This window comes from Saccharopolyspora soli, from assembly GCF_022678645.1.
In the GTDB taxonomy this organism is placed as follows: Bacteria; Actinomycetota; Actinomycetes; order Mycobacteriales; family Pseudonocardiaceae; genus Saccharopolyspora; species Saccharopolyspora soli.
Map to the genome: position 1 here is coordinate 1 of NZ_JALBWV010000017.1, position 55,961 is coordinate 55,961.

Consider the following 55,961-nt stretch of genomic DNA (forward strand, 5'->3'; position numbering starts at 1 on the left):
CGCCCCCCCCCCCCCCCCCCCCCCCCCCCCCCCCCCCCCCCCCCCCCCCCCCCCCCCCCCCCCCCCCCCCGGCGGCCCCCCGGGGCCCCCCCCCCCCCCCCCCCCCCACGACCGGTGGTCAGGAGTTCCAGCGGTAGCGGCGTTCTGGGCGACCGGTGCCGCCGTAGCGGAGTCGGACCTCGGCGCGGCCCGAGGTCACGAAGTGCTCCAGGTACTTGCGGGCGCTGACGCGGGAAAGCTCGGTGGCGTCAGCGCATTCGGCGGCTGACAGGTCGCCGCCGCTAGCGGTCGTCTCGCGCAGGATGCGCTCGACGATCTCCGCTGTCTCGGCCGCCAGCCCCTTCGGCGGTGGTGCCGTGCCGCGCGTGCGGGTGCCGAAGAGCTGGTCGACGTCCTGCTGGGCGGTGGGGGAGTCGCCGGGCAGTTCGCTGAGCTTCCGGTGCAGCGAACGGAAGTTCTCCAGCTGGTCGCGCAGCGCCTCGTAGCTGAACGGTTTGATCAGGTAGTGCAGCGCACCGCCGCGGATCGCGCCGCGCACGGTGTCCAGGTCGCGGGCCGCGGTGATCACGATGACATCGGGCTCCGCCGACGGGCGGGAGGTGCCCGCGCGCAGCTGCCGCAGCACCGAAAGGCCGTCCATGTCGGGCAGGTAGATGTCCAGCAGCACGAGCTCCGGGCGCAGCTCGTCCACAGCGCGCACCGCGTCGGCCCCGGTGTGCGCCACCCCGACGACCTCGAACCCGTCGACCCGTGCGACGTATCCACTGTGGATCTTGGCGACCATGAAGTCGTCGTCCACCACCAGTACCTTGATCACAACTCCGGTACCTCCAACGGCAGCCGTGCGGTGAACACCGCGCCGTGCGCGTTGTGCACCTGCACCGAACCGCCGCGACGATGACAGATCTGCCTGGTCAGGGCCAGGCCAAGGCCGCGCTCGCCGACGCGTGCGGCCTTGGTGGTGAAGCCGTGCCGGAACACCTCCTCGACAATCTCCGGGGCCACGCCGGGCCCGGAATCCCGCACCACCGCGGTGACCTCGTCGGTGCGGCGCAGATCGATCTCTATCCAGCGCTCGGTGTGCCCCGGAGCGCCCTCCAGCGCGTCCAGCGCGTTGTCGACGAGATTGCCCAGCACGGTGACCAGATCGGCGGACAGCTGCTCGTCGATCTCGGCCAGGTAGCTGCCTTCGTGCAGGCGCAGGCCGACGCCGCGTTCCGCGGCGAGGCTGGCTTTGGCGATCAGCAGCGCGGCCGTGGCCGGGTCGTGGATGCGCGCGGTGACCTCGGCGTGCCACTGCTCCTGGATGTGGCTGATCCGGTCGACGTAGCGCTGCAGTTCGTCGTACTCGCCCAGTTCGAGCAGCCCGGAGATGATGTGCAGCCGGTTGCTGAACTCGTGGGCCTGGGCACGCAGCGTGTCGGTGGTGTCCCGGTGCACGGCCAGTTCTCGTTGCAGGTCAACGAGTTCGGTGCGGTCGCGCATGGTCACCACGGCCCCGACCGACGAGATCGGCATCCGGTTGACCACCACGACCCGCCCGCGCCGCAACACGATCTGGTCCACCCCGTCGGTGCGACCGGTGAGCACGTCGCGGGCGCGGTCGTTGAGGTCCAGCGAGTCGATGTCGCGGCCCACGCAGTCCGCTGGCAACGAAAGCAGGTGCCGTGCCTGGTCGTTGACCAGGGTGATCCGATTCTGCTCGTCGACGCCGAGCACGCCTTCCCGAACGCCGTGCAGCAGGGCCTCGCGGTGCTCGACGAGCCGGGTGATCTCCTGCGGCTCCAAGCCGAGCGTCTGCCGCTTCACCCGGCGCGCGAGCAGCACGGACCCGGCGACGCCGAGCACGGTGGCGAAGGCCAGCAGCGCGAGCGGGTTCTCCGGCGCCTGGCGCAACCCTTGCAGCAGGTCCGGGGTGTTGCGACCGGCCGCGACGACGCCGATGATGCGCGCGTCGTCGGAGATCACCGGCACGTGCGCGACGAGCGAATCGACGCCGTCCATGCGGACCTCGCCGACCCAGGCGTGCCCGCTGAGCACGGTGCTGTCGCCCAGCGGCAGCGGTTGCCCGCGTTGGCCGGGGTCGGGCGAGGTGAGCACGGTGCCGCGACCGTCGGCGATGATCACGTGGTCGGCGCCGGAGAGGCTGCGGGCGCTCTCGGCGAAGATCGGCAGCGAGTCGCGCCGGTAGGGATCGGCGAGGCTGGCGCGGACGCCTTCGGTGGCGGCGAGGTCTTCGGCCACCGACAGCATCTTGCGGCCCTCGGTGGCCCGGAACGCCGAGTCGGTCTGGGCGACCGAGAACACCGCGATCGAGGCGAGCAGCAGGACGATGATCAGCAGCTGCCAGCTCAGCAGCTGCCGGGACAGCGACCCCTGCACCCGCAACACCGCGTTCACCTCCGCCATTGGTGGACCGAACGTTAACCGTCTGGAGTCAACGATCGCACGCCACCCTGGCATCGCCCCTGGTCGGCGGGGTGCTGCGCAATTTCTCGCGAAATTGCGCAGCACCCGGGCAGCGGCGGTTACACAACGAACAAAAGTGTCGATAGCTGCTAAAGCGAGACATCCCGCCGCCGGTGTGTGCAGCATGATCCAGCTCACGTTCCGACCACAACGGAGAGGCGGGATTCCCGTGCGCCTACGCAGCGCGCTGGCTGTAGTCGCAGCCGTGCTGCTGGTACTCCTGGTGCCTCCACTGATCAGCACCGGCAGCAGCAGCGACACCGGAGCGCAGATCCGCGGCCTGCGGATGCTTGTGCCGAACTCGCCCGGTGGTGGCTACGACATCACCGCGCGCACCGCGGTGAAGGCGATGGAGGACGCCGGGCTGCAGAGCAACGTCGAGGTCTTCAACCTCCCCGGAGCGGGCGGCACGGTCGGTCTCGGCCGGGTGGTCAACGAGCGCGGCAACGGCAAGCTCGCGATGTCGATGGGCCTGGGCGTGGTCGGCAGCGTCTACACCAACCACTCGCCGGTGTCGCTGCAGGACACCACCCCGATCGCCAAGCTCGTCGAGGAACCCAACGTGGTCGTGGTCGCCAAGGACTCGCCTTACCACGACCTCGCGCAGCTGATCGCGGACTGGAAGGCCAAGCCCGGTGAGATACCGGTCGGCGGCGGGTCGTCGCCGGGCGGGCCGGACCACCTGGCGCCGATGCTGATGGCCAAGGCCATCGGCCTGAGCCCGAAGCAGGTCAACTACGTGCCCTTCGACGGCGGCGGCGAACTGCTCGCCTCGGTGCTCGGCGGCAAGGTCGCCTTCGGCGTCTCCGGCATCGGCGAGTACCGCGACCAGATCGAGGCCGGTGAGCTGCGGGTGCTGGCGGTGACCGGGCCGCAGCGCTCGCCCGGCGTGGACGCGCCGACGCTCACCGAGGCCGGGGTGGACGTGCAGTTCACCAACTGGCGCGGTGTGGTGGCACCGCCGGCGCTGTCGGACAAGGACCGCGAGAAGCTGGTCGCGCTGTTCGACCGGCTCAACGACAGTCCGGCGTGGCAGGACGCGTTGCAGCGCAACGGCTGGACCGAGGCGTTCCAGCCGGGTCCTGAGTTCGGCGAGTTCCTCCGCCAGGAGAACGACCGGGTGGCCTCGGTGCTGAAGGAGTTGGGGCTGGCATGACGACGACCGAAGTCACCCGAACCGAGCCGCGGTCCGCGCGGAAGCAATGGCTGCGGGAACGTTCCGAGCTGGGCATCTGCGTGCTGCTGGCGGCGCTGGGCGTGCTGGTGCTCGTCGACGCCGCGACGATCTCCACCGACTTCACCCAGCGCGGACCGGTCGGCCCCAAGACGGTGCCCTACATCGTCGGCGTGCTGCTGCTGGTCGTGGCGGTGCTGCTGGCCCGCGACGTGCTGCGCGGCGGCCGTGGCGAGGCCGAGAGCGGCGAGGACGTCGACCTCTCCGCGCCGAGCGACTGGCGCACGGTGCTGTTGCTGTCGGCGGCGTTCCTGGCCAACGCGGTGCTGATCAACATCATCGGCTTCCCGCTGTCCGGGATGATCCTGTTCTGGGGCTCCGCCTACGCGCTGGGCAGCCGCAACGCGGTGCGCGATCCGCTCGTAGCGGCGGCGCTGTCGGTGCTCACCTACGTCGTGTTCAACAACCTGCTCGGTGTCCCCCTCCCCGGCGGCCCGCTGATGGGGGTGCTCTGAGAGATGGATTCGCTGAACCTGCTGCTGGACGGTTTCGCCACCGCGCTGACCCCGATGAACCTGGTGTGGGCGGCGATCGGGGTGCTGCTGGGCACCGCGATCGGCGTGCTGCCAGGCATCGGCCCGGCGATGGCGGTGGCGCTGCTGCTGCCGGTGACCTACGCCCTGGAACCCACCGGCGCGTTCATCATGTTCGCGGGCATCTACTTCGGGGGGATGTTCGGCGGCTCGACCACGTCGATCCTGCTGAACACGCCGGGGGAGAGCGCGGCGGTGGTCGCCGCGATGGAAGGCAACCCGATGGCCCGCAAGGGCCGTGGCGCGCAGGCGCTGGCCGCGGCGGCGATCGGGCACTTCATCGGCGCGATCATCGGTATCACCCTGCTCACGCTGCTGGCGCCCACGGTCGCGTCGCTGGCGGTCAACATCGGTGCGCCGGACTACCTGGCGATCATGGTGCTGGCGTTCATCGCGGTCACCTCGGTGCTGGGCAAGTCCCGGGTGCGCGGTTTCGCCTCGCTGCTGATCGGGTTGACCGTCGGGCTGATCGGCCTGGACGAGATGACCGGCCAGCAGCGGCTGACCTTCGGGCTGCTGCACCTGGCCGACGGCGTGGACGTGGTGATCGTGGCGGTCGGGCTGTTCGCCATCGGCGAGTCGCTGTGGGTCGCCGCGCACCTGCGGCGAACCGGCGGCCAGGCGATCCCGGTGGGGCGGCCGTGGCTGGGCGCTGAGGACGTGCGCCGGTCTTGGAAGCCGTGGTTGCGCGGCCCGCTGATCGGCTTCCCGTTCGGCGCGATCCCGGCCGGTGGCGCGGAGATCCCGACGTTCCTGTCGTACGTGACCGAACGCAAGCTCTCCAAGCACCGCGACGAGTTCGGCAAGGGTGCGATCGAAGGCGTCGCCGGACCGGAGGCGACGGCGAGCGCGTCGGCGGCCGGGACGATGGTGTCGCTGCTGACGCTGGGCCTGCCCACCACGGCGGTGGCCGCGGTGATGCTGGCGGCGTTCCAGCAGTACGGCTTGCAGCCGGGTCCGCTGATGTTCGAGCGCGAGTCGGACCTGGTGTGGGCGCTGATCGCGAGCATGTTCATCGGCTCGTTGCTGCTGCTGGTGCTGAACCTGCCGCTGGCCCCGGTGTGGGCCAAACTGCTGCAGATCCCGCGCCCGTACCTGTACGCCGGGATCCTGTTCTTCGCCAGCGTCGGTGCGTACGCGGTCGGCGGTGAGCCGCTGGACCTGTTGCTGCTGTTCATCATCGGCCTGATCGGCTTCGCGATGCGCCGCTACGGCCTGCCGGTGCTCCCGGCGATCATCGCGGTGATCCTGGGCCCGGCCGCCGAACAGCAGTTGCGCCGCGCCTTGCAGATCAGCGACGGCCACGTCAGCGGACTGGTCAACACGCCGTTCGCGATCGCGGTCTACTGCGTGGTGGCTCTGATCCTGCTGTGGCCGCTGGTGTCCCGTGCGATTCCCAAGCGCAGGAGGCAGGTCGCGGAATCCCCGGAGCAGGAGCGGGTGGACGCCTGACCCCGCACGGAACCCGATCGAGGCCCGCTCCCGCTTCCGGGGGCGGGCCTCGATCGTGGCGGTACCTGTCATCGACGTGTCTTACTGGTCGGGTGGATTAGCGTCCGAAGAGCCCGTCCTCGGCTTTGCGCTGGGGCGGCTTCGAGAACGGGGTGTCGAGACACGCATCGAGAGGCAGGGGCGATGACGAACCATCCGCTGGATCCGTTGAACTCCGATGAGATCCTCCGCAACCGCGCGGTGCTGCAGCAGGCCGGGCTGCTGCACGAGTCCACCCGCTTTCCCCTGGTACAGCTGGACGAACCGGGCAAAGCGGCGGTGCTCGCGCATCGCGACGGCGAGGCGTTCGACCGCCGGGTGCGCTCGGTGCTCTGCGACACCAAGACCGGCGAGCTGACCACCACGCTGGTGTCGCTGCCCGACGGCCAACTGGTGGACAAGTCCGTGATCAACCCGGCCGAGCACGGGCAACCACCGGTGATGCTGGACGAGTACGAGCTCGTCGAACGCATCGTGCGGGCCGATGAGACGTGGCTGCGGGCCATCCGCGACCGGGGCATCGAGGACGTCACCAAGGTCCGGGTCTGCCCGCTGTCGGCGGGGTGGTTCGGCATCGCCGACGAGAGCGGTCGCCGGATGCTGCGCGCGCTGGCGTTCCTGCAGAACCACCCGGAAGAACTGCCGTGGGCGCACCCGGTGGACGGGCTGGTGGCCTACGTGGACGTCATCGAGCGGCGCGTGCTCAAGGTGGTCGACGACCGCCACCTGCCGATTCCGGCGGAAAGCGGCGATTACACCGACCAGGCGCTTTTCGGTCCGCAGCGGGAAACGCTCAAGCCGATTGAGATCACCCAGCCCCAGGGCCCGAGCTTCACCGTTGACGGCGGCCACGAGGTGCGGTGGGAGAACTGGCGCTTGCGGGTGGGCTTCGACCCGCGCGAAGGGCTGGTGCTGCACCAGCTGTCGTTCCGGGACGGCGAACGGGACCGACCGGTGATCTACCGCGCCTCGGTCGCCGAGATGTTGGTCAACTACGGCGATCCGTCGCCAGTGCGGTTCTGGCAGAACTACTTCGACTCCGGCGAGTACTCGCTGGGCAAGCTGGCCAACGAACTGGTGCTCGGTTGTGACTGCCTGGGCGAGATCCACTACTTCGACGAGGTGGTCGCGCAGGAGGACGGCACACCGCGCACCTTGCGCAATGCGGTGTGCATGCACGAGGAAGATTTCGGGGTGCTCTGGAAGCACACCGACGTGTTCACCGGCTCGGCCGAGACCCGGCGGCAGCGGCGGCTGGTGATCTCGTTCTTCGCCAGCATCGGCAACTACGACTACGGCTTCTACTGGTACCTGTACCTGGACGGCACCATCCAGTTGGAGGTCAAGGCCACCGGGATCGTGTTCACCTCGGCCTACCAGGAAGGCACCCGCTGGGCGAGCGAACTCGCCCCCGGCCTCGGTGCGCCATACCACCAGCACCTGTTCAGCGCGCGACTGGACATGATGGTGGACGGCACCAGCAACGCGGTGGACGAGGTGCAGGCGCAGCGGGTGCCGGTCGGCGAGGAGAACCCGCACGGCAACGCCTTCACCCGCAGCGCCACCAGGCTGGCGCGGGAGAGCGACGCTGCTCGGGAGGCCGATCCGGCCAGCGGTCGGACCTGGCACATCGTCAACACCGAGCGCACCAACCGGCTCGGCCAGCCGGTCGGCTACGCGCTGCACCCGCAGGGGTACCCGGTGCTGCTGTCGGATCCGGGTTCGTCGATCGCGAAGCGGGCGGCGTTCGCGACCAAGCACCTGTGGGTCACCCAGTACGCGGCGGACGAGCGGTACCCGGCGGGGGAGTTCGTCAACCAGAGCCACGGCGGTGCCGGGGTTCCGGCCTTCACGGCGCGGGATAGGAGCATCGACGGCGAGGACATCGTGTTGTGGCACACCTTCGGCCTGACGCACTTCCCGAGGGCGGAGGATTGGCCGGTGATGCCGGTGGACCACTGCGGCTTCACCCTAAAACCGGTCGGCTTCTTCAACCGAAACCCAACCCTCGACGTCCCACCCACCCACACCTGCGGCCCCGCCTGACCCTAGGGTCAGGCGAGTTCGGATTCGGCTGCTTGCAGGGCTGCGAATTCTTCTTCGGGGGCGTTGGCTATCAGGTGGTGGCGGCTGTAGAACCAGAAGTACGCCAGGGCCGCTAGGAAGATCAGGGCCATGATGGCGGCGGCGATCATGTCGACTATGAACGTCGCGATCACGGCCGCTACCGCCAGCACCAGCGCCACCGACGTTGTCGCGACACCGCCGGGCGCTCGGTAGGGGCGGTCGAGGTTCGGTTCTCGGAAGCGCAGGACTATGTGCGAGAGGTTCAGCAGCACGTAGGAGACCGTCGCTCCGAAGACCGCGATGTTGATCAGCAGAGCGCCGTCGCGGGTTGCCGCCGCCAGCACGAAGCCGATCGCGCCGGGCACGATCAGGGCCAGGTACGGGGTCTTCCGCTTGCCGGTCACCGACAGCCAGCGCGGCAGGTATCCGGCTCGGGACAGCGCGAACAGTTGGCGGGATGAGGCGTAGATGATGGAGAAGAAGCTCGCCACCAGTCCGGCCAGGCCCACGTAGTTGACGATCTCGGCGAGCACGCTGTTGCCGCCGACGGCGGCCCGCACCGCCGCAGGCAGCGGGTTGTCGGCATCGGCAATCGCCGACGAGCCCGCGCCGCCCGGCGCGACCAGCAGGATCGCCGCAGCGAACACCAGCAGCACGGCGACCGCCGCGATGATGCCGCGCGGCATGTCCTTGCGCGGGTTGCGCGCCTCCTCGGCCGCGAGCGGAACCCCTTCCACCGCGAGGAAGAACCAGATCCCGTACACCAGCGAGGCGAGCACCCCGGCGTAGCCGAACGGCAGGAACGTGCTGGCTCCGAGGGCTTCCGTCGGCGCGATGTCGAGCAGTTTCGGCGCCTCGAAGTGCGGGATCATGCCCACCACGAACGCGACCAGCGCGACCACCGCCACCGCGGTGATGCCGAACATCAGCCGCAGGGCCTCACCGACGCCGTAGAGGTGGATCCCGACGAAGATGATGAAGCACGCCAGGTATACCGGCCAGCTGTTGGTCAGCCCGAACAGCCCGAGCGATTCCACGTAACCGCCGATGAACACGGCGATGGCGGCGGGCGCGATGGCGTACTCGATGAGGATCGCCGTTCCCGTGGCGAACCCGCCGAGCGGCCCGAGGGCGCGGCGGGCGAAGCCGTACCCGGCGCCAGCCACCGGCAGCGCGGAGGCCATTTCGGCGAGACCGAAGACCATGCAGGTGTACATCGTCGCCATCAGCACGGTGGCCAGCAGCAGTCCGCCCCAACCACCCTCGGCCAGCCCGAAGTTCCACCCGGCGAAGTCGCCGGAGATCACGTAGGAGACGCCCAGTCCGGCGAGCAGCACCCAGCCCGCGGCGCCCTGCTGGAGCCGACGCTTGTCGAGGTAGTCGCTGCCGACTTGCTCGTAGTCCACCTGCCGCCGCTTCTCGGTCACGAGAGGGTCCTTCCATGCTCGCACCTGATTGGTATGACCGTGGCCCATTGATTAGTTGGGCAGCGTGCTGCGGGCACGGGTGGATGTCAATACCCGCGACGGATCCTGGATGTTGCTGCTAGGTAAACGCCATCCGGGTGTTGACATCGCGAAGTCGCGGCTGCTTCCATGAGCCAGCTCAAAGGTCTGATCGCATACCAATAATGATCGTCCTGCCGGAAGGAGCCCGTCGTGGCGCGCAACGAGTTGACCGTGGAACGGCTGCGCGATCTGGTCGCCTCCGGCGAGGTGGACACCGTCGTCGTCGCGTTGACCGACATGCAGGGCAGGTTGCAGGGCAAGCGCTGTTCGGCCCGCTACTTCCTGGACGAAGTCCTCGACCACGGCACCGAAGCCTGCAACTACTTGCTCGCGGTCGACGTCGATATGGCCACTGTGGACGGTTATGCGCTGACCTCGTGGGAGACCGGCTACGGCGATTTCGTGCTGCGCCCGGACCTCGGCACCCTACGCCGGATTCCCTGGCAGGAAGCGACGGCGCTGGTGCTCTGCGATGTGCTGTGGCACTCGGGCGAGCCGGTTGCCCCGTCGCCGCGACAGGTGCTCCAGCGGCAGCTCGACCGGCTCGCGGAGCTGGGGCTCGCCGCGCACGTCGGGACCGAGTTGGAGTTCCTGGTCTTCCGCGACACCTACGAGCAGGCGTGGGACAAGCGTTACCACGAGCTCACCCCGATCAACCAGTACAACGTGGACTACTCGATCGCCGGTACCGGTCGGATCGAGGGACTGCTGCGGCGGATCCGCAACGACATGACCGGTGCGGGGCTCTACGTCGAGTCGGCGAAAGGCGAGTGCAACTTCGGCCAGCACGAGATCGCCATCCGCTACGCGGACGCGCTGACCAGCTGCGACAACCACGCGCTCTACAAGAACGGCGCCAAGGAGATCGCCGCGCAGCAGGGCGTGAGCCTGACCTTCATGGCCAAGTACGACGCCAGGGAAGGCAATTCCTGCCACATCCACGTCAGCCTGCGCGACGCGGGCGGTTCGGCCATGCCCGGCGACGGCGAGCACGGGTTCTCGCCGGTCATGGCGCACTTCATCGCTGGCCAGCTGGCCTGCCTGCCGGAGTTGACCTACTTCCTGGCGCCGAACATCAACTCCTACAAGCGTTTCGCGCCGGGTAGTTTCGCGCCCACGGCGATCGCGTGGGGCCGGGACAACCGCACCTGCGCGCTGCGGGTCGTCGGACACGGCGAGAGCTTGCGGGTGGAGAACAGGGTGCCCGGCGGCGACGTCAACCCGTACCTGGCGGTGGCGGCGATACTCGCGGCCGGACTGCACGGGATTTCCGAGGAACTGCCGCTGGAGCCGATGCTGTCGGGCAACGCTTACGCCTCGGACAAGGACACGGTTCCCACCACGTTGCGGGATGCCGCGCTGTTGCTGGCGGAGAGCAAGGTCGCGGTCGAGGCGTTCGGCCAGGAGGTCGTCGACCACTACGTCAACGCGGCCCGCGTCGAGTTGGCCGCGTTCGACTCCGCGATCACCGACTGGGAGCGCATCCGTGGTTTCGAGCGTCTCTGACCGTCCGCTCATCGGCATCAGCACCTACGTCGAGACGGCCAGCTGGGGGGTCTGGAACCGCGAAGCGGCACTCCTGCCCACGACCTACGTCAACGCAGTGCACCGAAGTGGCGGGATTCCGGTTCTGCTACCGGTTCTTCCGGATTCGGCGGACCTGTCCTTGTCCAGTGTGGACGCGCTCGTGCTGGCAGGTGGCCCGGATGTGGACCCGGCCCGATACGGCAACCTGCCGCATGCGGAGCTCGGCCCAACGCAACCGCACCGGGACGACTGGGAGATCCGACTCCTGCACGCCGCGCTCGAACACGATGTGCCCGTCCTCGGCGTCTGCCGGGGAGCGCAGATCATGAACGTGGCACTCGGCGGGACGCTGCACCAGCACCTGCCGGACCTGGTCGAACATCGCCAACACCAGCCATCGCCAAGGGTTTTCGGTCGCAACCAGGTGAAACTTCAGCCGGGCAGCCGGATCGCGTCGGCGCTCGGCGAGCAGGTCGAGGTCCCGTGTTACCACCACCAGGCGTTGGACGACATCGCAGCGGCACTCGACGTGGTGGGCCGGGCAGAGGACGGAACAGTCGAAGCGGTGGAGGTCACCGGGCGTCGTTTCGCCATCGGGGTGCAATGGCATCCAGAAGAAGACACAGCGGACGATCAGCTGTTCGGAGCGCTTGCCGCAGCAGCGAAGGAGGTACGCGGGTGACCACCGCGCATGACGTCATCAACCCCGCGACCGAGCAGGTCGTGACGACCGTGCAGCTGTGCTCCGTCGAGGACACCGACGCGGCCATCGCGCTGGCGGTTCGCGCGCAGCGGTCGTGGAGCGCGCTCCCGCCTGCTGAGCGGGGGCGGTTGCTCCGGCGGTTCGCCGGAGCTGTTGACGCTGACATCGAGACACTTGCGCGGCTGGAGGTCAGCAACTCCGGACACACCATCGGCAACGCGCGCGGCGAGGCGGGCAACGTCCGGGATGTGCTGGAGTACTACGCCGCAGCACCGGATCGGTTGTTCGGCAAGCAGATTCCGGTGGCCGGTGGGGTGAACGTCACCTTCCAGGAGCCACTGGGCGTGGTCGGGGTGATCGTGCCCTGGAACTTCCCGATGCCCATCGCGGCCTGGGGCTTCGCCCCGGCCCTCGCGGCGGGCAACGCCGTCGTGCTCAAACCGGCTGAGCTGACGCCGCTCACCGCGATCCGGCTCGGCGAACTCGCGTTGGAAGCCGGGCTTCCGGACGGACTGCTGCAGGTCCTGCCGGGCCGGGGATCGGTTGTCGGGGAACGTTTCGTCACCCATCCCGACGTGCGCAAGGTGGTCTTCACCGGCTCCACCGCGGTCGGCCAGCGCATCATGGCCGGTTGCGCGAGCCAGGTGAAGCGCGTGACATTGGAACTGGGCGGCAAGAGCGCGAACATCGTCTTCGGTGACGCCGACCTGGAACGCGCAGCCGCGACGGCGCCGTACGGGGTTTTCGACAACGCCGGGCAGGACTGCTGTGCCCGTTCCCGGATCCTGGTGCAGCGCAGCGTTTACGACCGGTTCATGGAGCTGCTGGAACCGGCGGTGCGCGGCGTGGTCGTCGGCGACCCGAGCGAGGAGAAGACCGAGATGGGGCCGCTGATCTCGGCGCAGCACCAGGCCAAGGTCGCCGGATACGTGCCCGACGGCGCGCCGGTGGCGTTCCGCGGCGATGCGCCCTCGGGCACGGGATTCTGGTTCCCACCAACGGTTCTCACTACCGGACTGACCGATCCCGCGTTCACCGAGGAGATCTTCGGGCCGGTGGTGGCGGTGGTGCCCTTCGACGACGAGGCCGACGCGGTGCGCATCGCCAACGCCACCGAGTACGGCCTGTCCGGATCGATCTGGACCCGCGATGTCGCCCGCGCGCTCCGGGTGTCGCGGGCGGTCGAGGCCGGGAACCTGTCGGTCAACTCGCACTCGTCGGTGCGCTACAACACGCCGTTCGGTGGATTCAAGCAATCCGGGCTCGGCCGCGAGCTCGGACCGGACGCGGTCGACGCGTTCACCGAGACCAAGAACGTTTTCATCCCCACCACGGAGGACGCGTGAGTCCAGGTGCGGGTGTCCCGCGAGAAACAGGAGTGAGCAATGCCGGAACGTCTGCAGGACCGCGTCGCCGTCATCACCGGCGGTGCCAGCGGGATCGGCCTGGCCACCGCTCGCCGGTTCACCGCCGAGGGAGCCAAGGTAGTCATCGCCGACCTCGACGCGGACACCGGCAAGCGCGCCGCTGATGAGGTGGGCGGACTGTTCGTGCCGACCGACGTAACCGACGCCGACGCGGTCGCGCAACTGTTCGCCACCGTCGATGCTGAGTTCGGTTCGATCGACATCGCCTTCAACAACGCGGGCATCTCACCGCCGGATGATGACTCCATCCTGGACACCGGGATCGAAGCCTGGCGGAAGGTGCAGGAGGTCAACCTCACCTCGGTCTACCTGTGCTGCAAGCACGTCCTGCCGTACATGCGACGGCAGGGCAGGGGTTCGATCATCAACACCGCGTCGTTCGTGGCGGTGATGGGCGCGGCCACCTCGCAGATCTCCTACACCGCGAGCAAGGGCGGTGTGCTGGCGATGTCCCGCGAACTCGGCGTGCAGTTCGCGCGGGAAGGCATCCGGGTGAACGCGCTGTGTCCCGGCCCGGTGAACACCCCGTTGTTGCAGGAGCTGTTCGCCAAGGATCCGGAGCGCGCCGAGCGGCGGCTGGTGCACGTCCCGATGGGGCGTTTCGCCGAAGCGAGCGAGATCGCGGCGGCGGTCGCCTTCCTGGCCAGCGACGACGCATCGTTCATCACCGCGTCGCAGTTCCTGGTGGACGGCGGGATCTCGGGCGCGTACGTCACGCCGCTGTGATACTGCCGCGGCGGCCGATACCGAAGTTGAGCTGGGGGAGAGGGACGTGACCAGCCAGAACGAGACGCTGGTGCTGCAGAACCGGGCTAGCGAAGCGTTGTTCCGCGCGGTGCGCACGGGCAACGCGTTCGAGGAGACTGTGGAGCGCCTGTTGCAGGCCATCCGGCTCGGCGTGGTGGCGCCGGGGGAGCGGTTGCCCGCGGAGCGCGAGCTGGCGACTCGGCTCAACGTCAGCCGGGTGACGCTGCGGGAGGCGATCCGGGCGTTGCAGGAGTCCGGTTACGTCGAGTCCCGCCGAGGCCGCTACGGCGGCACGTTCGTCAACGTCGAACCGGCCCGACCGCACCGCAAAGGGCCGCGCCGCATCGCTCGGGAGATGGGCGTCGATCTGCACGACGCCCTGACGCACCGGCACGTGCTGGAGGTCGGCGCGGCCGAACAGGCCGCCGTCCGCGAGCTCGGCGAAGCCGAACGAGCACACCTGGTGTCGCGGCTGTCCGAAGCGGGCACCGCGGAGCTGCACAACTACCGGCGGATGGACTCGCGGCTGCACCTGGCGATCGCCGAGCTCACCGGCTCGGCGTCGCTGACCTCGGCGGTCGCCGACGTGCGGATGCGGCTCAACGAACTGCTCGACGCGATTCCCCTGCTGGAGCGAAACATCGCGCACTCCAACGAACAGCACGAGGAAGTGGTGCGCGCCATCCTCGACGGTGACCCGACCGCTGCCCGCCGGTCGATGGCCGAACACCTGGAAGGCACGGCGTCGCTGCTACGCGGCTTCCTGTCGTGAGTGCGTAACCGGGCTCCAACCCGGCTGCGCACTCACGACCCCGTTCAGGGGACGAGTGAAGGGCACCTTTTACCAAGTAAGTTGGTAAGAGGTGCCCTTCACCTCGCGTTTCGGCAGGTGCTGAACAGGGGAACTATGCTTCTTCGGGTGGCGGAATACCGGATCGACGATCTCGCTCGGGCCGCGGGCACGACCGTGCGCAACGTGCGCGTCTACCAGGACCGGGAGTTGTTGCCGCCGCCTCGTCGGGAGGGGCGGACGGCTATCTACTCCGACGCGCACTTGGTGCGGCTTCGGCTGATCATCAACATGCTGGAGCGCGGCTACGCATTCGCCCAGATCAAGGAGATGATCTCGGCCTGGGAATCCGGCCGCAGCCTCGGCGAAGTGCTCGGGCTGGAAGAGGTCGTCGGGGCTTCCTGGGCGGAAGAGGCACCGCGCGCCGTCACGGTCGCCGAGTTGCGCGAGAAGTTCGGCAAGCAGTTCGCCCCGGCCAACATCAAGCGATCGATCGAGCTGGGCTTGCTGGAGCGGCGCGGTCGCGGATTCGTCGCACCCAGCCCGCAACTGCTCGACGCGGGTGCCGAGCTGGTCGGCCTCGGGGTGCCGCTGAGCGCGGTGCTCGACCTGGCCGAGCAGTTGCAGCAGGACATCGACCACGTGGCCGGGATCCTGGTGGAGGTGGTGCGCGAGCACGTGCTGACCCGCCCGGTGCCCACCGATGACGAGATCCCGTACTACTCCGATGTGATGCAACGGCTTCGGCCATTGGTGATGTCCGCGCTCAACGCCGCCGCGGCCCGCTCGGCCGAGCGGGTGATCCCCGAAGTGCTCGGCGACCGCCTGGTCGAATTGCTGGAGCGCACCAACCAGCACTCCTGACCCGCCGAGGTTCGTCCGATGTGGACTTTCCGGGTTTCTCAGCGATTGGGACGTTGTTCCCCGACCCCGGCTCGTCCGTTTATCCTCGGCCCGTGATCTCGCCCAACACGTTCGTCGAACGACGCGCCATCGATCTGATGCGCGTCACGTGTTGCTCATGTCGTTGAGCTGACGGCACTTTCACCTCCCGGCCCTTCGGCCTCTCAACCCGATATTCGGGTCTCCTTCGTCATGCGCCTGAGAACGCGCCCAGAAGTAGGTAACAGATGTCCTCATCGCGCCTGGCCGGGCGCATTCGCCTGGCCCGACAACGAAAATCCACCACCACGACCATCGCGTCGCTGATCGCGCTGCTCGCACTCGCCGGTTGCGGCTCCGGCGGCGAAGCGGGCGGGCTGGCCGCTGATGCGCCGCTGCCCACCACCATCCCACCGGAGACCAAGCTGGTCGTCGCGGACCAGCAGGAACGGCTGCAGAGCCTGTTCCGAGCCTCCGGGGAGTTCGACAAGATGCCGGTCAAGCCCGAGTTCGCCAACTTCACCGGTGGCCCCGAGGTGCTGGAGGCGTTCCGCTCCGAGGCCGCGGACGTCGCCATCGTCGGCGATACCCCGCCGATCCACGCCCAAGCTTCCGGGGAGGACGTGCCGATCATCGCGGCGTACCAGGTCGATCCCAATTCGACCCGCTTCGCGGTGGCCCCCGGCGCGAACGTGCGCACCCTGTCGGACCTGCGGGGCAAGAAGATCGCCTACGCCGAAGGCACCGCCCAGCAGACGTCCGTGCTGCGCGCGCTGGAAAAAGCCGGTTTGACCACGAACGACGTGCAGCTCGTCAGGTTGCAGTTGGCCGAGTTCAACGACGCGGTGCGCACCGGCGCGGTCGATGTCGCACCGCTCAACGAACCCCGGCTGACCCGATTCCTCGCCCAGACCGGCGGCACGGGCACCACCCTGCCGATCGCCGACACCGACGGCACGAGCACCGGGCTCAGCTTCCTCTACACGCGGCGCGCGGCGTTGGAAGATCCCGCCAAAGCCGCAGCCATCCGGGCGTTCGTCCAGCATTTCGTCGCAGCGAGGCAGTGGGCGGCCACCCATCCCAACGAGTGGATCGACTTCTACTACGTCAAGAACCAGGGCGTGACACGTGCCGACGGCGAGCGGATCGTGGCGTCCGAAGACGAGGTCGTCTTCCCCAGGCTCGACGAATCGCTGATCGCCACCCAGCAGCACACCATCGACCTGCTGCTGGCCGACGGTGGCCTGCCCAGGCCGCTGAACGCCCACGACCACTTCGACCGGCGATTCGACGCCGTGATCGAGGACGCGGTGCAGCGGGTCGGCGCGAGTCGAGCGGAGATCCGCCATGGCGGCTGAGCGCAGACGGCTGGGGCCGGGCCGCAAGATCCCGTTCTTCCGGCTGCTCGGTCCGATCGTGCTGCTGCTGGCGTGGCAGCTGACCTCGAGTGCGGGCCTGCTGTCGCCGCACACGCTCACGCCGCCCGCGCAGGTCCTGTCGACCGCCGGGGAACTGATCGCGGATGGTCGGCTGCAATCGCACCTGCTCACGTCGTTGTGGCGGGCTTCGGTGTCGTTGCTGCTGGGCGTGTTCGTCGGGCTGGTGCTGGCGCTGGTGGCCGGGCTCAGCCGCTTCGGGGAAGCGCTGGTCGACGGGCCCGTGCAGATCAAGCGGGCGATTCCGACGCTGGCGCTGATCCCGCTGGCGATCATCTGGTTCGGCATCGGCGAAGGCATGAAGATCACGGTGGTGACGCTGGCCGTGCTGGTGCCGATCTACCTCAACACGCACGCCGCGCTGCGCGGCGTCGACGGACGGTTCGTGGAACTGGCCGAGACCGTGCGGCTGAGCCGCTGGCAGTTCGTGCGCCGGATCGCGATTCCAGGTTCGCTGCCGGGTTTCTTCACCGGGCTGCGCATGGCGGTGACGGTTTCCTGGCTGGCGTTGGTGGTGGTGGAGCAGATCAACGCGACCAGCGGCATCGGCTCGCTGATGACGCAGGCCCGCAACTACGCGCAGACCGACATCATCGTGGTGGGCCTGGTCATCTACGCCTTGTTCGGGCTGTTGTCGGACAGCGTCGTGCGATTCGCGGAAGGGCGGGTGCTGTCATGGCGCCGAACACTGGACAGCTGACCGAGCGACCCGAGAAGATCCATAGTGGACACCCTGCGGTCAAGGTGCGCAGACTGGTGCGCCGATTCGGCGACCGGGTGGTGCTCGACGGCGTGGATCTCGACATCGGGCGCGGCGAGTTCGTCGCTCTGCTGGGGCGCAGTGGCTCCGGCAAGAGCACGTTGTTGCGCGCGCTCGCCGAACTCGACCACGACGTGACCGGCAGCGGACTGGCCACGGTGCCGGACAAGCGTGCGGTCGTATTCCAGGATTCCCGGCTGTTGCCGTGGGCCAGGGTGCTCGACAACGTCGTCCTCGGCCTGTCCGGTGCCGACGCGGCCGAGCGCGGCCGGGCCGTGCTGCGCGAGGTCGGGCTCGCCGGGCGGGAGCGGTCCTGGCCAAACGCGCTCTCCGGTGGCGAGCAGCAGCGGGCCGCGCTGGCCCGTTCCCTCGTGCGGGAACCCGAACTCCTGCTCGCGGACGAACCCTTCGGCGCGCTCGATGCGCTGACCCGGATTCGGATGCATCGGCTGCTCCGGGAGTTGTGCGCGCGGCACCGGCCCGCGGTGCTGCTGGTGACGCACGACGTCGACGAGGCGATCACGCTCGCCGACCGGGTTCTGGTGCTGGACGGCGGAAAGAACGCCGTCAACCGGGAAATCGACCTGCCAGTGCCGAGATCGCACCGCGACGCGGGATTCATCGACCACCGGGATGCCCTGCTCGCCGCGCTCGGCGTCACCGAACACGATGCGGAGGAAACCAGTGAGTGACCGGAAACTGCACCTCAACGCGTTCCTGATGAGCGTAGGGCACCACGAGGCGGCGTGGCGGCTGCCGGAGAGCGATCCGGCGGCGAACACCAGCCTGGACCACTACGTGAAGCTGGCGAGGATCGCCGAACGCGGCACCTTCGACTCGGTGTTCCTCGCCGATGCACCCGCGCTGCGCGTGGACGTCGGCCAGCGCCCGGCCACCACGCTGGAGCCGACCGTGCTGTTGACCGCGCTGGCGACCGCCACCGAACGGATCGGGTTGATCGCCACCGCGTCCACGACCTACAACGAGCCCTACAACCTGGCCCGCCGGTTCGCTTCGCTGGACCACATCAGCGGCGGCCGGGCGGGCTGGAACATCGTCACCAACGCGGTAGTGGAAGCGGCGCGCAACTTCAACCTGGACGAGCTGCCTTCGCACCGCGCCCGCTACCGACGCGCCCAGGAATTCGTCGAAGTCTCCCGGAAGCTCTGGGACAGCTGGGAAGACGACGCCGAAGTGGGCGACAAGTCCGGGGTCTGGGCGGACGAGCGCAAGGTGCACGCCATCGATCATCGGGGCGAGCACTTCACGGTTCGCGGTCCGCTGAACGTGCCCCGCCCGCCGCAGGGCCATCCGTTGCTGGTGCAAGCCGGTTCTTCCGAAGACGGCAAGGCGCTGGCCGCGCGCTTCGCCGAAGCCGTGTTCACCGCGCAGCAGACCCTGGACGAGGGCAAGGCGTTCTACGCCGATCTCAAGGAACGCGCGCGGCAGTTCGGTCGTGCCGCGGAGACGATCAAGATCCTGCCGGGCATCGTGCCGGTCGTCGGCAGCACCGAAGCCGAGGCCCGGAAACTGGAGGCCGACCTGCGCGACCACATCGTGCACCGCTACGCGTTGCAGCGGCTGTCCGGCACGTTGGGCATCACGCTGACCGAGGACGACCTCGACCGGCGGCTTCCGGCGGAACTGCCCGGCGAGGAGCAGATCGAGACCGCCAAGAGCCGCTACACGCTGGTGGTCGACTTGGCCAGGAGGGAGGACCTGACGGTGCGGGAGATCATCCACCGCCTCGGCGGCGGCCGGGGTCACCGCACGTTCACCGGCACGCCCGAGCAGATCGCCGACACCATCGAGAAGTGGTTCACCAGCGGCGCCGCCGACGGGTTCAACGTGATGCCCCCGGTGCTCCCGTCAGGATTGGAGTCCTTTGTGGACGGCGTGGTGCCAATCCTCCGCCAACGCGGCCTGTTCCGCGCCGAGTACACCGGCAGGACGCTGCGCGACCACTACGGCCTGAGCCGCCCTGCCAACCAGTACGCCGAATCCCACAAGGCCGTGGTCTGAGCCCGACTCCGGTCGTGAGTGGTCGTGGTCGTCCTAGCGGCCATCGCCACTCACGACTACTGGCACGCGGGCATGGCCGAGTCACAGCTCTGGTAGGCGGCTGATGTCCAGGTTGGTTCCGGCGATTTCGGTTCGCAGGGCGTTGAGCCGCTGGTAGTGCTCGACCGCTGCGGTGCGTTCGGTGGCGACCAGTTCCAGGACCAGCGCGTGCAGGATGGTCAGCGGCGCGATCAGTTCGTTCGCCGCGCCTTCGGTGGAGTCCGGCAGTGGCAGCACGATGTCGGCCTCGGTTTCTCCGGCTTCGTCGATCGCTTCGGTCAGCAGCACGCTGCTCGCGCCGGTTCGGTGTGCGTGGTCGAGGACGATGCCGATTTCGCGGAAGACCCGCAGCGGCGCCACCACGACCACTGCGTGCGAGGCGTGCAGCCGCAGAAGTTCGTCGGCGAGGCGGAAGCCCGTCGCGGTCCACGCATCCGCTGCCTTGCCCGCGCGTCGCAGGCTCAGCGCGAGGTGGTCGGCGACGGCTGCGCTGGGGCCGATGCCGTAGGTCCAGACGTGCTCGGCGTCGCGCAACGCCGCGACCGTGCGCGACCACTCGACGCTGTCGATGAGCGCGGGCACTTCGCTGAGCAGTGCCAGTCCGGCGTCGATCACCGGTTGCAGCACCCCGTGCTCGGCCGTGCGCAGCCGTCGCACCCGGTCGTCTAGCACCTGTGCGGGATCGCGGCGGCGGGCCAGGTGGTCGACCAGGCTGCGCTTGAGGTCGCCCAGCCCTTCGAAGCCGAGCTTGCGCGCCGTGCGGATCACCGTGGCGTCGCTGGTGCCAGTGGCCTCGCCGAGCTTGGCGGCCGAGGAGATCGCCGCCTCCTCGGGGTGGCGTTGCAGGTAGTCGGCGACCGCACGCTCACCGCTGGCCAGCTTTCCGGCGCTGTTTCTGATTCGTTGCCCCAACGACTCGCTACGTGAAGTGTTCACGTCGTCCATTGTCCCCTCGCGAAGTGAATGCTACGTTCCTGGTCTGTTGGAGCCACCGCTTCCTGCGGAGACGCGATGAAACCACTTCAGCAGTCGAGTATCGCCGTGATCGGTGTGGGGACGATGGGCAGCCAGGTCCTCCACCGGCTCGCGGCCGACGGGGTGCGAGCCACCGGGTTCGAGCAGTTCGACGTCGGCCACCAGCGCGGCGCCGCTGGCGGCGAGACCCGCATCTTCCGGGTCGCCTACAAGGAAGGCGGCGGTTACGTGCCGCTGCTGCGCGAGGCGCGGGCCGCCTGGCTGGAACTCGGCGCGCAGACCGGTGTCGAACTCCTCGAACCCTGCGGTGCCCTGACCATCGGCTCGGCCGAGGACCCCGACGTGCGCACCGTCGTGGACGTGACGCGGGAGTGGGGGCTCGACGTCGAGCAGCTCGACCACCGCGAGGCCGCTCGGCGGTTCCCCCAGCACCGGCTCTTCGGCGACGACTTGGTGCTCCTGGACCGGCAGGGCGGCCTGCTGCACCCGCAGCGCGCCGTGGCCGAAACCGCTTTGCTCGCGGAGAAAGCTGGGGCCCGCATCCATCCCAGCACCACTGTGGTCGATGTCGTCGATCGCGGCACCGGGGTGGCCGTGCACTACCGCCAGGGCGACGAGATCCAGGTCGCGGAGTACGACCAGGCGGTGGTGTGCACCGGGCCGTGGATCACCCGCAGCGTTCCGGCGATCGCCCGCGACGTGCAGATCCGCCGGGCGGTGCTGTGCTGGTTCGAGGCCGGTCCGAATTGGGTGCCCGAGCGCTTCCCGGTGGGCATTCGGCGCAGCGGCGGGGAGAACGTCTACTCCTTCTTCCCGGACGTCGGAGGTGGCGTGAAGATCAACCTGCACGTCGAGAAGTCCGTTGTGGACGATCCCGACGCGCTTGATCCGGTGGTGGCGCAGGAGTACGTCGCCCGCGTGTCCGCGGCCGTGTCGCGCGGCCTGACCGGTCTGCCGCCGAAACCCGCTGCCGTGCGCACCTTCATGGAGGGTTACACCGCGGACAACCACGGCATCATCGGTCGCGACCCGCAGCGGCCGAACGTGCTGGTGATGGGCGGGTTCTCCGGTCACGGCTTCAAGCTGGCACCGGTGTTCGCCAGGGCGGCGGTGGACCTGCTGGGCACCGGCCGCACCGACGTGCCGATCGACCGCCTGTCGCTGTCCCGGCTGCACTGACCATCGAAGGGCTCACCATGCTGCGCATCGGGATCGACGTCGGCGGCACGTTCACCGACGTGACCGCGCTGGACACGACCACCGGCCGCTTCCACATCCACAAGCTCCCGTCCACCACCGACGACCAGTCCGTGGCCGTCGCCGAAGGGGTCCGCGCGGTGCTGCGACAGGCCGGGGCCGACCCCGGCGCGGTCGGCTACCTCGGCCACGGCACGACGGTGGCGACCAACACCGTGCTGGAGTCCAACGGTGCTCGTACCGCGCTGGTGACCACCGCTGGCCTGCGCGATGTCCTGGAGATCGGGCGGCAGCAGCGTCCCGACCTCTACGACCTGGACGCCGACAAGGCGCCGTCGCTGGTTCCCCGATCACTGGTGCACGCCGTGGTGGAGCGGATGTCCGCCGAGGGCAAGGTGCTCGCACCGCTGGACAGCGACGACCTGGCGGCCGTGCTGGAAGACGTGCGGGCGGCCGGGCCGGAAGCGGTTGCGGTCTGCTTCCTGCACAGCTACCGCAATGCCAGCCACGAAGTGGAGGTCGCCGATGCGCTGCGGGCCGCGCTGCCCTCGGCGTACGTGTGCGCGTCCGCCGAGATCGCACCGGTGTTCCGCGAGTTCGAGCGGTTTTCCACCACGGTGGTCAACGCCTACGTCGGGCCGCGGATCAACCGGTACATGTCACGACTCGCCGAGCGGATCCGGGCCACCGGCGTGCCGGTCGAGCCGAAGGTGATCGGGTCCAGCGGCGGCATGATGTCGCTGGAGTCGGTGGGCCGCTACCCGGTGACCACCCTGCTGTCCGGGCCGTCTGCTGGAGTCGTCGCCGCGACGCACGTGGCGGCGCAAGCCGGTTTCCGCGACCTGATCACCTTCGACATGGGTGGCACGAGCACCGATGTGTGCCTGGTGCGCGACGGGCGGGCGCTGGTGTCGTCGCAGCGGCGCATCAACGATCGGCCGGTTCGCACGCCATCGCTGGACATCCACACCGTCGGTGCCGGTGGCGGCAGCATCGCGCGGGTGGACCCCGGCGGCGCGCTGGAGGTCGGCCCCAGCAGCGCCGGTTCGCAGCCAGGTCCAGCCGCCTACGGGCGCGGCGGGACGGAGCCGACCGTCACCGACGCGAACGTCCTACGTGGACGGTTGAACCCGGAGTACATCCTGGGTGGCGCCCTGGAAGTGGACCTTTCGGCGGCGGAGCGCGCCGTGGACGGCACCGCACGGGCGATGCGCACCGACCTGGCCACCGCCGCGCGGGGGATCGGGCGGATCGCGGCGGTCAACATGGCCGGTGCGGTGCGCAAGGTTTCCGTGGAAGCCGGGGAGGATCCGCGCAGCTGCGTGCTGGTCGCCTTCGGCGGTGCGGGTCCGCTGCACGCCGTCGAGGTAGCGCGCGAGGTCGGCATGAGCACCGTGCTCGTCCCGCCGAATCCGGGCACGCTGTGCGCGCTCGGCCTGCTGGTCACCGACATCCGCACCGAGTTCACCAAAGCCGTGCTGGCCGAAGCCGTCGACAGCGACCTGGACAAGCTCAACGAAGTGCTGCACGAGGTGCACGGTTCGGCCCGCTCCTGGCTGGCCGCCGAAGCACCATCCGATGTGGACACTTCGATCACCGGGGTGGCGAGGATGCGCTACGCCAAGCAGAACTTCGAGCTGTCCGTGCCGTTGCCGCAGCGGGTGATCGATGCCGCGCGGTTCGACGCCGATGCGGTGGCCGAGATCGTGGCGGCTTTCCACCGGCAGCACACCAAGAGCTACGGATTCGCCCATCGCGACGCCCCGGTGCGGATCGTCGAGGTGCAGCTGACCGCGGCCGCCGCGGTGGAAAAACCTGGCATGCCCGTGATCACCGAAGGCGACGACCCGGCCACCGCGCGGATCGGCGAACGCACCGTCGACTTCGACGAGACCGGTCCGGTTCCCACCCCGATCTACGACCGGGCGGGTCTGGGGGCGGGCACCGTGCTGCCCGGCCCAGCCATCGTCGAACAGCTCGACACCACCACGGTCATCACCCCGTCGGCCACCGCGCGCGTCGACCGCTACGGCAACCTCGTCCTCGAACTGGAGCCGCGATGAGCACCCCCGACCCCATTACCGTGCAGGTCATCGGCGCATCGCTGGTGACCATCGCCGAGGAGATGGGTGCGGTGCTGCGCCGGGCGAGTTATTCGACGAACATCAAGGAGCGCGCGGACTGCTCCACCGCGCTGTTCGACGAGCACGGCAAACTCGTGGCGCAGGCCGAGAACATGCCGATCCACATGGGATCGATGACCGGCCTGATCGACTCGCTGGAAGCCTCGAAGCTGCCCGTCCGACCCGGCGACGTGTTCGTCACCAACGACCCGTACCACGGCGGCGGCACCCACCTGCCCGACATCACGATGGTCAAGCCGGTGTTCGCCGACGACGAGCTGATCGGCTACAGCGCCAACATCGCGCACCACTCCGACATCGGCGGCCGGGTGCCGGGCAGCAACGCGGGCGACTCGAACTCGCTGTTCCAGGAGGGCTTGCGCATCCCGCTGGTCAAGTTCGCGACCGCCGACGGGGTCGAGCAGGCGCCGCTGGCGTTCATCGAACTCAACTCGCGGCTGCCGCAGGAGCGGCGCGGCGACATGCTGGCGCAGTTGGCGTCGGTGGAGATCGGGGAGCGGCAACTGCGCGAGGTGCACCAGCGCTACGGCCGGGACACCGTTCGCGCCGCCACCGCGTACCTGCTCGAACACTCCCGGAAGCGGTTGGCCGCGGCGTTGCGGGCGGTCGCGGACGGGACTTACCGGTTCCGCGATCTGATGGACCCCAGCGACGGTCCGGCGACCGAGATCGCGGTGGCCATCACCGTCGATGGCGAGTACATCGCGCTGGACTTCGCCGGTACCGGACCGCAGAGCCCGGTCGGCATCAACGTGGTGCGCCCGGCTCTGGAAGCAACGGTCTACTACGCGCTGAAAGCGGTGCTGGATCCGGGAATCCCACCCAACGGCGGGTTCTTCGACGCGGTGCGGATCGCCGCGCCGCCCGGCAGCATCGTCAACCCGGTCGAGCCCGCACCGGTCACCGCGCGCACCGACACCTGCCAGCGGGTCGCCGACGTGGTGCTGGGCGCGCTGGCCGAAGCGGTCCCGCAGCGGGTGCCCGCCGCCAGCCACAGCACCGTCACCTACGTGACGTTCTCCGGGGAGGACGACGGGCGGTTCTTCGTCTACCCCGAAGTCGTCGCAGGTGGTGGCGGCGCGCGGACCACGAAGGACGGGCTGGACGCGATCCAGGTGCACATCACGAACTCCTCGAACCTGCCCATCGAGGCGTTGGAGCAGGAATATCCGCTGCTGGTCGACACCTACGAGCTGATCGCCGACTCGGGCGGCGCGGGCACCCACCGCGGCGGCCTCGGCGTGCGACGGGATGTGCGGATCCTCTGCGACCACGCGGAATTCTCCGCGCACGCCGACCGGCAGACGACCAGGCCGTGGGGTCTAAGCGGCGGGCGGGACGGCGGTCTCGGCCGGTTCGTCGTCAACCCGGGCAGGGACGACGAACGGCAACTGCCCGGCGGCCGGGTTTCCGGCGTGCAGTTGCGCAAGGGCGACGTGCTCCGCGTGGAAAGCCCAGGCAGCGGTGGATTCGGCGACCCGGCGCGGCGCTCGCCCGAGCAGGTGCGCGAAGACCTGCGCAACGGGCGCATCACCGAGCAGGCGGCGCGCGACGACTACGGATTCAGGTCAGCGGACTGAAATGCGGCGAATTTCAACGACGGGCTCGCAACTCCCGATTGGAGTGCCGGTATGACGACCACCTCGACCGCTCCGAGCACCGCGGACAGATCCCTGGTGCGCCGCGTGACCTGGGCGACCTGGTCGGGTTGGGGCCTGGACGGCTTCACGAACCAGATGTTCCCGCTCGCGCTCAGCGGCATCATCGCGACCCTCGGCCTCACCACCGCGCAAGGCGGGCTGGCGACTTCCAGCGCGCTCATCGCCTCGGCGCTGGGCGGTGTCGTCGGCGGCCGGTTGGCCGACCGGTTCGGCCGGGTCCAGGTCCTGGTGCTGGTGATCAGTGCGTACGCGCTGTTCACCGGTCTGACCGCGACCTCGCAGAACTTCGAGCAACTGCTGCTGTGGCGGACCCTCGAAGGTTTCTTCTTCGGCGCGGAGTGGCCGGTCGGCGCGGCGCTGATGGCCGAGTACGCGGCACCGGAGCGGCGGGGGAGGGCGTTGGCCTGGATCCAGTCGGCGTGGGCGGTCGGTTGGGGCGCCGCCAACCTCGCCTACGTGCTCAGCCATGCCTGGCTGCCGGAGACGGTCGCGTGGCGGGTGATGTTCGCCGTCGGCATCCTGCCTGCGGTGGTGGCGTTGCTGATCCGGCGAAACCTGCGCGACGTGCCAACGGTGCGGGTGCCGCGAAAGCCGCGTGAGAAGGGTGCTTTCGGTGAGCTCTTCGCCGCGGGGCTGCGCAAGTACACCGTGCTGGGCACGCTGTTCGGGGCGACCGGGCTGGCCAGCACGTATGCGTTGCAGACCTGGATTCCGCTCTACTTGAAGGAAGAACGCGGGCTCAGCGTCAGCGACACGGCGATGTACATCTGGTTCATGATCGTCGGCAACTGGCTCGGCTACGTGCTCGGCGGACACGTGCACGACCGGATCGGACGACGTTGGGCGTTCACCGCCTTCTACTTCGGCACCGCGGTGTTCGGGTTCCTGTTCATGGCGGTCCCGGTCGACGCGCTCTGGTACAACTTGCTGCTCGCGCTCGTGGTGGGCTTCTTCATCTCGGCCCAGGCGTCCGGCAAGGGAGCGCTGTTCACCGAACTGTTCCCGGCTCGGGTGCGCGGAACCGGGGCGGGTATCACCTACAACGTTGGTCGTGGTGTCGCCGCGTTCAGCCCGGCGCTCATCGGCTGGGCCTCGGACGGCATCGGCCTGGGCAGCGCCATCGTCACGGTGCTGATGATCTGCACGGCGCTCACGGTCCTGTTCATCTGGCTGCTACCGGAAACCAAGGGCCGAGTGCTCGACTAGCGAGCCCATTCCGGTGTCCACGTCTTGGCATCGTGGTCGGGCTGCTTGGCGTGGAGGTAGTCGTTGAGCGCGCCGAGCGCCGGGTGCGGGTTGTCGCTGCGCCAGATCAGCGAGTGCGGGTAGACCGGTGTCGGGGCGTGCACGGCGATGCGTCGCAAGCCGTAGTCGGCGGGCCAGAGCAACCGCGTCTGCTCGCCGACGAAAGTCGCGAGTGTCGAGGAGTCGGCGATCATGTCCAGCAGCGGCTCGATGCCGAAGTTGGGGCCGGTCGCGTCGATGGTGAGCCCGAACGCGGCGGCGAGCCCGTCGTAGTAGGCGGCCCACTCCGTACCGGTGACGATGCCTGGCATCCAAATCCGGTGCCCGGCGAGCTCGGCGGGCGTGACCGCACGGGCGGCGGCGAGTTCGTGGGTCGGTCCGGTGAGGAGCTGGATGGGCTCGTCGAGGACGCGGGCGGCCTCGACGTGGTCGGGGAGTTGCCGGGTGAGGGCGCGGAAGGACGCGTCGATCGTGCCGGTGCGGACGGCGGAAATCGCCGCGTCGGCATCGAAGAGGGTCACGACATCGAGTTCGGTCTCGGGATGCGCGCGGTGGAAGTCGCGCAGCAGTCCTGCTGGTGCGAGCCGTCGACCGATCACGTCGACGCGCAGCGCACGGCGGCCGGGCCGCACGGAGGCGGCAGCCCGCTCTGCGGCTTCGAGGAGATTGCGGGCGTGGGGCAGGAACGCCTGCCCGTCGATGGTGAGTTGGGCTCCGCGCGCAGTGCGGGTGAACAGCCGCACACCGAGCTCCTTCTCCAGCCCGGCGATGCGCTTGGAGACGGCTTGCTGGGTGATCGACAGGTCGGCAGCGGCTTCCTGGAACTGACCCGCGTCGGCGGCGGCGACGAAGGTGCGCACAGCATCCAGATCCACGCCGACTGACCTTAGCCGCACAACTGATCGTTGTGGCTCGCCGACTGATCGGTTGTTTGACCTGCTGGTGTGCTGCTCGCTTTGATATCGCTGGTCAACGTGGCGTTGTTCGGTTGAGGCGGGGTGCGGTGAGAAGGCGGTCGTTGGGGCGGCGGTTCGGGTGGCTCTGGTCGGCGTATGCGGTCAGCACTTTAGGTACGTTCTTGGCGTTCGACGCGTTCGCCTTGATCGCGATCCTGGTGCTGCACGCCGGGCCAGCCGAGGTGTCCGTGCTGGCGGCAGCGGGCATGGCGGTGGGGGCGGTGCTGGCGGTGCCGCTGGGGCCGTGGGTGGAGTTCCGCCGCAAGCGGCCGGTGATGGTCGCGATGGACCTGATCCGGTTCGCGGCGGTGCTGAGCGTTCCCGCCGCCTTCGCGCTCGGCTGGCTCAGCTTCGCCCAACTCCTGGTCGTGTCGATCATCGTCGGCGCGGCCGACATCGCTTTCAAGGCGGCCAGCGGCGCATGCCTGAAAGCGCTCGTCCGGCCGGAAGACCTGCTCATCGCCAACGGCCGGTTCGAGTCCACGACGTGGACCGCCACCGCGCTCGGGCCGCCGCTCGGCGGGGCGCTGATCGGGTTGTTCGGTCCGGTGACCACCGTGGCGGCCAACGCGGTCAGCTATCTGCTCTCGGCAGCCGGGATCCGCGCGATCGGCGGGAATGAGCCGCATCCCGAGCGGGGCGCGCCACGACTTCGAGCCGGTGACCTGCTCGGAGCGTGGCGGTACATCCTGACCCACCCGGCGCTGCGCCCGCTGTTCCTCAACACGATCCTGGTCAACGGCCTGATCATGGCGACGGCACCGCTGGTCGCCGTCCTCATGCTCGGCAGCCTCGGGTTCGCGCCCTGGCAGTATGGCCTCGCGTTCGGCGCCCCCTGCGTCGGCGGCCTCATCGGCGCACGACTGGCTCCCCGACTCGTCGCTCGGTTCGGACAGCACAAGGTCATGCTCGTCGCCGGGGCGCTGCGCTCCTGCTGGTCGCTCGGGTTGGCCTTCGTCAGCCCCGGCGCTGGCGGGCTGGTGCTCGTCATCGCCGTGCAACTCGGCTTGGTCACCTCGGTGGGCGTGTTCAACCCGGTGTTCGCCACCTACCGGCTCAACCGGATCGAAGCGGGCCGGATCGCCCGCACCCTGGCCGCGTGGTCGATCACCAGCAACGCGACCATCGCGGCACTGACTGCCCTGTGGGGATTGCTGGCCAGCATCACCAGCCCTCGCGCCGCGATCGCGATCGCCGGACTCGTCATCCTGGCCACCCCGCTCCTGCTCCGCCGAATCGACCGAACACCACAGCGCGAAGGGGATTTGGCCCATGATGCCCCCGCAATTCGCCGCTGACGCCCGGAGGCCGCGGTGGCTTCAGCGAACTGCGGGCTGGACCGACGGGTTCGGATTCGTCGCGGCGGTGTTGGGCAGCGGTCGTTCGCGGAGCAGGAGCACGGCCGCCACGATCACGACCGCGCCCGTGGCCGCGTGGATGCCCAGTGCGGCGGCCATCGTGCCTCCATGGGTCAGGACGGCGATGGCGTCGCCGAACGGGATGATCGCGTCGGCGAGCATTACCCAGCCCAAGGCCCGCCGTTGGCGCAGCGCGAGCAGGATGAAGAGCACGATCGCGCAGACCAGGTCGCGAACGCCCTTGACGACGAAGTAGCCCGCCGCGTCGCCCTGCGGCCAGTTGGGGATGCCGAAGCCCGCCGCCGCTCCGTGCGGGTCGACCAGGAAACGCACGCCGAACGAGACCACGAAGAGCCCGAGCAGGACGGTCAATCCGGTGTTGAAGCGCCGCAACGACATCACTACCTCCAGTTTCTAGCGCCGATCTGTGCGCTAGCGACGCTAGCAGTAGCGATGATTGGTTGTCTAGCAGTGCTAGGATCCGCTCATGTCTGTGAAAGAACGCAAGGAACGGGAGCGGGCCGAACGCCACCGGTTGATCATCGAGGCGGCGCGGGAGCTGGCCGAGGCTGAAGGCTGGGACGCGGTCACCACGCGGCGGTTGGCGGACCGGGTCGAATACAGCCAACCGGTGCTGTACAGCCACTTCAACGGCAAGGACGCGATCGTCGCCGCGGTGGCCATCGAAGGCATCGGGGAACTCGCCGTCGAGCTCCGCCGGGCTCGCACGAGTCGTCGTGCGCCCAAAGCCGCCCTGCGCGCGCTGGCCGACGCCTACCTGGGCTTCGCCCGGAACCGGCCTGCGCTCTACGAGGCGATGTTCGTGCGCCCCACCGACATCCCGTTCGGCACCGCGGATTCGCCCGCCGCGCTTCGGGAGGCGTTCGGTGAATTCCTCGCGGTGCTCGAACCGGTGGCCAGGGACCGCGACCCGGAAACCCTCGCCGAAGTCTTCTGGAGCGCCCTGCACGGGTTGGCTGTCCTCACCCGCGCCGACCGACTCCGCACCAGCCACCACAAGGCCCGCCTCGACCTGCTGATCGACAGCCTCGGCTAGGTCGCCGGTACGCGACCGGCCCGGATGGACCGCCAGGTCGTGAGTGCTTGACCGGGTTGGAGCCCGCTTCCGCACTCACGACCCCATACTGGGCCATGTGAGAGTTCTGATCATCGCTGCCGGGTCGCGTGGGGACGTCGCGCCGTATGTCGGGCTGGGGCAGCGGATTCGGGACGCCGGGCATTCGGTCGCGGTTGCCGCGCACCGGCCGTTCGGCGAGCTGGTGCGCGAGAACGGGTTGGAGTTCCGCGAGATTCCCGGCGAGCTGGCGGATCTCGTCTCGCATGCACCTGACAGCAGCCTCTCGCCGAGGTTCATGGCACAGCGCATCAAGCAGACCACGCGCTACTTCACCGACGTCGGACGCGGTGTGCTGGATGTGGCCAAGCAGGGCGCTGACGTGCTGTTGCAATGCGGGACCGTGCCGTTCGGCTATCACGTCGCCAAGGGTTTGGGCATCCCGAGCATGGGTGTCTACCTGCAACCCATCGAACCTTCCGGGGACTTCCCGCCGATCCTGTTCCACACCGCGCGGTCCATCGGGCAGCGCGCGAACCGGACGTTGGGCCACATGGCGTTGGCGTCGCTTTTCCCGCTCAACCGCGTGGTGAACGAATTGCGCGCGGAACTCAGGTTGCCGCGCATCGGCCCTCTGCAGACGTTGGCGGAGCAGCGGGTCGAGCGGTGGCCGATCTTCCACGGGTTCTCCCCGGCGGTTCTGCCACGCCCGGCCGACTGGCGGGACGGGCTGTCGGTGGTCGGGTACTGGTGGCCACCCAGCCAGGCGGATTGGTCACCGCCCCAGGAACTGGTGGATTTCTTGTCCGCCGGGCCGCCGCCGGTGTTCATCGGCTTCGGCAGCATGGCCGCCGGGCACGGGCAGCGGCTTTCCGCGTTGGTGGGTGCCGCCGTGCGCCATGCCGGGGTGCGGGCGGTCGTGCAGCGCGGTTGGGCCGGGCTTTCGGTTCCCGCCGACGACGTGCTCACCGTCGGAGAGGTGCCGCACGAGTGGCTGTTCCCGCAGGTGAGTGCGGTGGTGCAGCACGCGGGCGCAGGCACCACCGGGGCCGCGTTGCGGGCCGGAGTGCCGACCGTCGCGGTGCCGATGTTCGCCGATCAGCCGCTGTGGGCCTCGCGGATCGTCGCGCTCGGGGTGGGACCAGCACCGGTGCGGATGCAGCACTTGACGCCTGAGCGGCTCGGCGACGCGATCCGACAGGCGCTCGCCTGGCCGCGCTACCGGACGAACGCCGCGCGGCTGGCGGAGCGGATTCGTGCCGAGGACGGCACGGCACCGGTAGTCGAGGCGCTGCACCGGCTTTCGACCGGAGAATCGGAGTGATGAGCGGGCGCGGATATGTGCTCAACGGGCGCAATCGAATCTGCAAAGAGAGTGCGTGGCGTTTTGGGGCGGTGCGGGTAATGTTCCCCAATTCAGCCTCTTCCAGCCTGGGCAGCAATCTTCGCAGGGTGCGTGGCTCCCCAGGGGTCGTGAGTGGCGATGGCCGCTAGAACGACCATAGCCACTCACGACACCTAGCCCGTGGTTACCGCGGGATCACGGTTGGAACACGCCAATTCCCCCCGCCGTGACCTGCGGTTGCCCCGCGGGAGCGGTGTTGTCCGGCGAGTTATCGAGTTCCGTCGGATTGTGCACGCATGATAGTTCGCAGCTATCGAGCGATAGGCAGTTTCGCGTTGAACCAGCTCTCCCACGATGCAAATGTGGAGCGAATCTACACGTCGGAGTGGAGTCGTGATGACGATCGCGGAGCAGGTGCGTGCTGTCGTTGAGACGCATCGGGGAGAGCGGGGGGCGCTGTTGCCCATCCTGCATCGCATCCAGGACGAGTTCGGGTACATCGATCCCGAGGTGGTGCCGGTGCTGGCCGCCGAGCTGAACATCTCCCGTGCTGACGTCCACGGCGTCATCACCTTCTACTCCGATTTCCGCTCCGATCCCGCGGGCACCAGCACCGTGCGCCTGTGCCGGGCGGAGGCGTGCCAGTCGGTGGGCGCGGAGAAGCTGGTCGAGGACGCGCAGCAGGTGTTCGGCATCAAGGTCGGCGAGACCACCCCGGACCGGTCCGTGACGCTGGATCAGGTGTTCTGCCTGGGCAACTGCGCGCTCGGCCCCGCCGCGCAGATCAACAACAAGCTCTACGGGCGGGTCGACCGGAGCAGGCTCGTCGAGATCCTCGCGGAGGACAAAGCATGATCACCGTCTACGTTCCCGCCGACTCGGCCGCCTCCTCGGTCGGGGCCGACGAGGTCGCCGCCACCATCCAGCGCGAGACGAGCGAACCGGTCCGCGTCGTGCGCAACGGATCTCGCGGCATGCTGTGGCTTGAGCCACTGGTCGAGGTCGAGACCGAGCGGGGCCGCGTCGGCTACGGCCCCGTCACCCCGGCCGCGGTGCCCGACCTGCTCGCCGCGGGCATGCTGCGGGGCGCGGACCACGAGCTGTGCCGAGGAGTTGTCGACGAACTGCCCTGGATGCGCGACCAGCACCGGCTGTGCTTCGCCAGGGTCGGTATCACCGACCCACTGTCCACAACGGACTACGAGGCCCACGGTGGGATGGCCGGACTGCGCAAGGCGATCGAGCTCGACCCCGCCGACGTGGTCCAGGAGGTCACCGACTCCGGCCTGCGCGGTCGCGGCGGCGCGGGCTTCCCGGCGGGCATCAAGTGGAACACCGTCCGCAAGGAGGACGGCCCGCTGAAGTTCGTGTGCTGCAACGCGGACGAGGGCGACTCCGGCACCTTCGCCGACCGGATGCTGATGGAAGGCGACCCGTTCTGCCTCATCGAGGGCATGACGATCGCCGCGTACGCCGTTGGCGCGACCGAGGGTTACATCTACATCCGCTCCGAATATCCCGACGCGGTGAACACGATGCGCCGCGCCATCGACATCGCGTACGCGCACGGCTGGCTCGGCGAGAGCGTGCTCGGCGCTGGTTTCCAGTTCGACCTGCACGTCCGGGTGGGCGGCGGCGCGTACATCTGCGGCGAGGAAACCTCCATGCTGGAGAGCCTGGAGGGCAAGCGCGGAATGGTCCGCTCCAAGCCGCCGATCCCCGCGATCACGGGTCTGTTCGGCAAGCCGACCGTCGTCAACAACGTGCTCACACTGGCCAGCGTCCCGACGATCCTCGCCGAGGGTGCCAATGCCTACGCGGACCTCGGCGTCGAACGCTCCCGCGGCACGCAGGTCTTCCAACTGGCCGGGAACATCGCACGCGGCGGGATCTTCGAGGCCGCGTTCGGCATCACGATCGAAGAGCTCGTCAACGGTTACGGCGGCGGCACCGCCTCCGGCAGGCCGGTGCGGGCCGTGCAGATCGGCGGGCCGCTCGGCTCGTACGTGTCGCCGTCGCAGTTCGACCTGCCGATGGACTACGAGGCGCTGGCGGCGGCTGACGCGATGCTCGGCCACGGCGGCATCGTGGTGTTCGACGACACCGTGGACATGGCCGCGATGGCCCGCTTCGCCTTCGAATTCTGCGCCGAGGAGTCCTGCGGCAAGTGCACGCCGTGCCGCGTCGGCGCGGTGCGCGGCGTCGAGGTGATCGACAAGATCACCGGCGGCGAGGACCGCGACGGCAACTTGGCCCTGCTGGGCGACCTCTGCGAACTCATGACCGACGGCTCGCTGTGCGCGATGGGCGGCCTCACCCCGAACCCGGTGAAGAGTGCGCTCGCGCACTTCCCCGAAGACTTCCTGAAGGAGGCGAAGTAGCGATGGGTCTGTTGAAGGAACACGACTTCGGCACTCCGGCCAAGCCGGGACCCGCGACGGTGACCGTCGAGATCGACGGCGTGCCCGTGACCGTGCCCGAGGGCACGTCGGTCATGCGCGCGGCGGCCAGCACTGGCACCGACATCCCAAAGCTCTGCGCGACCGACAGCCTTGAGGCGTTCGGCTCGTGCCGTCTGTGCCTCGTCGAGATCGACGGGCGCAAAGGCACTCCGGCGTCCTGCACGACCCCGGTCGCCGAGGGCATGAAGGTCCGCACCCAGACGCCGAAGTTGGAGAAGCTGCGCCAGGGCGTCATGGAGCTCTACATCTCGGACCACCCGCTCGACTGCCTCACCTGCGCGGCCAACGGCGACTGCGAGTTGCAGGACATGTCCGGTGTCGTCGGTCTGCGCCAGGTCCGCTACGGCTACGACGGCGAGAACCACCTCGACGCGCCGAAGGACACCAGCAACCCCTACTTCGACTTCGACGCTTCCAAGTGCATCGCCTGCTCCTGCTGCGTGCGCGCCTGCGGCGAGGTCCAGGGCACGTTCGCGCTGACCATCGAGGGTCGCGGGTTCGAGTCCAAGGTGTCGCCCGGCGCGGGTGAGCTGTTCATGGATTCCGAGTGCGTGTCGTGCGGCGCGTGCGTACAGGCGTGCCCGACGGCGACGTTGCAGGAGAAGTCCGTCGTCGACCTCGGCATGCCGACCCGTTCGGTGCTCACCACGTGCGCGTACTGCGGCGTCGGGTGCTCCTTCAAGGCCGAGCTGCGCGGTGACGAGCTGGTGCGGATGGTGCCGTACAAGGACGGCGGTGCCAACGAGGGCCACTCGTGCGTCAAGGGTCGCTTCGCGTTCGGCTACGCCACGCACCCCGACCGCCAGCTCAAACCGATGATCCGCGAGAAGATCACCGACGAGTGGCGCGAGACCGACTGGGAAACGGCGATCCGCTACGTCGCCGACAGGTTCCGCGACATCCAGGCCGAGCACGGCACCGGCGCGATCGGTGGCATCACGTCGTCGCGCTGCACCAACGAAGAGGTCTACGTGGTGCAGAAGATGGTGCGCGCGGCCTTCGGCAACAACAACGTCGACACCTGTGCGCGGGTGTGCCACTCGCCGACCGGGTACGGCCTGAAGCAGACCTTCGGCACCTCGGCGGGCACGCAGGACTTCCGCTCGGTCGCCGAGGCCGACGTGATCGTGGTGATCGGCGCGAACCCCACCGACGGGCACCCGGTGTTCGGTTCGCGCATGAAGCGGCGGTTGCGGGAAGGCGCGCAGCTCATCGTCATCGACCCGCGGCGCATCGACCTGGTCCGCTCGCCGCACATCGAGGCCGCGCACCACCTCCAGCTCGCGCCGGGCACCAACGTGGCGATGGTGAACTCGCTCGCGCACGTCGCGGTCACCGAAGGGCTCATCGACCGGTCCTTCGTGGACGACCGCTGCGAGGACTTCGACTCGTGGGCCGAGTTCATCGCGAGGCCGGAGAACAGCCCGGAGGAGACCGAGTCGATCACCGGCGTCCCGGCCGAGCAGGTGCGCGCGGCGGCCAGGCTCTACGCGGCGGCGGGCAACGGCGCGATCTACTACGGCCTCGGGGTCACCGAGCACAGCCAGGGCTCGACGATGGTGATGGGCATGGCCAACCTCGCGATGGCCACCGGCAACATCGGCCGCGAGGGCGTCGGCGTGAACCCGCTGCGCGGGCAGAACAACGTGCAGGGATCGTGCGACATGGGCTCGTTCCCGCACGAGCTGTCCGGCTACCGGCACGTCTCCGACGAAGCGGTGCGCGAGGTGTTCGAGACGCTGTGGGACCGGCCGATCCTGCCCGAGCCCGGCCTGCGGATCCCGAACATGTTCGACGCGGCCGTGGACGGCAGCTTCCGCGGGCTGTTCGTGCAGGGCGAGGACATCGCGCAGTCCGACCCGAACACCCAGCACGTCTCGGCGGCGTTGGCGGCGATGGAGCTCGTCGTGGTGCAGGACCTGTTCCTCAACGAGACGTCCAAGTTCGCGCACGTGTTCCTGCCGGGCACGTCGTTCCTGGAGAAGGACGGCACGTTCACCAACGCCGAGCGGCGCATCAACCGCGTCCGCCCGGTGATGACGCCGAAGACGGGCAAGGACGAGTGGCGCGTGGCGTGCGAGATCGCGCAGGCGATGGGCTACGACATGAACTACGACCACCCGCGCGAGATCATGGACGAGATCGCGTCGGTGACACCGACCTTCGCCGGGGTCTCGTTCGAGAAGCTCGACAAGCTCGGCAGCGTGCAGTGGCCGTGCAACGACGCGGCGCCCGAGGGCACTCCGGTGATGCACATCGACAAGTTCGTGCGCGGCAAGGGCAAGTTCGTGCTGACGCCGTTCGTGGCGACGCGGGAACGCAGCACGCGCAAGTTCCCGCTGATCCTCACCACTGGTCGAATCCTGTCCCAGTACAACGTCGGAGCCCAGACGCGGCGCACTGCGAACGTGGCGTGGCACCCGGAGGACGTGCTGGAGATTCACCCGCACGACGCCGAGGAGCGCGGTGTCGAGAGCGGCGACATGGTGACGCTGTCGAGCCGCGTCGGCACCACGACGCTGCGCGCGGAGATCTCCGACCGCATGCCGGTCGGGGTGGTGTATACGACGTTCCACCACCCGATCACCGGGGCGAACGTGGTGACCACGGAGAACTCCGACTGGGCCACCAACTGCCCGGAGTACAAGGTCACCGCCGTGCAGATCGCGCTCAGCAACCCGTCAACCCGAACCCGCGCCGCGGAGAACCAGGAACCGGTGCTGATCGAATCATGAGCTCTGACATCTCACCCCAGGTCCGGATGGCCAACGAGATCGCCGTCCAGTTCCCCCACCTGCCGCCGGAGGAAGCGATCGCGATCATCGCCGAGCACATCAAGTTGTTCTGGGATCCGCGGATGAAGGCGGAGCTGCACCGCTACGCGAGCAGCGATCCCGACACGCTCCACCCGCTGGCGCTCGCCGCCACCAGACTCCTGGAAAGCGCCGAACACCGGGTGTAGGACGAGGTGAGGGGCACCCGTGACCCAGTTACTTGGTCACGGGTGCCCCTCACCTGTCACTCGATGGGTGCGGCCGGGGCGGTGTCGGGGGCGGAGCACCGCCCCGGCATCGCGGTTCGACGTGGTCTGACGTTGGCTGCGGAAACCTTGTCGCGCTGCGCCGTTCCAGTTGGTGGCGGCCGAACGTCAGGCGGCTGCGCGTCCGTCGAGGAGTTGTCGGGTCACCGTGGTGATTCGGCGCCCGGCGTAGCGGGTTGCCGCCTTGGTGTCGTCGCTGATCGGGATGGTGCCCTGCCCGTCGGCGTGCGACGGTCCGTACGGCGTTCCCGTGGCGAACTGGATGGGGTCGGTGTATCCCGGCGTCACCAGGATTCCGCCGAAGTGGTGCACCGTGTTGTACAGCGCGAGCAGCGTCGACTCCCGTCCGCCGTGCGCCGTCGCGGTGGAGGTGAGGCCGGAGTAGACCTTGTCCGCGAGCTGGCCCTGCGCCCACGCGCCGCCGAGGGTGTCGATGAACTGCTTGAGCTGCGAGGAGATGTTGCCGAACCGGGTCGGCGAGCCGAAAACGACCGCGTCGGCCCAAAGCACGTCGTCGACGGTGGCGGTCGGCTCGTCGCGCACGGCATCGTGATGCCGCTGCCATGCCTCGTTGGTCGCGATGGCCTCCGGGGGCGCCAGTTCGGCGACCCGGCGGACGCGTACTTCCGCGCCCTCCTCCTCGGCACCCGCGGCGTACTCCTGCGCGAGCCCGTGCAGGGTGCCTGTTGAGCTGTAGTAGATGATCGCGATCTTCGGCGTCGTCACGTCGTCATCCCCGTTGGTCGTCATTCATTGCACGATGGTGTGTCGTGAAATTTTCCGACGCCATCGTAGAGGCGATCTTCGACGCGCGTCAATATTGGGGATACGTGGGTGTCTGATGAATTTGGTTCATCGGTTGTTCTCGGTGCGGATCCATTCCCGGTGCATGCCGTCCACGTTCAGCCCCTCGCGCTCCCCTGCGGCGTGGTAGAGGGGTACGAAGACCCGTGAGTCCACCTCGCCGATCTCGCCGAGTGCCGCGGCGGCCGGTGAATCCAGCCAGCGCTGTGCGGCTTCGGCCGAGTTCCAGTGGGTCAGCAGGAGGTAGCGCGCGGGAGCCAGTTGTGGCGCCTCTTCGAGCGGACCGACGAATTGGTACGGGTTCGGCTCGAAGTTCCCGTTGGTGGTCTCGAAACGCCGCGGGCCGAACTCGGGAAAGGACTCGTTCAACGCCGCCAGTGTCGCCGCGACCTCGTCCTCGGTCAGCGCCTCGCCGCGGGCGATGGACGTCTCGACGAACACGCGACCCTCCGCCACCTCGCCGGGAGCCGGTAGGCGCCACTTGCGGATGTAGACGGAGTTGAACCACGTCTTGTGGGCTTTGCGCTGCATCGCGCCGTGCTGCCTGTTCTGGTACCACTGGTCCATGTGGTCGGGCGTGTCGAAAACGCCTCCGAAGTAGAGCCACGACGAGTTGGCGATCGGCCCGCCGATCACGCCCCGGAAACCAGGAGCGGCGGCGGCCACCGGACCGAAGCGGTCCTGGGCCCGCCAGAACTCGTCCTCGATGCCCGGCGCGAGCGTGAAGCACGCCTCCATCACCGTGAGCGTCTGCGGGACATCCGTTCGATTCGACATGGGAATCCCTCCGCCGTATGGACTTTCGAAAGAGTATGTCACTAAAAAGACGGTCGTCAAGAACTCGTCATATTCACCGGATCGTTCGCTTGCCTACCCGGCGGTGGGAGGACTACCCTCCGCTGCCACTTCGACTGTCGCGAATGGACGGAGTCGGACACCCGTCTGCGGGGCGCACGCGCCTCGACGTCTCCCATGGCGCGTCAGAACAAGATCAAGGACAAGGGTTCCGTCAGGTCGCCGCTAGCTGCCAGGTGCCGGGGCCGCGGCGGCCCGGACCGTCGCTGTCATGAGCCGGATCGCGGTGGTCGGAGCGATTCCGTTCTGCTGCACCAGTGATTCCCATGTCCGGAACGAGATGGCGTGCCGGACAGCTGCGGCGACGAGCTTGCCGCGTGCGCCCCTCGCCCGGAAGGGCTGGGCGAGCACTCGCGCCACCTCGTCCAGGTACGCGTGGTAGGTGGCGAGGGCCTGGCGGACGACGGGCACGGTTTCGGCGTCGCGCAGGGCGTTTGCCAACATTGTTGCCACGGTGGAATAGAACGCGTAGAGCTCGTCCAACGCGGTCGCGAGCCGCTCGTCCGCCGAGTCGATCGACTTCCAGGTCGCGGGATCGGGCCACGGGTGCTCCGCCCAGTACCGGGTGGAGCAGGCGGCGAACAGGTCGTCGTCGGTGGGGAAGTGCCGGTACACGGTGTGCCGCTGGACCCCGGCCCGTGCGGCGATCGCGGCGATGGTCGTGTGCGCGGGGCCCACGGTGCCGTGCAGTTCGATCGTCGCATCGGTGATCCGCTGACGCGTCGCCTCCATCGCGTCAGCACGCTGCCGGAGCTCGTACTTGCGGCTCACCCTGGCCATGATCACCCCGCCTTCCACTCCGGGCCTACGGTACCCGGCCAGGTCGCGGAGTCAGCCTCCCGTGCGGACCTGCGTCCCGTACGGGTTGTCGATGAGATACCGCCAGTACCCGTCAGCGCCACGACGCGCGATGTCGCTCGCCACGCCCCCCAGGTGCAGGTGTGCCCCGTCCGGGCCGATGCCGTCCAGTGACCAGTCGAGCACGATCTGCACGATGTCGTCGGCGACGAACAGGTGCCGCGCGGTCGCGACCATCGGCAGGCCCAGGCTGAGGAAACCCTTTAGTTCCTCGGCGATCTGGTCCTGCTCGGTCAGGGTCTCGCCAGCCTCGGTGATGAAGACCGCCCCTGGCGCGTAGAGGCCCATCATCGCGTTGACTTCGCCGGAGTTGAACCGCGCCAGCAGTGCCGCGACGATTCCTTCGGGCTCGGTGGCGAGGGGGTACGCATCGGACACGATGACGCTCCTTCGTCGAACGGCGACCTCGGTCTTGATTTCAATGCACAAGTTCGTACCGTGAAATCATAGGGTTCGGCGGCGCGAGCGGTCAACATTCCAGGGAACAGAGATGTTCGATCAAAGTCTGGAGTCGGTTTGCCGGGGTGCGGCCGGGCGATGCCGGGGAGGGGCGGTGCACCGCCCGGCCGCGCGGCTCGATGCCTGGGAGTCGGGGGATTGGCATCGAGCCGGGCTCGCGGAGCTCGTCTTGGAAGCGGCTGTGCGTGGCCGCAGCTGCGCAGTTCCAGTCAGCTCTCAGAGGCGTCGCAGGGATTCCAGGACGCGCTGTTGGAGTTCCAGTGGTGGAGCTTCGGGTGGCGCCATGTCCGATGTGGAATGATCGGCGGGCTCGCACAGGTGGTGCCGTCCGGTGCGTTTCGCGGCTTTGGCCTCGGCTTCCACGTGTTCGATCAGTTGCCACACGTTCGTCGCGCCTTCACCCGCCCCGGCGTGCTGGGGCAGACGTCTGCGGTAGGCGTGCATGAGGATCATCCCGGTCAGCAGCGACAACAGGCAGGCGAGAGTCGTCCATGCCGGGTGCATCACGCGGTCCTCTCCGACTGGTCGATGACGGTGGGCGGGCGTTTCTCCCGCAGCAGCAAGACGACTTGTTCGAGGGCGGCGGAGGTCTCGTCGATCTCCTGCGGATCGAGGTGCCCCGCGCCCACCCGGAAGGCGAGGTCGTCGAGCACCCATTGAGTCCGACGAAGGAACACGGCCAACCCGGCGGTTTCGGCGCTCATGACCGAGCAACACCGGCAAGCCGCCGAACCTCGATGTCGCAGTCGGGACAGGTCGCCCACAACCAAGCCAGTTCGCTGTTGTCGGCGACGACCTCCCGCCAGCACAAGGTCATGACCTGAGTGCCGGTGGGATAAGAGCAGCCGCAAGGCCGTTCGTCAGTGCTCGCATGCCGCTGCCCATCAGCAGGCACCCAATGAAACGCATACATGTCGTGACCCCCATCGACTCTAGTGGTTCCAAGAACTGATCACTGGTTCCTGGAACCACTATGTCGATGTTGGACCACGCTTGCAATCACCTAGTCGAGGGGTATTGCCTGGTTCTTTGATCGTTAGGATCGGTTCATGGCTCGAACCGCAAAGACCAATCCGCGTGCTCGCGTACTGGGAGCTGAGCTGCGGCAACTTCGCGAAGACGCAGAGCTGGGTGTTCGCGAGTTGGGACGACGCCTGGGGGTGGGCCACACGACGATTTGGCGTTACGAGTCGGGTGTCAAGCCACCGTCTCCGGAGGACGCTGCCAGTCTTCTGACAGCACTGGGAGTGACTGGTGCCGAGAAGGAACGCATCGTCAAGATGGCACGTACTGTTCATGATCCCAACTGGCTGACGTCGGGAGTCCCTGGGATTCGCGAAGAACTTGCCACTTTGATTGAGTTCGAGCGCACCGCAACCCAGATCACGGAAGTGGGCATCCTTGTGTTTCCGGGGCTATTGCAGACGCGCGAGTACATGCGCGAGGTAATGGCCACTCTGCCAGCTGATCGGCTTGAAACCCGCGTTGCGTTTCGGCTCAGCCGCCGGGAAATCCTTGACAAGGAAGACGGTCCGCACCTCGTGGCGCTCATTGCCGAGGCGGCGTTGCAGGAGAAGATCGGTGGGCCGCAGGTGATGGCCGATCAACTGCGGCATCTCCTCAAGATCTCAGAGCGCAGTAACGTAACTGTCCAGATCCTTCCTTCTGGAGCCACGACATGGCACTCCGCCCATGCTGGGCCGTTCATCCTGTTCGAGTTCGACGATCAGCGACCGATCGTGCACTTGGAGCATTTCCGAACATCCGCGTTCCTGCGGAATGTGAAGGATGTCAACGACTACCGCGAGGCTGTAGCTAACCTTCGGCAACGTGCGATGAGTCAGGAGGATTCGAAGGAGCTCATCACACGCCGTGTAGAGGCTATCGAAAGAGAGCTCGACTGATGTTCTTACCGGAGCCAACAGGCTGGCGGAAGTCTTCCCGATCTCAGCAGAAGACCACGTGTGTCGAGGTCGGCCGCATCGAGGGCGCTTGGCGAAAGTCCAGCTACTCGCAGCAAGAGACTGCGTGCATCGAGGTCGCCCCCGCCAGTTACGGTGCGGCGGTGCGGGACTCGAAGGACCGGGCCGCTGGGTACTTCACGACGTCGGCCCACCAGTGGCGGTTATTCGTCACCGCGATCAAGGCTGGGCGTTTCGAGCGCTAGGGCGACGGGGTCGTGAGTGGCAAAGCCGGTTCTATCCGGTTTTGCCACTCACGGCCCCTGACCAGGCGTAATGATCAGCACCGCGCCATCGGGGTGTCTTCACGTGGGGGTTGGTGTGGTCTCGCTCCAGTCGTAGCGCACGTAGGTCGGTGCGCACGGGTGCGGCTGGGCGTGGAGGATCTTGAGGTGGGTCGCCACCGGCGGATGCATTTCGAGCCCGTCCAGCGCGTTCAGCGGTACGAGTTCCGGACGCAGGCCGTCTTCGCTGGAGCGGGGTTGGCCAGCCGGTCGTTCGGGCGAGCGGAACACCAGGTCGATGAGGCGTTCGTGGTGCGGGTGCACCGTTTCGACGATGAGCGCACAGGTGCCGGGGTCGATGAGCATGCCGGTTTCTTCGCGCAACTCGCGGTGCACGCAAGCGAGCAGATCTTCTCCGGGACGCGGCGTGCCGCCGGGCAGCGCCCAGTCGTTCTGGTCGCGGCGTCGTAGCAGCAGCACGCGGTCGTTGAAGAACACCACTACCGAGCAGCGCAGCATGACTTGGATGTGGGACATCGTCCGGCCCTCCGCGGGCTGGCGAGCTTTATCGCCGGATCCACTGTCCCGCTGCCGACGGTGCAGGGCAAGGGCCTTCCTGGCACGTGGACCGAGATGGTCCTGCCCACAATCGCGTCGGCGGCGGACGTCATGGCCGGTAGGCTGGAGTCCGGTGGTGGGGCTCACCGATCCGCGCAGCGGAGAACCGCGGTATTGCCGCCAACAGTCCCTACTCGACCTGACCGATGTCGGGCTGCGGTAGGGAGACGCGCGTGACCAGTGATGCCGAAGTTGCCGGACCCATCGACCCGGACGTGGATCTCCGCGTGAACGCCCAGCGGCGCGAACTCGTTCGCAACCACCTGCCGGTGCTCGGAGTCATCTCGCTCGGCGGTGGCCTCGGTGCGCTCGCCCGCTACGGGATCTCCCAGCTCCTGCCGACCGCACCGGGCCACTTTCCGTGGGCCACGTTCTGGACCAACGTCCTCGGCTGTTTCCTCATCGGCGTGCTGATGGTCCTGATCATCGACGTGTGGCCCGCGCACCGGTTGCTGCGGCCGTTCATCGGGGTCGGATTCCTCGGTGGATTCACCACGTTCTCCACCTACGCCGTCGAATTCCACGGGCTGCTGCGACCCGGCTCGGTCGGCATCGCCTCCGGCTACCTCGCCGGAACCCTGCTCGGGGCACTGCTCGCCGTGATCCTCGGCGTCTGGCTGACCCGGTGGGCTACTCGCCGCCCGGCAGGAGGTGATCGGGAATGAAGCACGCCAGCTCCGCGACGCGGTTGTCGATCTTCATCGGCGCGGACGACACCTGGCACCACAAGCCGCTCTACCACGAGATCGTCCGGCGAGCCCGAGAAGCGGGTCTTGCCGGGGCCACCGTGCTGCGCGGCAGCGAAGGCTACGGAACCCACTCGATGGTGCACACGAATCGGCTGCTCGACCTCGCCGAGAGCCTGCCCATCCTGGTGGTCATCGTCGATGCCGACGACCGCATCCGCGCCTTCCTGCCCGAACTCGACGAACTCGTCAGCGAGGGCACCGTGCTGCTCGATGAGGTCCACGCCATCCGCTACACGAGGAGTCGCCCGTCGTGACCGCTGTGCTCGTCTTCGTCGGGGCGGTGATCGGCGCGCCTTTGCGCTACCTCACCGACCGAGCGGTGCAACGCCGCCACGACAGCGTGTTCCCCTGGGGAACCCTCATGGTCAACCTCGCCGGTTCGCTGCTGCTCGGCTGCCTCGCCGGGGCCGGAACGGCGCTGCCCGAACCCGCGATGGCGCTGATCGGCGTCGGCTTCTGCGGAGCCCTGACCACCTACAGCACCTTCAGCTACGAAACCCTCCGCCTGGTCGAAGAACACGCGTACTTCTACGCGGTCCTGAACGTGGTGGTCAGCGTCATCGCGGCGGTCGGCGCGGCGTTCCTGGGCTTCACCGCCGTGCACGCCCTGGTCGGCTTCAGCTAGTGGATTGCGTTGCGAGCGGCGAAATCCTTGCCTACTCGGAGCCGGGTGCGGCCAGTGCGGCGAACCGGGCAAGGGTGTCTTCCCAGCCGCCGGGCGAGTCGAAGATCGCGCGGAACGCCTCGGCCTGATCGCCGTAGCGCTCCAGGTGGCGGTGCCGAAGGTCCAGGCGGGTGCGTCCGGGCGACACCTCGGTGAAGGTCACCTCGACTTCCGTTTCCAGGTCCGGGTCGAACTGCCACTGCGCGCTGATCTGCCAGAGCAGCACCACCCCGCGCGGTGGCTCCCACACCGCCACCCGCCCCCAGTCGCATTCGGAGCCGTCCACGCCCCGCTCGAACCAGCGCCCGCCGACTCGGGGTTCGACGACGACCTCCGCGAGGTCGGCGGCGCCGATGGAATGCTCCGCTGGCCAGAACTCGGTCATCCGGGCGGTGAACAGTTCGAACGTCGGCTCGGGGCTCAGCGGTACGGTCACGGACCGGCGAACGTCGATCTCCGCGGTGGATTCGGTACTCACGTTCAGTGCTCCTCACGCTCGGCACGACCCGGTCGTGCGTCGGCCTCGGCGGCGGCGAGGATCGCGAAGTTGTCCAACGCGGTTACCCAGAACTGGTCGAGGTATTCGCGCACCACCCGCAACCCCGAGGGGTTGATCCGGTACAGCCGTCGCGTGCCAGCCGCGGCCTCGACGACCAATTCGGCCTCCTTGAGCACGCGCAGGTGCTGCGACACCGCAGGGCGCGAGATCGGTAGCCGATCGGCCAACACCCCGACCGCCAGCGGCCCGTCCACCAGCCGTTCCAAGATCGACCGCCGGTTCGCATCACCCAACGCGTCGAGCACAACCGCAGCAGAGGGAGCCATATCGGTAAGTCTGGACGAACGGTAAGCCCACGTCAACCGTTCGTCCAAACTTACCGAATATGCTCATGGCCGTCAGGCGGGCGGAGTACGAGGACAGGGCGTTGGCGCAGCAGTCGAGGGGCTTGGTCGCCGGGATGCAGCGGCATCAGGTCGTGGTGTACGTGGCGGCGATCGCGCTCGGGGTGCTGCTGGGGTGGACGGTTCCCGGTGCGGGGTCCGGGCTGGAGCAGGCGATCAACCCGGTCCTGGGTGCCCTGCTGTACGTGACATTCCTCCAGGTGCCCGCTCGCGAGCTGGCGCACTCGCTGCGGGATGGGCGTTTCCTGGCGGCCACGCTCGTGGTGAACTTCCTGGTCGTGCCGGTGGTCGTCGCCGCGATCTTCGCTTTCCTGCCGGACGACCGGGCGATCCAGGTCGGCGTGCTGCTGGTGCTGCTGACCCCGTGCGTGGACTACGTGATCGTCTTCAGCGGACTGGCTGGTGGCAGCAGTCAACGGCTGCTGGCCGCCACGCCGTTGCTGTTGCTGGTCCAAATGCTGCTGCTGCCGCTGTTCCTGCTGATCTTCCTCGGTCCGGGGTTGGCCGAAGTGGTCGAGGTCGGTCCGTTCCTGCACGCCTTCCTCGTGCTGATCGTCATCCCGTTGGCGCTGGCCTGGGGCACCCAGGCGTGGGCCGCTCGGCAGCGCGCCGTGACGGCGGTGGTCGAGGCGTTCGGAACGGCGATGGTGCCGCTGATGGCCGTCACGCTGCTGGTCGTGGTCGCCTCGCAAGTGCCGAAGCTGGGCGGAAACGTCGTACGGGTTGCCGTGGTGGTGCCCGGTTACGTCGTTTTCCTGATCGCGATGGCCTTCGCCGGGCTGGCCGTGGCGCGCGCGTTCGGTCTGGACACCGGGCCGGGCCGAGCCGTGGTGTTCACCGGAGCCACCCGCAACTCGCTCGTCGTGCTGCCGCTCGCCCTGGCCTTGCCGGACGCGCTGGGCCTCGCGGCGGCGGTCGTGGTGACGCAAACCCTTGTCGAGGTCGTGGGCATGGTGCTGTACGTGCGGCTGGTGCCCGAGTTGCTGCCGGACCGCTGACCTGGTCAGCCGATGAACTGGTCGTAGAGCAGGTACGCGTTGAGCCCGATGATCACGGTCGCGATCAGGGTCATGAGCCGGGTCAGCCAGCGGGGGTTGGCGAAGGTTCCCATCACCGCCGGATCACGGGTGATCAGCAGCAGCGGGATCAGGGCGAACGGAATGCCGAAGCTGAGCATCACCTGGCTGAAGTTGAGCGCATCGGTCGGATTCACGCCGATGGCGACCACGACCAGCGCGGGCAACATGGTGATCAGCCGACGCAGCAGCAGCGGGATCCGGAAGTTGAGGAACCCGGCCATCACCACTTGACCGGCGTAGGTGCCGACGCTGGAGGAGGAGACGCCCGAGGCCAGCAGCGCCGCGGCGAACACCAGCGCCGCGGCACCTCCGGCGAGCGTCGCCAGCCCGGTGTGGGCTTCCTCGATGCCGCCGATGGCGGTGTGTCCGCTGCCGTGGAACAGCTTGGCGGCGACCACGAGCATCGACAGGTTGATGATCCCGGCCAGGCCGAGTGCGACGATCACGTCCCAGCGTTCGAAGCGCAGGACCTTGCGGCGCTCGTCATCGGTGGAGCAGGCGACGCGGCGGCTGGTGAGTGCGGAGTGCAAGTACACGACGTGCGGCATCACGGTGGCGCCGATGATGCCGACCGCCAAGTAGGCGCTGCCGCTCGGCAGGCTGGGCACCAGCCCGGTCAGGGCTTGGCTGGGGGAGGGTCCGATGGAGAACAGTTCGTAGCTGAACCCGCCGATGATCAGCCCCAACATCGCCGCTATCGCGCGTTCGAAGGCGCGGTAACCGCGGGTTTGCAGGCCCAGCACCACGAACGCGACGACTGCGGTGATCAGGGCGGCTGGCAGCATCGGGATGCCGAACAGCAGGTAAAGACCCAGTGCGGCGCCGATGAACTCGGCGAGGTCGGTGGCCATCGCGACGATTTCGGCCTGGAACCACAACGCCCAGCGCACCGGAGCGCGGTAGCGGGTCCGGCACGCTTCGGGGAGCGTCCGGCCGGTGACGATGCCGATCTTCGCGGAGAGGAACTGCACGGGCATCGCCATCAGGTTCGCCAGCACGACGACCCACACGAGCGCGTAGCCGAATTCGGCGCCAGCGCTGATGTTGGTGGCGAAGTTGCCGGGGTCCACGTAGGCGATCGCGGCGACGAACGCGGGCCCGAGCATGGCGACCGTGCCGCGAACCCGCCCACGGGCGAGCACCTGGCCGATCGGAACAGGGGCGGCTTCCTCGACGTACCGCTCGGGCGCCCTCAACGGCCCGCCCCGACGACAGCGGCCAACTCGGCGATGCGAGGCTCTTTCGCGTCGACAATCACCGCTTTACGGTAACCCGAAAAATGCTTTTCTCACAGAGGAACTACTGGTGGTGATCGACACTGCGCTACGCGTGTACGGAGCGTCGGGCGGCCAGGCGGGCGTCGATCGACCAGGCGCCAGCGCCGACCAGCAGGAGGAAGACCGAGCCGAACAGCTGGCTGAGTTCGCTGCGGGCTTCGTGCAGGTAGTCCCAGACGCCGTCGTGCAGCAGGATCGGGACCTTGGTGAAGATCTCCGCCCCGATCATGTTGATGATCATCGGAATTGCCGCCAGCCGGGTGGCCAGCCCGATGATGAGCAGAACGCCGCAGCCGATCTCGAACACGCCGTCGAGGTAGGCGAAGAACTCGGGAGCTGGCAGTGGGGTCTGCTTGGCGAACCGGCCGGGGCCGAGCTCGCCGGGGAAGAGGAACTTCTGGATGCCTTCCGACAGGAAGATCCCGCCTACCACGATTCGGATGAGGATCACGGCCGCAGGCGCCGTGGTGGCCAGCAGCGGGACGCGCTTGGCAGGCGTCGGGGTGGTCATCGTTCCTCCTCGCCGGATGGCTGCGGGTGGAGTCCGTACCAGTAAGCGCGCTACCGCAACCTGGTGCAGCACGGGACAACCCGGACCGGCATCGCAGCCACGCTCGCGGAGCTGGCAACACACGTCGGAGGCCAAGGATTTCCTGACCCGCAGCTGCCGGGCGTGGGGCGACGCCCACGCGGCCGCAGGTGGCACGCCAGCCGAAGTCGCCGCAGCGGTGGAGAACACGACGAAGTTCTACGTGCCCAACTGACCGGTCGTGAGCGGTAATGGTCGCCATGGCGGCCGCAGCCACTCACGACGGCTACTTCATGCCGGTGGTGGCTATGCCTTTCACGAGGTACTTCTGTCCGAACAGGAAGATCAGGAAGATCGGGATCAGGGACACCACGGACATCGCGAACAGCGCGCCCCACGAACTGTCCGCCGTCGCGTCGACGAAGGTGCGCAGCGCCACCGGCACCGTGTACATGTCCGGATCGGTCAGGAAGATGAGCTGGCTGAAGAAGTCGTTCCAGGTCCAGATGAAGGTGAAGATCGCCGTGGTGGCCAGTGCCGGGGTGGACAGCGGCAGCATGATCCGCAGGTAGATCCGGCCGTGTCCGGCGCCGTCGATGTGCGCCGCTTCGGTCAGCTCACGGGGGATGCCCCGGAAGAACTGCACCATCAGGAAGATGAAGAAGGCGTCCGTGGCCAGCATCTTCGGCACGACCAGCGGCAGGTAGGTGTTGATCCACTCCAGCTGCGAGAACAGCACGTACTGCGGCACGATCACCACGTGGATCGGCAACATGATCGACATCAGCATGACCGCGAACCACAGCTTGCGGCCCCGGAAGTTGAGGCGGGCGAACGCGTATGCGGCCATCGAGCAGGACACCAGGTTCCCGAGCACCGCGCCCGCCACGATGATGACCGAGTTCATCAGGTAGTGCGTGAACGGGTGCGACAGCGCGTTCCAGCCGACCGCGTAGTTGCCGAGATCGAGCTGGCCGGGGATCAGCGACGGGTCGCGGAAGATCAGCGCGTTCGGCTTGATGGAGCTGGCGATCATCCACAGCAGCGGGTAGAGCATCACGAGCGCCGCCGCGATCAGGAAGGCGTGCTTCGCGATCCGGCGCAACCGGCCCGGCCACCTCCGCCGTCGGTGCTGCGCTGGTGCGTGCGGCGTGGCGTGCGATGCCGGTCGTGGCTTCGTGCTCACCAGATCGTGTTCAGTCATCGTAGAAGACCCAGTACTTCGAGAGGCGGAAGTTGATGGCGGTGAACGCCGCGATGATCACCAGCAGCAGCCAGGCCATCGCGGACGCGTAGCCCATGTGCAGGTTGGTGAAGCCCTCCTCGTAGAGGCACAGCGTGTAGAACAAGGTCGAGTCCACCGGCCCGCCGGTGCCTCCGCTGACGACGAACGCCTGCGTGAACGACTGGAACGCGTGGATGATCTGCAGCACGAGGTTGAAGAAGATGATCGGGGTCAGCAGCGGGACCGTGATGCTGCGGAACTGCCGGATCTTGCCCGCCCCGTCGATCGCCGCGGCCTCGTAGCAGGATTCCGGGATCTGCCGCAGCCCGGCCAGGAAGATGACCATCGGCGAGCCGAACGTCCACACGTTGAGCACGACCAACGTGCCGAGCGCGAAGTCCGGGTGCGAGATCCAGCCCACGCCCTGGATGCCGAACCAGGACAGGACCTGGTTGATCAGACCGGAGTTGCCGAAGATCTGCCGCCACAGGATCGCGATCGCGACGCTGGCACCCAGCAGCGAGGGCAGGTAGAACGCCGAGCGGTAGATGGCCAGGCCGCGCAATCCGCGGTCGAGGAACAGCGCGAGCGCCAACGCCGCCGCGAGTTGCAGCGGCACGGACACGAAGACGTAGGTGAACGTGACCCGCAGCGAGGTGAGCAGCCGCTCGTCGCCGAGCATCTTGAGGTAGTTGTCCAAGCCGGTCCACTCCGGCGGATCCAGCAGGCTGTAGTCCGTGAACGACAGGTACAGCGAAGCGGCCATCGGCCCGATGGTGATCAGGCCGAGCCCGACGAACCACGGTGCGAGGAAGAACGCTGCGGCCTTGTTGTCCCCGCGCTCGGCGGGACTGCGCCTCGCTCGGACGCCCTTGGTGCGGCGGAGGCTCGCGAGCTCACCGACCACCGACATGTTGCCTCCTCGGGATCGCGTCGAGCGCGGGCAAACTGAGTTCCGCGATGCGCACGGGCTGGCCGGTGGACATCGAGGTGTTGGCCGCGAGACCGACTGCGACCGAAGCGAGGCCGTCGCGGTATCCGGCCTGCCGACCGAGCGGATCGGCCGCCGCGCCCCGGAACACATCGTTGAGCAGCAGTGCGTCGCCGCCGCCGTGGCCGCCACCGCTCGCGTTCGAAATCGGGACCAGCTGCGCCTTCTCCCAATGCCGTTGCACGGTGAGCCGCGCACCCTGGGGTCGCGCCTGGCCGTCGTCCGCGGTGTCCTTTACGGAACTCGCGTCGAGGACGAACCGCCCGTCCGGACCGGGCAGCACCGCGGCGCGCTCCACCACGTCGAGTTCGGCGCGTCCGCCGGTGCCGTTGATCGTCACGCGGTAGCCCTCCCACGGGCTGTGCGCGTTGAGCGAGTAGCTCATGACGGCGCCGCGACCGTAGCCGACCATCGCCGACAGGTTGTCCTCGATCGTGATGCCCGCAGTGAAGACGTCCCGGTCGCGCAGGTAGCCGTCGTGCTTCTCGGCGTCCCAGTAGAGCGACCGCAGCACCGGATCGGCGCGCAGGTCGAGGGCGAAGGGATCGGTGCTCGGCGGGTCGACCGTGCCGCGTTCCGGACGTTCGTCCAGCCCGCGGGCGCGGGCGTTCTCGGCGCCGTAGAAGCGCAGGCCGCCACTTGCGAACACCCACCCGGGCACATCCGCCAGCCACCAGTTGACCAGGTCGAAGTGGTGGGATGCCTTGTGCACGGCCAACCCGGCCGAGCACGATTTGTCGCGGTGCCAGCGGCGGAAGTAGTCGGCGCCGTGCATCGTGTCGAGCGCCCACTCGAAGTGCACCGAGGTGACCTCGCCGATCTGCCCCGACGCGATCACCTCCTTGAGCGCGGCGTTGCGCGGCGAGTACCGGTAGTTGAAGGTCAGCACCAGCGACCGGCCGGTTTCCTCGATGGCCCGCACGATTTCCCGGCAGCCCGCGGTGGACGTGGTCAGCGGCTTCTCCAGCACGACGTCGGCCCCGGCCCGCATGGCCCGCGTCACGACCTCGGCGTGTGTCCAATCTGGACTGGTCACCACGACGGCATCCAGTCGTTCCGCCGCGATCATGCGTTCCAGGTCGGCCGGTGCGTAGCGCGCGGGCGGCGACGCCTTCGGGGCGTGCGCGGCCACCAACCGGTCGGCGTGGTCCATCCTGGCGGGGTTGGGCTCGCACCACGCCACCAGTTCGGCGACCTCGGCGTGCGCACCGACCATCGCCGTGATGTACATCTGCGAACGAGCACCGGTGCCGACGACCCCATAGCGGCGGATCAACTGGTCGATCATGCTCCTCCTTCGTCGTTGGACGTCACAGCGCCCCGTTCGGGTGAGGAGTGAAGGGCACCTTTGACCGAGTAAGCCGGTCGAAGGTGCCCTTCACTCCGACCCGATCAGGGCGAGCGGATGAAGTTCTCGTGGCGCACCACCCAGGTTCCGTTGCGCGGGAAGCCGGGACAGGTCAGGCCGCCGTCGCCTTCCCAGCCCGCCACCATCAGCGCCAGCGCAGCGAGCAGTCCGCCGTTTCCGGGCAGGTAAAGGGGAAGCGAGTCGGTTTGGCGGTTGTGGCCGTTGCGCAGGAAGACGTTCTTCGGGCTGTCGAGCAGCAGTGCGTCGATCGCCGTTCCCGGTTCGTGCAGGCGGGTCGCCGTCATGGCTAGGGCGGGGTAGTCCCAACCCCAGGTGCTCGCCCAGTCCCAGTCAGCGAGCACGTCGTGCAGGGTCGAGCGGATGACGTCGGGATCGACGACGTCGACCGCTGGCACCGGACCCAGCGCGTACACCATCGACGGGTGGTCCGTGCGCACGGTGAACGGCTCGACAGCGATGGCGGCGTACCGGCCGTCGCGGACCAGCGGCCGCGCCATCCCCTTCCGGACCGCGTCCCACTGCGGTTCCGGCGGCCGACCGGACCGCACCCGCCACTCCTGTGCCACGCCCAATCCCCAGGCCCAGTAGGCGATTTCGAACGGCGGGTTGCGGACCCGGTCGCGCAGCGCGGCGTAGGACTCCTGCGCCGGAACCAGCGGCGGTCCCAGCGCAAACCCGTCTGGCGTCGGCTCGACGACGTCGGCCATGAAACGCGCGGTCTGCTCGACCAGTTCGCCGAAGTCGGCAACCGCGTTCTCGTCGCCAGCGCGGCGCAGCAGTTCGGCGAGGTGGATGATGTGCGGCTGCTGCCACAGCAGGAACGGGCCGATGTCGCTCGGGCTCTCGCGGCCGTCGGGGCCGACCTGCTTGGGCCAGCGCGCCCCCTGGTAGCCCTGCGTCGAAGCGGTTCGCTGGGCTGCCGGGAGGATTCGCCGGTAGAAGTCCATGCTGCGCCGCAGCAGATCCGCCCGGCCCCACAGCGCGAAGTGCGCCGCGTGCCACCAATGCATCTCCAGGTGGAACCGGCCGCGCCAACTGTTGCACGTCAGTCCGGTCTCCTGCGGCGGCAGGGACCCGGCGCACTGGATCGCGGTGAGGTACTGGGAAAGCACCGCCCGGCGTTCGAGCTCGCCAGCGCGCGGATCGGTGCTGCCCGCGAAGTCCAGCGCCGCGCCGCGACCCCAGAACTGGGGCCAGTGCGCCCGACTCGCCGCGAACACGGCGTCCACATCCGAGCTGGGCGGATCGGCGACGGCCAGCGAGATGGTCACATCCAACCGGGATCCGGTCGGGTGCACGACGAGTTCGTGCTCGCCGACCTGCCGGACGACAGCACCCCGCGATGTCCGGATCCGCAGGCGATAGGTCGGATCTGGTGCCCCATCGAAGCAGCGCCGGACCAGCACACCATCGGGCAGCGGCTCGACGGCGCTGGTGTGCGCGCCCGGCCGCGACCAGTCCGCGGCGTTGCTCCACGACTGCGACCCGTACGGGAAGGCGATCCGGACTCCCGCGGCGAGTTCGTCCGCCTCGATCCGGAGCGCGATCGTGTCCTGATCGGGATGGCAGGCCGTGGTGACCCGCAGCGCCCGCCCGGCGAGGGTGAACTCGCTGCGGATCACACCCGTCCACAGATCGAGGATCTGGTGGCTGGCCCCGAGATCGGCGATCGCAGGCATCCGGTGCCCGGCACCTTCCAGCAGCACCAGACCGATCCGGGCCAAGTCCAGGCGGTGCGGATTGGCCCGCAGCCACCGGACCTCGTCGGCCAACGCCGAATCGTCGGAGCCGGACAGCGGTCCGGAGTCGACGTAGCGGACCTCGCCGCGCCCGGTGCGGTAGGGCCGCAGCGTCCGCGCGAGGTCGGCGCCGTCCGGGCGCGGGTGGCTGTGCCAGCCCCATTGCGACTGGGTGCCGAGCAGCGTGCCCGACCCACCACCCGGATCGGCCACCGGATACCGCTCGGGAAAGGTCTGCAGGCCCGTGACGTCCACGGTCATGCAGAGCTCTCCGTTGCCCACCGACAGCGGTGCATCCGGGTCGATGCCGGTCACTTCGACGGCGTGCCGCGCTACCACGGCCTTCCGGTCGAGCGCGCCGACGCGGTCAGGAGACGGCATCGGTGATCTCGGCGACGAACTGGTTCGCGGCCTGCGCCGGTGGCACCCGGCCGAACAGCACCGAGTCGTTGATCCGGGTCAGGATTCCCACGGTTTCGGTCGAACCGGTCGGGCCGATCACGAAGTCGCCGTCGACCAACCCGCTCATCCGGTCGACGAAGTCGAACTCGATCTTCCGGCTCGCGTCGAGGTTGCGGGCGAGGTGGTCGCGCAGCGCCGGGTTGGCCGGGATGCCCCGGTCGGTCTTGATGTTCTCCGCCGCTCGCGGGTCGGAGATCAGGAAGTTGACCAGCTTGGCCGCTGCTTCGGGGTGCTCGCTGCGTTTGCTGATGGTGTAGAGCTGCGAAGCCTGCAACCACATTCCGGTGCCCTGCGCGGTGGTCTCGCCCGGTGCGCGCAGCATGATCAGGTCCGCGCCGGATGCCTGCCGATACGCCGGGAGGAGGCTCGACCAGCCGAACTTCATCGCCGCGAGCCCTCGCCCCATGAGCGTCTGCTCGGGCGCCGGTTGCCCGGCGAGTTCGGCGGTGGTGCTCGCCGGGGGAGTGGCGCCAGCCGACATGAGCCCAGTGGTCATTTTCCACCACTGCTGGGCGGTTCCCGGCTGGATCGCGATCCCGCCCGCCGGGCTGTAGAGGCCCTGGCCGGTCTGCTGGTTCGCGTAGAGGTCCAGCGAGTCCGAGGTGGTCGGATCCTCCGAACCGAATGTCCCCTGTGGACTCTTCGCCGAGATCTCGGTGGCGATCCGGGCGTAGTCCTGCCAGCTCCAGGTGTTGTCGTCGGGCAGCGCAACACCTGCCGCCGCGAACAGCGCCGGGTTTGCGATGACACCGAAGGTGTTCACGCCGGTCGGCACGCCGTACTGCTTGTTGTCGAAGTTGCCGCCTGCCAGCGCGCTCTTGTCCAGCGCGTTCAGATCGAGCTGTCCGGGGATTTCGGCCAGGTCCAACAGGACGCCGCGGTCGGCGTACTCGCGCGGGTAGGCGCCGCCCATGGTGATCACGTCGGGCTCATCGCCCGCCGCGACGGAGGTGGCCAGCCGGTCGAAGTAGGAGTTGAAGTCGATCGACTCCGTCTCGACCGTGATCCCGGGGTTGGCCGCCTCGAAGGCGTCCACGGCCTGGTTGGTGGCCTCCGCGCGTTCTTCGTTGCCCCACCAGGAGAATCGGATGGTCACCGGCCCGTCGTCCGCGCTGTCGGTGCTGCACGCCGTGGTCAGCACGGCGGCGCCGAGCAGGGCTGCCGCCAAGCGGAACACGGTCGGCCGGGGCGAGCGTCGTGAAGTTCGCATGCGGTGTACTCCCTCGCCACGTCGTTGAGGTCGTCGAGAGCGGTGTCGGGATCTCCCACCCGTCGGATCAGCCCGCGCGGTGGGGTTTTCGCAGGTCGATGCAGGCGGTCAGGTAGGGCAGATCTCATTTACACCGGTGTAATTGCAGCATGCGCGCCACCGACGGGTCAATCCCCGCGATCACACCGGAGCCTCAACCGGCCGCGGTGCCCCCGGTTGACTCGCGCACGATGAGCTGGTGCTCGGCCACCACCTCCACACCGCCCGAGGAGTCCGCGCCGGAGAGGCGGTCCACGAGCAAACCGACTGCGGTGCGGGCGATTTGGGAACGGCCGGGCTGCACGGTGGTCAGGCTCGGGCGGGAGAAGCGTCCGTCTTCGATGTCGTCGAAACCGGCCACCGCGACGTCGTCGGGGACTCGCAGCCCGCGCTCGAACAGCACCCGCATCGCGCCGAGCGCGAGCACGTCGTTGAGACCGAAGACGGCGTCGATTTCCACGCCGCGGTCGAGGACTTGGCGCATCGCTTCGGCGCCCGTGGTGCGAGTCCAGTCCAGTGCTTCGCCGGTGCGTGCCGAATCGTGCCGCAGTCCGGCGTCGGCGAGGCCGTCGAGGAAGCCTTGGGTGCGCAGCGAGCCAGCGCCAGCGCCACGCGCGTCGTACGAGCCGACGAGCGCGATGCGCCGCCGCCCCTGCGCCAACAGGTGCTCCGCAACCGCCCGCGCCCCGGCCGAGTTCGCCATCGAGACGTGGTGGACGTTGCCGTGCAACGCGCGTTCCCCCAGTAGCACCAACGGATAGCCCACCTCCAGTTGGGGCGCGTCTTCGGGGCGCAGGCCGATGGGGGAGAAGATCAGCCCGTCGGTCATCCGTCGGCGGGCACTGGCCAGCAC

At 68.4% G+C, this 55,961-nt stretch carries 55 protein-coding genes (1 of these 55 running past the window's edge); 31 read left to right on the forward strand and 24 right to left on the reverse strand.

The window, feature by feature from the left end:
* Positions 1-118 precede the first annotated feature (118 nt).
* Positions 119-817, reverse strand: coding sequence for a response regulator (locus MOQ72_RS14885; protein ID WP_242184097.1), 699 nt, complete (start codon positions 815-817; stop codon positions 119-121).
* Positions 814-2,409 carry a sensor histidine kinase gene (locus MOQ72_RS14890; RefSeq protein WP_242184098.1) on the reverse strand — a complete coding sequence of 532 codons (1,596 nt, stop codon included), beginning with the start codon at positions 2,407-2,409 and terminating at the stop codon, positions 814-816. Before MOQ72_RS14890 ends, MOQ72_RS14885 begins: the two co-directional genes overlap by 4 nt.
* A gap of 247 nt (positions 2,410-2,656) precedes the next feature.
* Between MOQ72_RS14890 and MOQ72_RS14895 the strand changes: the two genes are divergently transcribed.
* The 4 genes from MOQ72_RS14895 to MOQ72_RS14910 all read left to right on the forward strand — a co-directional run bounded on the left by MOQ72_RS14895 (position 2,657) and on the right by MOQ72_RS14910 (position 7,773).
* A complete protein-coding gene (locus MOQ72_RS14895; protein WP_372495388.1) occupies positions 2,657-3,625 on the forward strand; it encodes a Bug family tripartite tricarboxylate transporter substrate binding protein in 969 nt (322 codons plus the stop codon).
* Positions 3,622-4,158, forward strand: a complete 537-nt coding sequence (locus tag MOQ72_RS14900; protein WP_242184101.1) for a tripartite tricarboxylate transporter TctB family protein — start codon at positions 3,622-3,624, stop codon at positions 4,156-4,158. Before MOQ72_RS14895 ends, MOQ72_RS14900 begins: the two co-directional genes overlap by 4 nt.
* Before the next feature lie 3 nt (positions 4,159-4,161).
* Positions 4,162-5,688: a tripartite tricarboxylate transporter permease gene (locus tag MOQ72_RS14905; protein ID WP_242184102.1), complete on the forward strand. Its 1,527-nt coding sequence runs from the start codon at positions 4,162-4,164 to the stop codon at positions 5,686-5,688.
* Between the two features lie 183 nt (positions 5,689-5,871).
* Positions 5,872-7,773, forward strand: coding sequence for a primary-amine oxidase (locus tag MOQ72_RS14910; RefSeq protein WP_242184103.1), 1,902 nt, complete (start codon positions 5,872-5,874; stop codon positions 7,771-7,773).
* An 8-nt stretch (positions 7,774-7,781) separates the two neighbouring features.
* On the opposite strand, the gene eat is transcribed toward MOQ72_RS14910, so the two are convergent.
* Positions 7,782-9,221 carry an ethanolamine permease gene (eat, locus tag MOQ72_RS14915; RefSeq protein ID WP_242184104.1) on the reverse strand — a complete coding sequence of 480 codons (1,440 nt, stop codon included), beginning with the start codon at positions 9,219-9,221 and terminating at the stop codon, positions 7,782-7,784.
* A gap of 231 nt (positions 9,222-9,452) precedes the next feature.
* Here eat and MOQ72_RS14920 point away from each other — a divergent pair, with 231 nt between their 5' ends.
* From MOQ72_RS14920 to MOQ72_RS14965, 10 genes are all read left to right on the forward strand, one after another.
* Entirely contained in the window at positions 9,453-10,808 is a 1,356-nt protein-coding gene (locus MOQ72_RS14920; protein ID WP_242184105.1) for a glutamine synthetase family protein, read from the forward strand.
* Positions 10,789-11,511, forward strand: a complete 723-nt coding sequence (locus MOQ72_RS14925; protein ID WP_242184106.1) for a gamma-glutamyl-gamma-aminobutyrate hydrolase family protein — start codon at positions 10,789-10,791, stop codon at positions 11,509-11,511. The genes MOQ72_RS14920 and MOQ72_RS14925 overlap by 20 nt, the downstream gene beginning before the upstream one ends.
* Positions 11,508-12,878 carry an aldehyde dehydrogenase family protein gene (locus MOQ72_RS14930; RefSeq protein WP_242184107.1) on the forward strand — a complete coding sequence of 457 codons (1,371 nt, stop codon included), beginning with the start codon at positions 11,508-11,510 and terminating at the stop codon, positions 12,876-12,878. The genes MOQ72_RS14925 and MOQ72_RS14930 overlap by 4 nt, the downstream gene beginning before the upstream one ends.
* 39 nt (positions 12,879-12,917) lie before the next feature.
* Positions 12,918-13,685: a 3-oxoacyl-ACP reductase gene (locus tag MOQ72_RS14935; RefSeq protein WP_242184109.1), complete on the forward strand. Its 768-nt coding sequence runs from the start codon at positions 12,918-12,920 to the stop codon at positions 13,683-13,685.
* 46 nt (positions 13,686-13,731) lie between these two features.
* Complete coding sequence (locus MOQ72_RS14940) at positions 13,732-14,478, forward strand: FadR/GntR family transcriptional regulator (RefSeq protein ID WP_242184110.1); 747 nt, start codon at positions 13,732-13,734, stop codon at positions 14,476-14,478.
* Positions 14,479-14,625: 147 nt separating this feature from the next.
* Positions 14,626-15,360: a MerR family transcriptional regulator gene (locus MOQ72_RS14945; RefSeq protein WP_242184111.1), complete on the forward strand. Its 735-nt coding sequence runs from the start codon at positions 14,626-14,628 to the stop codon at positions 15,358-15,360.
* Positions 15,361-15,626: 266 nt separating this feature from the next.
* Positions 15,627-16,736, forward strand: coding sequence for an ABC transporter substrate-binding protein (locus MOQ72_RS14950; protein WP_242184112.1), 1,110 nt, complete (start codon positions 15,627-15,629; stop codon positions 16,734-16,736).
* Positions 16,726-17,514, forward strand: a complete 789-nt coding sequence (locus tag MOQ72_RS14955; protein WP_242184113.1) for an ABC transporter permease — start codon at positions 16,726-16,728, stop codon at positions 17,512-17,514. The genes MOQ72_RS14950 and MOQ72_RS14955 overlap by 11 nt, the downstream gene beginning before the upstream one ends.
* A complete protein-coding gene (locus MOQ72_RS14960) occupies positions 17,490-18,266 on the forward strand; it encodes an ABC transporter ATP-binding protein (protein WP_242184114.1) in 777 nt (258 codons plus the stop codon). Before MOQ72_RS14955 ends, MOQ72_RS14960 begins: the two co-directional genes overlap by 25 nt.
* Positions 18,259-19,596: an LLM class flavin-dependent oxidoreductase gene (locus MOQ72_RS14965; RefSeq protein ID WP_308197880.1), complete on the forward strand. Its 1,338-nt coding sequence runs from the start codon at positions 18,259-18,261 to the stop codon at positions 19,594-19,596. The genes MOQ72_RS14960 and MOQ72_RS14965 overlap by 8 nt, the downstream gene beginning before the upstream one ends.
* A gap of 81 nt (positions 19,597-19,677) precedes the next feature.
* Here MOQ72_RS14965 and MOQ72_RS14970 read toward each other — a convergent pair whose 3' ends face one another.
* Complete coding sequence (locus tag MOQ72_RS14970) at positions 19,678-20,571, reverse strand: MurR/RpiR family transcriptional regulator (RefSeq protein WP_242184115.1); 894 nt, start codon at positions 20,569-20,571, stop codon at positions 19,678-19,680.
* A gap of 75 nt (positions 20,572-20,646) precedes the next feature.
* Here MOQ72_RS14970 and solA point away from each other — a divergent pair, with 75 nt between their 5' ends.
* From solA to MOQ72_RS14990, 4 genes are read left to right on the forward strand one after another with little or no spacing between them, the layout of a single operon-like run.
* Positions 20,647-21,789, forward strand: coding sequence for an N-methyl-L-tryptophan oxidase (solA, locus tag MOQ72_RS14975; protein ID WP_242184116.1), 1,143 nt, complete (start codon positions 20,647-20,649; stop codon positions 21,787-21,789).
* 17 nt (positions 21,790-21,806) lie between these two features.
* The gene (locus MOQ72_RS14980) at positions 21,807-23,870 is read left to right on the forward strand and encodes a hydantoinase/oxoprolinase family protein (RefSeq protein ID WP_242184117.1); all 2,064 of its coding nucleotides are present in this window, start codon (positions 21,807-21,809) and stop codon (positions 23,868-23,870) included.
* Positions 23,867-25,531, forward strand: a complete 1,665-nt coding sequence (locus tag MOQ72_RS14985) for a hydantoinase B/oxoprolinase family protein (RefSeq protein ID WP_242184119.1) — start codon at positions 23,867-23,869, stop codon at positions 25,529-25,531. Before MOQ72_RS14980 ends, MOQ72_RS14985 begins: the two co-directional genes overlap by 4 nt.
* 51 nt (positions 25,532-25,582) lie before the next feature.
* On the forward strand, positions 25,583-26,818 hold the full coding sequence (locus tag MOQ72_RS14990) for an MFS transporter (RefSeq protein WP_242184121.1): 1,236 nt from the start codon (positions 25,583-25,585) through the stop codon (positions 26,816-26,818).
* Here MOQ72_RS14990 and MOQ72_RS14995 read toward each other — a convergent pair.
* Positions 26,815-27,732 carry a LysR family transcriptional regulator gene (locus MOQ72_RS14995; protein WP_242184122.1) on the reverse strand — a complete coding sequence of 306 codons (918 nt, stop codon included), beginning with the start codon at positions 27,730-27,732 and terminating at the stop codon, positions 26,815-26,817. The genes MOQ72_RS14990 and MOQ72_RS14995 overlap by 4 nt on opposite strands.
* Positions 27,733-27,860: 128 nt before the next feature.
* On the opposite strand from MOQ72_RS14995, the gene MOQ72_RS15000 reads away from it, so the two are divergent.
* Positions 27,861-29,111: an MFS transporter gene (locus MOQ72_RS15000; protein WP_242184123.1), complete on the forward strand. Its 1,251-nt coding sequence runs from the start codon at positions 27,861-27,863 to the stop codon at positions 29,109-29,111.
* A gap of 21 nt (positions 29,112-29,132) precedes the next feature.
* Here the strand turns inward: MOQ72_RS15000 and MOQ72_RS15005 are convergent, their stop codons facing one another.
* Positions 29,133-29,570 (reverse strand): DUF4267 domain-containing protein, encoded by a 438-nt coding sequence (locus MOQ72_RS15005; RefSeq protein ID WP_242184124.1) that lies wholly within the window; start codon positions 29,568-29,570, stop codon positions 29,133-29,135.
* Positions 29,571-29,658: 88 nt separating this feature from the next.
* On the opposite strand from MOQ72_RS15005, the gene MOQ72_RS15010 reads away from it, so the two are divergent.
* The 6 genes from MOQ72_RS15010 (at position 29,659) to MOQ72_RS15035 (ending at position 37,015) form a co-directional block, all read left to right on the forward strand.
* A complete protein-coding gene (locus tag MOQ72_RS15010; RefSeq protein WP_242184125.1) occupies positions 29,659-30,228 on the forward strand; it encodes a TetR/AcrR family transcriptional regulator in 570 nt (189 codons plus the stop codon).
* A gap of 97 nt (positions 30,229-30,325) precedes the next feature.
* Positions 30,326-31,570, forward strand: coding sequence for a glycosyltransferase (locus MOQ72_RS15015; RefSeq protein WP_242184126.1), 1,245 nt, complete (start codon positions 30,326-30,328; stop codon positions 31,568-31,570).
* 417 nt (positions 31,571-31,987) lie between these two features.
* The gene (locus MOQ72_RS15020; protein ID WP_242184127.1) at positions 31,988-32,446 is read left to right on the forward strand and encodes an NADH-quinone oxidoreductase subunit NuoE family protein; all 459 of its coding nucleotides are present in this window, start codon (positions 31,988-31,990) and stop codon (positions 32,444-32,446) included.
* Entirely contained in the window at positions 32,443-33,972 is a 1,530-nt protein-coding gene (locus tag MOQ72_RS15025) for a formate dehydrogenase beta subunit (RefSeq protein ID WP_242184128.1), read from the forward strand. Before MOQ72_RS15020 ends, MOQ72_RS15025 begins: the two co-directional genes overlap by 4 nt.
* A 2-nt stretch (positions 33,973-33,974) precedes the next feature.
* Entirely contained in the window at positions 33,975-36,788 is a 2,814-nt protein-coding gene (fdhF, locus tag MOQ72_RS15030) for a formate dehydrogenase subunit alpha (protein ID WP_242184129.1), read from the forward strand.
* Positions 36,785-37,015, forward strand: coding sequence for a formate dehydrogenase subunit delta (locus tag MOQ72_RS15035; RefSeq protein WP_242184131.1), 231 nt, complete (start codon positions 36,785-36,787; stop codon positions 37,013-37,015). Before fdhF ends, MOQ72_RS15035 begins: the two co-directional genes overlap by 4 nt.
* Before the next feature lie 186 nt (positions 37,016-37,201).
* Here the strand turns inward: MOQ72_RS15035 and wrbA are convergent, their stop codons facing one another.
* The 7 genes from wrbA to MOQ72_RS15070 all read right to left on the reverse strand — a co-directional run bounded on the left by wrbA (position 37,202) and on the right by MOQ72_RS15070 (position 40,982).
* On the reverse strand, positions 37,202-37,843 hold the full coding sequence (gene wrbA, locus MOQ72_RS15040) for an NAD(P)H:quinone oxidoreductase (protein WP_242184132.1): 642 nt from the start codon (positions 37,841-37,843) through the stop codon (positions 37,202-37,204).
* A gap of 102 nt (positions 37,844-37,945) precedes the next feature.
* Positions 37,946-38,674 carry a hypothetical protein gene (locus MOQ72_RS15045; protein ID WP_242184133.1) on the reverse strand — a complete coding sequence of 243 codons (729 nt, stop codon included), beginning with the start codon at positions 38,672-38,674 and terminating at the stop codon, positions 37,946-37,948.
* A gap of 243 nt (positions 38,675-38,917) precedes the next feature.
* Positions 38,918-39,532, reverse strand: coding sequence for a TetR/AcrR family transcriptional regulator (locus MOQ72_RS15050; protein WP_242184134.1), 615 nt, complete (start codon positions 39,530-39,532; stop codon positions 38,918-38,920).
* Positions 39,533-39,583: 51 nt separating this feature from the next.
* A complete protein-coding gene (locus MOQ72_RS15055; RefSeq protein ID WP_242184136.1) occupies positions 39,584-39,988 on the reverse strand; it encodes a YybH family protein in 405 nt (134 codons plus the stop codon).
* A gap of 297 nt (positions 39,989-40,285) precedes the next feature.
* Positions 40,286-40,576, reverse strand: a complete 291-nt coding sequence (locus MOQ72_RS15060) for a hypothetical protein (RefSeq protein WP_242184137.1) — start codon at positions 40,574-40,576, stop codon at positions 40,286-40,288.
* Positions 40,573-40,773: a hypothetical protein gene (locus MOQ72_RS15065; protein ID WP_242184138.1), complete on the reverse strand. Its 201-nt coding sequence runs from the start codon at positions 40,771-40,773 to the stop codon at positions 40,573-40,575. Before MOQ72_RS15065 ends, MOQ72_RS15060 begins: the two co-directional genes overlap by 4 nt.
* Positions 40,770-40,982, reverse strand: a complete 213-nt coding sequence (locus tag MOQ72_RS15070; RefSeq protein WP_242184139.1) for an HC3 family zinc finger protein — start codon at positions 40,980-40,982, stop codon at positions 40,770-40,772. Before MOQ72_RS15070 ends, MOQ72_RS15065 begins: the two co-directional genes overlap by 4 nt.
* 136 nt (positions 40,983-41,118) lie before the next feature.
* Between MOQ72_RS15070 and MOQ72_RS15075 the strand changes: the two genes are divergently transcribed.
* Complete coding sequence (locus tag MOQ72_RS15075; protein ID WP_242184140.1) at positions 41,119-41,973, forward strand: helix-turn-helix domain-containing protein; 855 nt, start codon at positions 41,119-41,121, stop codon at positions 41,971-41,973.
* The gene (locus MOQ72_RS15080) at positions 41,973-42,236 is read left to right on the forward strand and encodes a DUF397 domain-containing protein (RefSeq protein ID WP_242184141.1); all 264 of its coding nucleotides are present in this window, start codon (positions 41,973-41,975) and stop codon (positions 42,234-42,236) included. Before MOQ72_RS15075 ends, MOQ72_RS15080 begins: the two co-directional genes overlap by 1 nt.
* 99 nt (positions 42,237-42,335) lie before the next feature.
* On the opposite strand, the gene MOQ72_RS15085 is transcribed toward MOQ72_RS15080, so the two are convergent.
* Positions 42,336-42,791: an NUDIX domain-containing protein gene (locus tag MOQ72_RS15085; RefSeq protein ID WP_242184142.1), complete on the reverse strand. Its 456-nt coding sequence runs from the start codon at positions 42,789-42,791 to the stop codon at positions 42,336-42,338.
* Positions 42,792-43,045: 254 nt separating this feature from the next.
* Here MOQ72_RS15085 and crcB (MOQ72_RS15090) point away from each other — a divergent pair, with 254 nt between their 5' ends.
* From crcB (MOQ72_RS15090) to crcB (MOQ72_RS15100), 3 genes are read left to right on the forward strand one after another with little or no spacing between them, the layout of a single operon-like run.
* Complete coding sequence (gene crcB / locus MOQ72_RS15090) at positions 43,046-43,537, forward strand: fluoride efflux transporter CrcB (protein ID WP_308197881.1); 492 nt, start codon at positions 43,046-43,048, stop codon at positions 43,535-43,537.
* Positions 43,534-43,875 carry a DUF190 domain-containing protein gene (locus tag MOQ72_RS15095; protein ID WP_242184144.1) on the forward strand — a complete coding sequence of 114 codons (342 nt, stop codon included), beginning with the start codon at positions 43,534-43,536 and terminating at the stop codon, positions 43,873-43,875. The genes crcB (MOQ72_RS15090) and MOQ72_RS15095 overlap by 4 nt, the downstream gene beginning before the upstream one ends.
* Positions 43,872-44,246: a fluoride efflux transporter CrcB gene (gene crcB, locus MOQ72_RS15100; protein ID WP_242184145.1), complete on the forward strand. Its 375-nt coding sequence runs from the start codon at positions 43,872-43,874 to the stop codon at positions 44,244-44,246. The genes MOQ72_RS15095 and crcB (MOQ72_RS15100) overlap by 4 nt, the downstream gene beginning before the upstream one ends.
* Positions 44,247-44,277: 31 nt before the next feature.
* On the opposite strand, the gene MOQ72_RS15105 is transcribed toward crcB (MOQ72_RS15100), so the two are convergent.
* Positions 44,278-44,763, reverse strand: a complete 486-nt coding sequence (locus MOQ72_RS15105) for an SRPBCC family protein (protein WP_242184146.1) — start codon at positions 44,761-44,763, stop codon at positions 44,278-44,280.
* Positions 44,764-44,765: 2 nt separating this feature from the next.
* Positions 44,766-45,110 carry an ArsR/SmtB family transcription factor gene (locus MOQ72_RS15110; RefSeq protein WP_242184147.1) on the reverse strand — a complete coding sequence of 115 codons (345 nt, stop codon included), beginning with the start codon at positions 45,108-45,110 and terminating at the stop codon, positions 44,766-44,768.
* 65 nt (positions 45,111-45,175) lie between these two features.
* Between MOQ72_RS15110 and MOQ72_RS15115 the strand changes: the two genes are divergently transcribed.
* The gene (locus MOQ72_RS15115; RefSeq protein WP_372495382.1) at positions 45,176-46,186 is read left to right on the forward strand and encodes an arsenic resistance protein; all 1,011 of its coding nucleotides are present in this window, start codon (positions 45,176-45,178) and stop codon (positions 46,184-46,186) included.
* A 5-nt stretch (positions 46,187-46,191) separates the two neighbouring features.
* Here MOQ72_RS15115 and MOQ72_RS15120 read toward each other — a convergent pair whose 3' ends face one another.
* From MOQ72_RS15120 to MOQ72_RS15155, 8 genes are all read right to left on the reverse strand, one after another.
* Positions 46,192-47,463, reverse strand: a complete 1,272-nt coding sequence (locus MOQ72_RS15120; protein ID WP_277954112.1) for an Nramp family divalent metal transporter — start codon at positions 47,461-47,463, stop codon at positions 46,192-46,194.
* 127 nt (positions 47,464-47,590) lie between these two features.
* Positions 47,591-48,055 (reverse strand): DoxX family protein, encoded by a 465-nt coding sequence (locus MOQ72_RS15125; RefSeq protein WP_242184148.1) that lies wholly within the window; start codon positions 48,053-48,055, stop codon positions 47,591-47,593.
* A gap of 304 nt (positions 48,056-48,359) precedes the next feature.
* Complete coding sequence (locus MOQ72_RS15130) at positions 48,360-49,277, reverse strand: carbohydrate ABC transporter permease (protein ID WP_242184150.1); 918 nt, start codon at positions 49,275-49,277, stop codon at positions 48,360-48,362.
* Positions 49,270-50,211 (reverse strand): carbohydrate ABC transporter permease, encoded by a 942-nt coding sequence (locus MOQ72_RS15135; RefSeq protein WP_242184151.1) that lies wholly within the window; start codon positions 50,209-50,211, stop codon positions 49,270-49,272. The genes MOQ72_RS15130 and MOQ72_RS15135 overlap by 8 nt, the downstream gene beginning before the upstream one ends.
* Complete coding sequence (locus tag MOQ72_RS15140) at positions 50,195-51,577, reverse strand: Gfo/Idh/MocA family protein (RefSeq protein WP_242184152.1); 1,383 nt, start codon at positions 51,575-51,577, stop codon at positions 50,195-50,197. The genes MOQ72_RS15135 and MOQ72_RS15140 overlap by 17 nt, the downstream gene beginning before the upstream one ends.
* 104 nt (positions 51,578-51,681) lie before the next feature.
* Entirely contained in the window at positions 51,682-53,778 is a 2,097-nt protein-coding gene (locus tag MOQ72_RS15145) for a hypothetical protein (protein ID WP_242184153.1), read from the reverse strand.
* Positions 53,765-55,069 carry an ABC transporter substrate-binding protein gene (locus MOQ72_RS15150; protein ID WP_242184154.1) on the reverse strand — a complete coding sequence of 435 codons (1,305 nt, stop codon included), beginning with the start codon at positions 55,067-55,069 and terminating at the stop codon, positions 53,765-53,767. Before MOQ72_RS15150 ends, MOQ72_RS15145 begins: the two co-directional genes overlap by 14 nt.
* 193 nt (positions 55,070-55,262) lie before the next feature.
* Positions 55,263-55,961, reverse strand: partial view of a LacI family DNA-binding transcriptional regulator gene (locus MOQ72_RS15155; protein WP_242184155.1) — the 3' portion only. Its footprint extends 321 nt past the window's final position; the window shows 699 of its 1,020 coding nt (coding positions 322-1,020); the start codon falls outside the window, past its right edge — the gene reads right to left on this strand; it ends in the stop codon at positions 55,263-55,265.

What these genes read in the sequence shown, in the direction of transcription:
- MOQ72_RS14890 (WP_242184098.1), bottom strand. Translation starts at nt 2,409, where the DNA reads ATGGCGGAGGTGAACGCGGTGTTGCGGGTGCAGGGGTCGCTGTCCCGG.
- MOQ72_RS14900 (WP_242184101.1), top strand. Translation starts at nt 3,622, where the DNA reads ATGACGACGACCGAAGTCACCCGAACCGAGCCGCGGTCCGCGCGGAAG.
- MOQ72_RS14905 (WP_242184102.1), top strand. Translation starts at nt 4,162, where the DNA reads ATGGATTCGCTGAACCTGCTGCTGGACGGTTTCGCCACCGCGCTGACC.
- MOQ72_RS14910 (WP_242184103.1), top strand. Translation starts at nt 5,872, where the DNA reads ATGACGAACCATCCGCTGGATCCGTTGAACTCCGATGAGATCCTCCGC.
- MOQ72_RS14935 (WP_242184109.1), top strand. Translation starts at nt 12,918, where the DNA reads ATGCCGGAACGTCTGCAGGACCGCGTCGCCGTCATCACCGGCGGTGCC.
- MOQ72_RS14950 (WP_242184112.1), top strand. Translation starts at nt 15,627, where the DNA reads ATGTCCTCATCGCGCCTGGCCGGGCGCATTCGCCTGGCCCGACAACGA.
- MOQ72_RS14955 (WP_242184113.1), top strand. Translation starts at nt 16,726, where the DNA reads ATGGCGGCTGAGCGCAGACGGCTGGGGCCGGGCCGCAAGATCCCGTTC.
- MOQ72_RS14960 (WP_242184114.1), top strand. Translation starts at nt 17,490, where the DNA reads ATGGCGCCGAACACTGGACAGCTGACCGAGCGACCCGAGAAGATCCAT.
- solA (WP_242184116.1), top strand. Translation starts at nt 20,647, where the DNA reads ATGAAACCACTTCAGCAGTCGAGTATCGCCGTGATCGGTGTGGGGACG.
- MOQ72_RS14980 (WP_242184117.1), top strand. Translation starts at nt 21,807, where the DNA reads ATGCTGCGCATCGGGATCGACGTCGGCGGCACGTTCACCGACGTGACC.
- MOQ72_RS14985 (WP_242184119.1), top strand. Translation starts at nt 23,867, where the DNA reads ATGAGCACCCCCGACCCCATTACCGTGCAGGTCATCGGCGCATCGCTG.
- MOQ72_RS14990 (WP_242184121.1), top strand. Translation starts at nt 25,583, where the DNA reads ATGACGACCACCTCGACCGCTCCGAGCACCGCGGACAGATCCCTGGTG.
- MOQ72_RS15005 (WP_242184124.1), bottom strand. Translation starts at nt 29,570, where the DNA reads ATGTCGTTGCGGCGCTTCAACACCGGATTGACCGTCCTGCTCGGGCTC.
- MOQ72_RS15010 (WP_242184125.1), top strand. Translation starts at nt 29,659, where the DNA reads ATGTCTGTGAAAGAACGCAAGGAACGGGAGCGGGCCGAACGCCACCGG.
- MOQ72_RS15020 (WP_242184127.1), top strand. Translation starts at nt 31,988, where the DNA reads ATGACGATCGCGGAGCAGGTGCGTGCTGTCGTTGAGACGCATCGGGGA.
- MOQ72_RS15025 (WP_242184128.1), top strand. Translation starts at nt 32,443, where the DNA reads ATGATCACCGTCTACGTTCCCGCCGACTCGGCCGCCTCCTCGGTCGGG.
- fdhF (WP_242184129.1), top strand. Translation starts at nt 33,975, where the DNA reads ATGGGTCTGTTGAAGGAACACGACTTCGGCACTCCGGCCAAGCCGGGA.
- MOQ72_RS15035 (WP_242184131.1), top strand. Translation starts at nt 36,785, where the DNA reads ATGAGCTCTGACATCTCACCCCAGGTCCGGATGGCCAACGAGATCGCC.
- wrbA (WP_242184132.1), bottom strand. Translation starts at nt 37,843, where the DNA reads ATGACGACCAACGGGGATGACGACGTGACGACGCCGAAGATCGCGATC.
- MOQ72_RS15045 (WP_242184133.1), bottom strand. Translation starts at nt 38,674, where the DNA reads ATGTCGAATCGAACGGATGTCCCGCAGACGCTCACGGTGATGGAGGCG.
- MOQ72_RS15050 (WP_242184134.1), bottom strand. Translation starts at nt 39,532, where the DNA reads ATGGCCAGGGTGAGCCGCAAGTACGAGCTCCGGCAGCGTGCTGACGCG.
- MOQ72_RS15065 (WP_242184138.1), bottom strand. Translation starts at nt 40,773, where the DNA reads ATGAGCGCCGAAACCGCCGGGTTGGCCGTGTTCCTTCGTCGGACTCAA.
- MOQ72_RS15070 (WP_242184139.1), bottom strand. Translation starts at nt 40,982, where the DNA reads ATGTATGCGTTTCATTGGGTGCCTGCTGATGGGCAGCGGCATGCGAGC.
- MOQ72_RS15075 (WP_242184140.1), top strand. Translation starts at nt 41,119, where the DNA reads ATGGCTCGAACCGCAAAGACCAATCCGCGTGCTCGCGTACTGGGAGCT.
- MOQ72_RS15080 (WP_242184141.1), top strand. Translation starts at nt 41,973, where the DNA reads ATGTTCTTACCGGAGCCAACAGGCTGGCGGAAGTCTTCCCGATCTCAG.
- MOQ72_RS15085 (WP_242184142.1), bottom strand. Translation starts at nt 42,791, where the DNA reads ATGTCCCACATCCAAGTCATGCTGCGCTGCTCGGTAGTGGTGTTCTTC.
- MOQ72_RS15095 (WP_242184144.1), top strand. Translation starts at nt 43,534, where the DNA reads ATGAAGCACGCCAGCTCCGCGACGCGGTTGTCGATCTTCATCGGCGCG.
- MOQ72_RS15110 (WP_242184147.1), bottom strand. Translation starts at nt 45,110, where the DNA reads ATGGCTCCCTCTGCTGCGGTTGTGCTCGACGCGTTGGGTGATGCGAAC.
- MOQ72_RS15115 (WP_372495382.1), top strand. Translation starts at nt 45,176, where the DNA reads ATGGCCGTCAGGCGGGCGGAGTACGAGGACAGGGCGTTGGCGCAGCAG.
- MOQ72_RS15125 (WP_242184148.1), bottom strand. Translation starts at nt 48,055, where the DNA reads ATGACCACCCCGACGCCTGCCAAGCGCGTCCCGCTGCTGGCCACCACG.
- MOQ72_RS15130 (WP_242184150.1), bottom strand. Translation starts at nt 49,277, where the DNA reads ATGACTGAACACGATCTGGTGAGCACGAAGCCACGACCGGCATCGCAC.
- MOQ72_RS15135 (WP_242184151.1), bottom strand. Translation starts at nt 50,211, where the DNA reads ATGTCGGTGGTCGGTGAGCTCGCGAGCCTCCGCCGCACCAAGGGCGTC.
- MOQ72_RS15140 (WP_242184152.1), bottom strand. Translation starts at nt 51,577, where the DNA reads ATGATCGACCAGTTGATCCGCCGCTATGGGGTCGTCGGCACCGGTGCT.
- MOQ72_RS15145 (WP_242184153.1), bottom strand. Translation starts at nt 53,778, where the DNA reads ATGCCGTCTCCTGACCGCGTCGGCGCGCTCGACCGGAAGGCCGTGGTA.
- MOQ72_RS15150 (WP_242184154.1), bottom strand. Translation starts at nt 55,069, where the DNA reads ATGCGAACTTCACGACGCTCGCCCCGGCCGACCGTGTTCCGCTTGGCG.